Here is a 56,914-nt window from a genome sequence, read left to right on the forward strand (position 1 = left end):
ACTGCCGCACCAGCTTGGCGAGAAGCGGATTGGTGCGAACCTCAAGTCCGAAGAATTTCGTCGTCAGTCCCTTGCCGAATTTCTGGTCGACGAGCACACCCACACCACCGCCCTTTTCCAGCTGCCGCGCCAGCGCGAAGGAGGAGCCGGCATGCGAGGGCACGAGATTGCCCATGCGCTCCTTGCGGAAACTAAACACTTTCTCGGCCACAAAGGGATTGTTCGGTGGCCGGAACAGCACCGTCACATCGAGACCAAAAGCCGACCCGGCTACCGGCAAGAGTTCGAAATTGCCGCTATGGGCGGTAAAGACGATGAACGGCCGCGGGTTGTCGCGCAGCTCGAGGAAGGTCGGGATTCCCTCGACCTCGATGCGGCCCGGCTCATTTTTTTCCGGATCGAAATCGAACAGCCGGTCGAGAAACACATATTCCGCCGCGAGCCGGCCCATATTGGCCCAGCTGTCCATGGCGATCTCGAGCCGTTCCTCTTCGGATTTCTCCGGAAAGGCGCGGGCCAGATTGTAAAGCATCAGCTTGTGGCGGCCGGTTTTCGGCCCCACCCAGCGCGCCAGCCGGTCGGCGGCGCGAATGCCGGCATCGGCGGGAAAGAGCTTCAGCAGGTTGAGAAGGCCGAAGGCGAATGTCGCAATCAGCCACTGCCGGAAGTGGTCCAGTTTCAGGACGATCCGTGTCAGGAACAGCTTCAAGATGCTCAGTCCATCCGCAGCACGATCTTGCCGAACACCTGACGCGTCTCCATGCGCTCCAGCGCCCGGTCGATATCGTCAAAGGTCACTTCGGTGTCGATGACCGGATGCACGATGCCACGTGCCATCTTCTGCATGGCGTTGGCCATGTTCTCCATACGGCAGCCGAAGGAGCCGAGCAGTTTCAGCTGCTGCTGGAACAGCATCATCAGGTTGATGTCGGTGGAAACACCGGATGTGGAACCGCAGGTGACGAGACGACCGCCGCGCTTCAGCGAGAACATCGAACCCGCCCAGGTATCCTTGCCGACATGCTCGAACACGACGTCGACGCCCTTCTTTTTCGTCAGCTTGCGCACGACGCCTTCGAAACGGTCGGTGCGATAGTTGATCACATGATCGGCCCCGAGCGCCTTCGCCCGTTCGATCTTGTCGTCGGAACCGACTGTCGTGATGACGGTGCAACCCATCTTCTTGGCAAGCTGGATCGCCGCCGTGCCGATGCCCGAACCGCCGGCGTGAATGAGGATGGTTTCGCCGGACTCCAGCTTGGCATTGTCGAACAGCATGTGCTCGACCGTGCCGAAGGTCACCGGCGCGAGAGCGGCACCGACGGCGTCGACGCCATGCGGCGCAGGCACGAGCTGGCGGGCGGGAATGTTGATCTTTTCCTGCGCGAAACCGTCGAGATGGAAACCGTGCACGCCCTGGACATGTTCGCACAGATTGTCACGGCCTTCGCGGCAGGGTTTGCACAGCCCGCAGGTGCGCGCGCCATAGATCGCGACCAGCTGGCCGGGCAGCACGTTGGATACGCCCGGACCGATGGCTTCCACCACACCCGAGGCTTCCGCACCGATTGTGAGCGGCATCTTGCGCTTGGCGAAAGCCATGCCGCGCCAGCCCCAAACATCGATGTGGTTGAGCGCCACGGCCTTGACGCGCAGCGTTACCTCGCCCGGCGCCGGCGCATCCGGTTCGGGCAGATCCACTTTTTCGAGCTTCCGGTCGTCGACGAGTTGAAGAGCGCGCATATATCAGTCCTTCGCCCGAAGGCGTTATCTAAAATCATTCCAGCAAAACTCTGTAACGGTTTTGCGGCTGGAATGCGAAATCAAAGAAACGGGCGCGTTTCCGCAAGTCATTCGGAAACGCCCCTGTTGTAACGAACCGGTTAAGCCGGTTCCCGCGTCATGACAAGGCTTGCATTCTGCCCGCCGAACCCGAAGGAATTCGACAGAACCGCACCCACCTCGGCGTCCCGCTTCACGTTCGGCACCACGTCGAGCGTGATGGTCGGATCGGGATTGTTATAGTTGATTGTTGGTGGCAGCGTGCCAGTCAGCATGGTCTGCAGCGAGAACACCGCTTCCACTGCACCTGCGGCGGTCAGCGTATGACCAATCATCGACTTGTTGGACGACAGCGGAATGTTCTTCAGGCCTTCGCCGAAGACGGCCAGCATAGAGCCATATTCCATCTTGTCGTTCTCAGGCGTCGAGGTGCCGTGGGCGTTGATATAACCGATATCGGTTTCGGCCACGCCCGCATCGGCCAGTGCCGCACGGATCGTCGCAATCGCGGGGCCGCCATCGGGCGAAGAGCGCGTGCGGTGGAAGCTGTCAGCCTTTTCACCGGCGCCCTTGATGATGCCGAGAACCTTCGCGCCGCGTGCGACGGCGGCTTCGAGCGATTCCAGCACCAGCGTTGCCGCACCTTCAGCGATCACGAAACCATCGCGGTCCTTGCTGAACGGCTTGGAAGCCTTTTCCGGCGGGTCGTTCTGGGTCGAGAGCGCCGAGAGAAGCGAGAAGCGGATCAGCGCTTCGGCGCTGACAGAACCGTCGGTCGCAACCGTCAACGCCCGTTCGGCGCGGCCCTGTCGGATGGCCTCGACGCCCAGCTGGATCGCGGTCGCGCCGGATGCACAGGCGGTCGACAGGGTAACCGGCAGACCGCGCGTACCGAAACGGTCAGACAGACGCTCGGAGATGGCACCAAACAGCGCTGCTTCCTGGAATGCCGGATCGGGACGCTGACGGAAGGCCGTCAGGAACCGCTCATAGGCATCACCCGGCTGGGCGGCTGGCGGAGAGCGGTCGGCAAGCTCGAAACGGGCACTCCATTCCGGTTCGATCGGCGGCGCTGCGAGAAACAGCGGGCCGTCAAAGTCACCGGAAATGCCGGCCTGCGCCAGCGCCTCGATGGTGGTTTCGCGCGCGAAGGCATAGGAACGTTCGACGGAATTCGGAACCGGAATATCGATGAAATCCACCGTGCCGCTGATCCGGGTCGAAAGCCCTTCAGTCGGGAAACGGGTGATTTTGTGAATGCCTGACTTACCCGAGGTCAGCGCCGCCCAGTTATCGGCAAGCCCCTGACCGAGCGAGGTAATGATGCCCATGCCGGTGACGGCGACGATCGGGCGACCGAGATGATCCTTAAAATTGGTCATGGTCTTTCTCCTCACACGTCACGGGACAGAACGGCGACACCTTCGCCGCGGACATGGCCAACAGTGGTGACGACAGCCTCGGTCGCCGCCTCGCCCATTGGCTTTTCCGCATTCGCGTCGAAGGTAGGAACCTTGGCACCGCTTTCAAGCGTCAGCGCCGCCAGAGCGAGGCCGAGCGGAAACTGCGCCTCAAGTCCATGGCCCGTGACACCGCCGAAACCGCGGATGGCAGCCTTCGGCAAGGTCTTTTCGAGAATGTGCTTCTCACGGGCCGTAACGCCGTCATAACCGCTGGCGCCGGAGAAGACGACGGTCGCGGCGCTGTCCGTTGCCGGGGCCAGCAGACGCTCCATGCGCTTTTCCATTTTGCCGTCGTCGCGGCTGCCGCGATCACCTTCGATGGCGTCGATGCGGGCATAGATGCGCGCACCGCGCTCGCTGGCATGCTTGCGTGATTCCAGCACGAGGAAGGCTCCGAGCGAGCCGGAAACCATGCCGCCGCCTTCCTGGCCTTCGCGCGACCACAGGGGCTGCCATTCGCCCTGCGCATGCGCCCCGATGGCTTCGAACAGCAGGATCATGTCTGGACGTTCGGCAGAGAAGGCGCCGCCCACGAGAGCGTGGCTCGATTCGCCCGAACGAATGCGATGGAACGCGGTTTCGACGGCGGAAATGCCGGCCGCTTCTTCGCCCATGAAGGTCCGGGAAGAGCCGGTGACCTTGTGCACGATGGAGATATTGCCGGCCATCAGGTTGGAAAGCTGGGCGAGAAACAGCGTCGGGCGCAGTTCCGTCGTCAGCTTTTCGTTCAGCAGCTTTTCGCGGTCGTTGCGCTTCAAAGCCTCGTCAACGATCAGCGTATCGACATTGATGTCGCGCTCGCCGCCGCCGGCAGCAACGATCATATCCATGGTGGCGCAGGCTTCGACATTTTCCTTCAAGCCGGCATCATCAAGTGCAAGACCGGCGGCAAAAACGCCGAGACGCTGCCAGTTTTCCATCTGGCGCTGGTCGCCGCGCTTGGCGATCTGTGCCGACCAGTCGATCTCGGGCATGGGATGAACCGGATATGGCTTGAATTTTTCCGTCTCGACAATCGTCGCCGGCGCGACGGTTCCCGAAAGAAGCGCCACATGCGCCTGGCTGCCGACGCCGTGACAGGTCACGATGCCGACCCCTGTTATCACCACATCATTGTCAGATTTCATCGTCTGTCATCCTTTGCAGCCGGCCCCGCCGAAACGGTCACGGCTATCCAACAGCGGTTGCGAACAACCACTTCATGCGTTGCGGAATAAAGCGCGCGGTGCGGATTGGCAATGGCGAAGACCCGATCCACCGTCGCGAGCCCACGATTTTCGTGCATCAAAACCGGGCCGACAGGAAAAACTGTCTTCTCCGAAACGAATGAAAAAGCTTATTTCCGTGCATCGGCGGCAATCGCCGCCATCAGGCCGACTTCTTCCGCCCGCTTCTTGACGATAGGCCCAAGCGGGATCTCGCTGAAGGGCATGGTGCGCAGTTTCAGCTGCGCGTCGCAGACCTTCTTGCCATCGGAGGTGATCTTTGCCTTGGTAACCGCAAAGCCCGAACCGTCATGCTCAAGCACTGCCTCGATGTCGAGAACAGCACCCGGCTCCACGAAAGTCCGCATCTTGGCGCCATCGACCGACATCAGGAACGGCATGGACGCGAAATCGGAAAATGCGAGAACCAGCATGCCGGAGGCCTGCGCCATTGTCTCGATCAGAAGCACACCCGGAACCAGCGGCATGCCGGGGAAATGGCCTTCGAAAACAGGGCTTTTATCGGGAACAACGGACCGCGCCTTCAACGTGCGCGCCGTCATGTCCACGGCCTCGACCTTGTCGATCATCTGGAAATATTCAAGCAGCATCCGTCCGGCCCGTCTCTGGTCGGTTAGTCATGGTTTGCCCGCAGGCGGCATCAAAAGAAAATGCCCGCCGGAAGCGGGCACCGTCATGTCAGCCCTTGGCCGCGCGCAATTCGTCAATCTTGGCGCAAAGGTTCTTCAGCACGAAGTATTCTTCCGTGGAAACCTTGCCTTCATTGACTTCCTGCGTCCACTGCTCGAGCGGAATCTTGATGCCGAATTCCTTGTCGATCGCGAAAACGATATCAAGAAAGTCGAGGCTGTCGATGCCCAGATCGTCGATCGTGTGGCTCTCCGGCGTAATGGTTTCGCGGTCGATTTCGCTGGTTTCGGCGATAATGTCGGCAACCTTGTCGAATGTAGCTGTCACGCCCATAATCCTTATTGTCGTTCGTATGAATTATTCTTTCTGACGCACCACATAGGCAAGTCGCACAAAAAAGCCAATGGTTTCGTGACGTAACTTTGAAATTTGCCCCAAAACTGTTGCCTAAACAGCAACCGAATGACGGCCGCGCCCATTGCCGAGATAGGTATCGAAGATTGCCGCGATATTACGTACAAACGGCCTTCCCACCTCCGTCACGGCAAAAATATCGGCATCCAGCCGCACCAGACCGTCCATGTCGCCTGCGGCAAACTGCTGCGCCTGGTCCCTCACGGAATGGCTCACCTTACCGAAACGGTGCTGCAAGTCCGAAAGATCGATAGAGAAATCGCACATCAACCTTTCGATCACATGCGAGCGCAGATGATCGTCCTGCGACAACTCAATGCCCTTCACAGCGGCAAGACCGCCCTCACGCACCATGCGCTGATATTCACCGGTTGCCACAATGTTCTGCACATAGCCCTGCGGCAGCCGGCCGATGGATGATGCGCCAAGCCCGATCAGCGCATCGGCAGTATCGGTCGTGTAGCCCTGAAAATTGCGGCGCAGGGCACCCGCCTGGGCGGCCTGGGATAATGTGTCGGTCGCCCGGGCAAAATGATCGATCCCGATCTGGCTGTATCCGGCCTGCCTCAGCATCTCCCCCGCCATCGTCATCTGGCGGTAGCGTTCGGTAACATCGGGCAGCGCATGTTCGGGGATCAGCGACTGGTGTTTTTTCATCCAGGGAACATGGGCATAGCCAAAAAGCGCGATGCGATCAGGGTCAAGCGATACGATCTGATCGACCGTTGTTTTCAGTGTCTCGCATGTCTGGAACGGCAGCCCATAAAGAATGTCGCAATTGACTGAGTGAACGCCCCTCGCCCGCACGGCGTCCACCACGGATTTCGTCTGCTCGAAAGACTGGATGCGGTTGATGGTTTTTTGCACTTTGTCATCAAAATCCTGCACCCCGAGGCTCGCCCGCGACATGCCGATGGCGGCAAGCGCGTCATAGCGGCTGTCGTCCAGATCGTTGGGATCCATCTCAACGCTGATTTCTGGTGCCAGCCCGAAAGTGAAGTGACGCCGCAGACAGTCCATCAGGTCCTGCATGTCCTGCGGGTCAAGCATGGTCGGCGAGCCGCCGCCGAAATGCACGGCACTCACCACGGCGTCAGGCGAAACAAGTGCGCCGACCGCAGCAATTTCCTGCTTAAGTGCTTCAAGATAAATAGCAATCGGCTCGTATTTCAGCGTGTGCTTGGTATGGCAGGCACAGAACCAGCAAAGCCGGTCGCAATAGGGAATATGCACGTAAAGCGACAGGCGATTCCTGTGACCGAGTGCGCCGAGCCAGCCGCGATAGGTCGTATTATCGATTCCCTCGTGGAAATGCGGCGCGGTCGGATAGCTCGTGTAACGCGGCACTGCCCCGGAATATTTGTGAAGAAGGTCGATATTCATCACCCGATTTGCCTTTTATCAAGAAAATGTCGATTTCCCCTCTTTCAGTAGCGGCTGCGACAGTTTGCAACTTTGACTTCAATCAAATTGAGCCATAAGTTCTTGCTAAAGTAGACGCGGGGACGACGGCTACAGCGCACACGCCTTTAAAGAGACCGGATTTGATATCCAGGGTCGCAATCGTCCCGCAAAGCCAGCATTGGAAAAGGCTTATGGACACGCTGCAGAAGACCATCCACAATTCGGAAGAGCCGGTTGTTTGCCGCTCCTGCGAGGCGCGTCACGGCGGTCTTTGCAGCACGCTGACACCGCAGCAGCTTTGCGATCTGAACCGCCATTCCAGCCGCAAAAAGCTGGAGGCGGGCAATGAGCTTCTCGGCCAGGGCGAGCTCGTCACCTCCTACGGCAATATCCTGAATGGCGTGGTAAAGCTGTCGAAAATGATGTCGGATGGCCGCCAGCAGATCGTCGGCCTGCAATTCGCACCGGATTTTCTCGGCCGTCCGTTCATGGCGGAAAGCAAGATGACGGCGGAAGCTGCAACCGATGTGGAAATATGCCTCTTTCCGCGCCGCGTCGTCGACCGCATGGTCTCCGAAGTGCCTGATATGGAACGCAAGCTGCACAGCCAGTCACTCAAGGAACTGGACGAGGCACGTGACTGGATGCTGACACTGGGGCGCAAATCGGCGCAGGAAAAGGTTGCCAGCTTCCTTTATATGATCGCCACCCATATCGATCCGGAAAACGACGACAAGTCATGCTTCGACCTGCCGCTCTCGCGTGCCGACATTGCCGATTTCCTCGGTCTCACCATCGAGACCGTTAGCCGGCAAATGACAAAGCTGCGAAAGGAAGGCATTATCCGCATCGAGAACAACCGTCACATCACCGTGCCCGATCTCGATGCGCTGAGTGAAGCGGCAGGCAACGACTGACAGCCGCCCCCCCCTCGATCATCGCCCCTGAAGTGCGGACGTTCCGAAATTGATGTGCGGCGCCCGCGCCTGAGCTGGTGCGAGCGCAAAACCGGCAAGGACCAGCAAAGCGGCGATGCATTTCATGATATTTCACCCTGTGCGCCGCTTTTTCAGCGGCCTGTTTGTTATGGCTGCACCATAAGCTGCAAACCGCATCCATCCGCTTAACATCTTCGGTAAGCGGAAGGTTCAAATGCAGGGTAAAGAAGGAGTTATGATTGCCGGGCCGACAGGACCTTCAGCCGTGATTGTCGCTGTAGGATGTTCGGCATCCCCGCTTGTTTCTTCTCCCCGGCGGGGAGAAGGTGGCCCGACGGGCCGGATGAAGGGGCAAACGCGGAGATATGCGGAGAGCTTGCCCCTCATCCCGCTGCCGCGGACTTCCCCCTATGTGAGAAGAAACAAGTGACATGCACTCGCCCAGCTCGTCACTGCGATGCAGGCGTCGCAACCGGCTTCTGATTTTCTGCCAGCGCCCGCAGCTCGGCCACCCGGCGCTTGTATTCGGCTTCCGATATCTGGCCGTTGCGCCGTGCCGCGCCGAGGCGAGACAGGCTCGATTCCATGGTTGAGGCTTCGTCGTCGCCCATCTGCGTGCCAGCGGCCGTCAGCGGCTGCGAGAACGTCGGATAGGTCCCGGTGTCGCGCTTCTGGCTTACCGCGGTGTCGCTGACCGGACGGGGTCCGACGATTTCAGCCGTCGGACGGCGCATATGGGCGGGCGCGACAATCGGCTCGGGGGCCTTGCAGGCGGCAAGCGTGGTGACGAGCATGGCGCCGGAGAGCGAGAGGAACGCTATTCTTGCGGCGCTTCCCGCATATGTTCCCCATGTGCCGCATTTGCCCATGTGCTTGCCCATCGTCATGTTCCGCCTGTAAGGATATCTGCCGATATCGAATTCGACCGCGGTTCGGCCCTTTGCGGCCTCCCCTTGCTGGTGGAACTTGTATTCGTTTTCATGCAGAATGTGCAAACACAAATTTGGTGGAGGATGGTGCATGGCAGGTGTTGACGGCGGGGGCACGAAAAAGGGTGACAAAACGCCCGGCTTCGACGCCAGTTCCGCCGAGGCCTACCTGATCCGCGACCCCGAAACCTTCGCGATCAACATCGCACGCGCACTCGAAAACCTCGGCAAGGCTGCCGGTGAATGGCTGGCGCCACGCGAACGCGGCGAAATTCCGCAGACGAGCGCCGATCCCGTGACCGATCTGGTCAAGACGCTCTCCGATGTCGCCGAATATTGGATGGCCGAGCCGAAGCGGTCACTGGAAGCGCAGACCCATCTGCTGTCGAGCTATTACGATCTGTGGTCGAAATCGGTGGCGCAATTTTCCGGAGCCTCCGATTCGACCTCGGAGAAAACGGCCGAAAGCGGCCCCGCACAGCGCAGAAGCAAACGTTTTGCCGATGCCGACTGGCAGGCCAACCCGTTCTTCGATTTTCTTCTCAAGGCCTATCAGACGACCGTCGGTTTTGCAGACAGGATGGTGACGGAGGCGGAGGGGCTGGATGAGCACACCCGCACCAAGGCGCTGTTTTACATGCGGCAGGTGACAGAGGCGCTTTCTCCGGCCAATTTCGTCTTCACCAATCCGCAGGTCTTCCGCGAGACGGTAGCCTCCAGCGGCGCCAATCTCGTCAAGGGCATGGCGCAGCTGGCGGAGGATGTCGCGGCCGGAAACGGCCATCTGAAGCTTCGCCAGACCGATTACAGCAAATTCGTCATTGGTCAGAACATTGCCGTCACGCCAGGCAAGGTCGTTGCGAAAAGCGCGCTTTGCGAAATCATCCATTACGAGCCGACGACGGAAAAGGTCTTCAAACGGCCGCTGCTGATCGTGCCGCCCTGGATCAACAAATTCTACATTCTCGATCTCAACCCGCAGAAATCCTTCGTCGGCTGGTGCCTCGAACAGGGCCACAGCGTCTTCATGGTATCCTGGATCAACCCGGATGCCGGTCTGGCCGAAAAAGGCTGGGACGATTACATCAGCGAAGGCATCGACTTTGCGCTTGATACCATCGAGGAACGGACTGGCGAAAAGGAGATCAACGCCGTCGGTTATTGTGTCGGCGGCACGCTTTTGGCCTCGGCGCTGGCGCTGCATGCGCAGCAGGACAATGAGCGCATCCGCAGCGCCACGCTGCTCGCCGCCCAGACCGATTTCATCCATGCCGGAGAGCTCAAGGTCTTCGTGGACGAAGGTCAGCTGGCCGCGCTCGACAGACACATGCAGGCCGTCGGTTATCTTGACGGTTCGATCATGGCCACCGTCTTCAACATGCTGCGCGCCTCCGATCTTATCTGGCCCTATGTGGTCGATAATTACCTGCGCGGCACCGAACCCCTGCCATTCGACCTGCTCTACTGGAACTCCGATTCCACCCGGGTGACGGCCGCCAGCCACTCGTTCTATCTGCGCAACTGTTACCTCGAGAACAATCTCGCCCGCGGTCTGATGCGCGTTGCCGGCAAGCGCATCAATCTCGGCGATATCAACATACCCGTCTACGATCTCGCCACCCGCGATGACCATATCGCACCCGCGAAATCGGTGTTCACGGGTGCTGCCCTGTTTGGCGGGCCGGTGGAATTCGTGCTCGGCGCTTCCGGCCACATTGCCGGCGTCGTGAACCCGCCGCAGCTCGAGAAGTATCAGTATTGGACGGGGCCATCACCAGCCGGAGACTTCGACACCTGGCAGGCCGCCGCCACACCTCACAAGGGTTCGTGGTGGGTGCACTGGCAGAACTGGATCGAAAGCCAGAACGCCGAGAAGGTAAAGGCGCGGAAACCGGAAGACGGCAAGCGCCCGGTGCTCGGCGATGCGCCGGGAACCTATGTTCTTTTGTAGAATATCTGTGAAAAAGATGACCAGTACACGGCAGAAAGGCCTCTTCCACAGGCGTTCCCCGTCACCCTCATCCCTGTGCTTGTCACAGGAATCCAGTAGGCGCCGGTCTACGCGGCGAAAGACTTGCTTCAGCCCAAGGACTTGGGCTGGCTGGTTCTCTGTGACAAGCACAGGGATGAGAGATAAAAAGACCCTGCAAACACACAAGCTTACCTCAAGGCATCATGTTCTTCACGCCCCCGCTCGTTCCCGCAACGCTGATCTCCCGATATAAACGTTTCCTCTTCGACGCAGTTCTGGAAGACGGCACGGCGATCACCGGGTCCTGCCCCAACACCGGCTCCATGCGTGGGCTCACGACGCCGGGTTCCCGCATCTGGCTGTCGCAGCATGACAGCCCCACCCGTAAATACCGTCATATGCTGGAAATGGTCGAGGCCGATGGCACCGTCGTCGGCATCAATACCGGCATGCCGAACCGGCTGGCGGAAAAGGCGATCCTGAACGGCCGTATCCCGGAACTCGCCGGCTATTCGATAATACGCCGAGAACAGAAATACGGGCGCAATTCCCGCATCGATTTCCTGCTATCCGAACCCGGTCGGCCGGACGCCTATTTGGAAGTCAAGAACGTGCATTTCATGCGCGAGAAGGGCCTTGCAGAATTCCCCGATACCGCCACCAAACGCGGCGCAAAGCATCTCGAGGAACTGGGCGATGCAGCGGAAGCCGGTCACCGGGCGGTGATGCTTTATCTCATCCAGCGCGGCGATTGCGATCGGATGCGCATCTGCGACGATCTCGATCCGGTATATGCGCTGGCTTTCCAACGGGCAATGGCGCGGGGCGTGGAGGCCTATGCCGTGAAATGCGCGGTCACCCCGGCACAAATTTCAGTCAACGGAACGGTTAAGATGGACGAGTGGCGTCCGGCTGTTTTATGAACAGGGACGTAAAGAGACAGAAAGCACTATGATGGTCACCTATATCGACGCCGCCTCCGCCCCCCTCAAGAATACAGGCGTCATCCGCCTCTACACCCCTGAGGATTTCGACGGCATGCGCAAGGCGTGCCAGCTGACGGCGCGTTGTCTCGATGAACTCGCCGCAATCGTCAAGCCGGGTGTGACAACGGACGCCATTGACCGTTTCGTCTTCGAATTCGGCGCCGATCACGGCGCGCTGCCGGCAACGCTCAATTATCGTGGTTATACCAAATCCGTCTGCACTTCGATCAACCATGTGGTCTGCCACGGCATTCCCGATGAGAAGCCGCTGCGGGAAGGCGATATCGTCAACATCGATGTTACCTATGTGCTCGATGGCTGGCATGGCGATTCAAGCCGCATGTATCCGGTCGGCCAGATCAAGCGCGCTGCCGAGCGGCTGATGGAAGTGACCTATGAATGCCTGCTGCGTGGTATCGCGGCTGTAAAGCCCGGTGTGCGCACCGGCGCGATCGGCGCGGCGATCCAGACCTATGCGGAAGCCGAACGTTGCTCGGTGGTGCGCGATTTCTGCGGGCACGGCGTTGGGCGGCTGTTCCACGATACGCCAAACATCCTGCATTACGGCCGTCCGGACGAAGGTCCGGAAATCCGGGAAGGCATGATCTTCACCATCGAGCCCATGATCAATCTAGGCAAACCGCATGTGAAAGTGCTTTCCGACGGCTGGACGGCGGTGACGCGCGACCGTTCGCTGTCCGCCCAATATGAACACGCCGTTGGCGTCACGGCCACCGGCTGCGAAATCTTCACGCTGTCGCCCGGCGGCTTCGACCGTCCGGGCCTGCCGCCGCTTACCCCTTCATAAGGCCAGACCGCCCATGGCAAGACGCCCCGCCCCGCCTCCCGCCGAGCTTTCCACGACGTCCGGCTTTCAGGCGGGCGAAGGCGATCTCTTCGAAGGGGCGGACGAGCGCGGTTTTTTCGCCGAGCCGCGAAATGCGGTGAAGAAGCCGGTGCCTGTCATCGAGCCGCCGGTGGATGCCGCCCATTATCATGGTCACCGGGACCGGCTGCGGGCGCGGTATCGCGATGGCGGCGACGCGGCGCTTGCCGATTATGAGTTGCTGGAGCTTTTACTGTTCCGGCTGATACCGCGGCGCGACACAAAGCCTATCGCCAAGGCGCTCCTTGCCCGTTTCGGCACGCTGGGCGGTGTACTCGGCGCACCTCTGCCGCTGTTGCAGGAGGTGAAGGGCGTGGGCGAAGCCGTGGCGTTCGACCTGAAACTCGTCGCCTCCGTTTCCCAGCGCATGCTGAAAAGCGAAATCCGCAACAAGCAGGTTCTGAGTTCCTGGTCCTCGGTCATCGATTATTGCCACGCCGCCATGGCCCATGAAACGCGCGAACAGTTCCGCATCCTGTTCCTCGATAAGCGCAATGTCCTCATCGCCGACGAAGTGCAGGGGCACGGGACCGTGGACCATACACCGGTCTATCCCCGCGAAGTGGTGCGCCGCGCTCTCGAACTATCCGCTACAGCCTTGATTTTGATCCATAATCACCCGAGCGGCGACCCGACACCTTCGCGTGCTGATATCGAGATGACCAAGACCATCATCGATACGGCAAAGCCGCTCGGTATCGCCGTCCACGACCATATCATCATCGGCAAGGATGGCCACGCCAGCTTCAAGGGCCTGCGCCTGATCTGAAGCAGACGCGAAGGTTTACACAGGCCTGCAACCCATAAGCGCACGTCAACACAAAATTAACACCTATAAATTAGCATTTCCGAAAATAATAAATCAAGGCATCGAACCTTGGTGCCTTAAGGAACGGGGGTGCTTTATGCGTAATGCAGTGCGTTTCCTTCGCGATCGGTCCGGCTCGAACGCTGTCGAGTTCGCCATTGTCGCGCCAATCTTCTTTCTCGTCCTCCTGACCATGATTGCCTACGGCATTTATCTGATGGCGGCCTATTCGGTGCAGCAGATCGCCGCCGACGCGGCAAGAACGGCGGTCGCCGGCCTTAACACAACCGAGCGCCAGCAGCTCGCCCGAGATTTCGTCGCCAAGAGCGATCTCGGCTACGCCTTCCTGGATAAAAGACACTTCACGGTCGACGTCGCCACTGATCCCGCCAATGCCAACCAGTTCACGGTGAAAGTCGAATATGACGCCCGTGATCTGCCGATCTGGAGCCTCTACAGCTACACCCTGCCCGAGCCGGTCATCCGGCGTTTTTCCACCATCCGGATCGGAGGAGCATGACATGAGGACCATCCATTCCCTGCTCTCCGGTTTCCTGAGGGATCGCGCCGGCAACATCGCCATCTCCGCCGGCCTGACGGCGCCGCTTTTTATCGGCATCCTGGCGATTGGCGTCGATTACGGTTATCTGACCCTGCAGAAGCGGCAACTGCAGCAGACCGCCGATCTCGCGGCCATTTCGGCAGCAGCCAACGTCACCGACGCCGAAAAGACGGTGCAGCAATATTTTGCCCTCAACGGCCTGGACCTCGGCGTCAGGACGGCGCAGGGGCTGCTAACGCCAACCGGGCTGCAGCCTTTCGATCCCCGGAATGAGTTTGCCAAAACCCACGGCTACGCCGAGGTTGTCAAAGGCCATTACGAACCGGATGCCAGCCTCCCGGTCGGACAGCGGTTCGTCGAAAATGCCCAGCCGACCAATGCGGTGAAAGTAAACATCTTCGAAAAGGGCCAGATATTCTTCGCTTCGGCCTTTACAACGCCGCCAAGGATTTCGGCCGCCGGAACCGCCTCGTCTCAGAAAGTCGCCGCGTTTTCGGTGGGATCGCGGCTTGCCAGCCTCAATGACGGGCTCCTGAACAGCCTGCTCGGCGGTCTGCTCGGCACCACGGTCTCGCTCAAGCTCATGGACTATCAGGCCCTCGTCGATGCCGATGTCAACGCGCTGCATGTCGTCGAAGCTCTCGCGATCGATCTTGGCCTCACCGCCGGCACCTACAAGGACGTGCTGCAGACTGAGATTACCTACGGCAAGTTCCTGAACGCGCTGACGAAAACGACGGGCCTGCAGCCAGCCGTCGTCACCGTTCTGAAGACATTGGAAAAAACCGCCGGCAAGAGCAACATCAAGCTCAAGCTAGAAGAAATCGTCAATCTCGGCCCCTTCACCGAAAAGCTCATTGGCAGCGGGGAAAATCTCAAGGTCAATGCCAGCGTCTTCGACCTTCTCAATGCCGCAGCCGTTGCCGGTAATGGCGGCAACCAGCTGGCGCTTGATCTCGGCGCTAATGTTCTCGGCCTCGCCTCGGCCAAGGTGACACTCGCCATCGGTCAGCCGCCGGTCGAAACGCCTTCGCTCGCCGTTGGCGGCCAGGGCACCGTGGTCCGTACCGCCCAGACCCGCCTTGCGGTCAATGTCGTGGTGGATGGGCTCCAGGCAATCGCCGGCCTCAAGGTCAATGTCCCGCTTTATGTGGAAGTCGCCCACGCGGAAGCCCGGCTTGCGGACATTCGCTGCACGGGCGGCGGACAGGGAACCGTTGATGTCGAAGTTGTTCCCGGCGTTGCAGAAATTGCACTTGGCAATGTCGATACCACGGCCTTCGCCAATTTCGGACGGGACCCGCGCGTGACAAAGGCGGCAATCGTGGATTCTGCCCTGCTTGCCGTCAACGGCAGCGCCCTCATCAACGCCACCAACATGACGAAGACCAAGCTGACCTTCACGCAGCTGGATATTGCCCAGGGCAAGATCAAGAGCGTCTCCACGAAGGATACCGTCACGACGCTCGTCAGCTCGTTGCTGAAGAACCTTGATCTCGACATCAGGATTCTCTTCCTCAACCTTGGCGGCCTCGGCGTCATCCAGACGGCGCTCGCCAACACGCTGTCCCTCGTCACCGCACCGGTTGATACGCTGCTTTACAACACGCTTCTGGTTCTCGGCGTCAAGATCGGCGAAGCCGATGTTCGTGTTACCGATGTCCGCTGCCAGCAGCCGGCTCTGGTACAGTAAGCCTATAGCCACAGATAAAAATAGCCGCCGGAAATCCGGCGGCTTTATCATTACCAGAGGCTGAAGCGTCCGCGAGCGGGAGCCTCACACTGCCGAAGCCGGACCAGATCTTCAGTCCGGCACGATCAGACCTCGCGCAAGCGCAGAGAGACTTTCAGCTCTTCCATCAAGCGCTGGCGATTGCCAGGCGCTTCTCGTCGCGCCCGCTTTTCATGCGCTCTGACAGCAGGAACGCCAGTTCCAGTGCCTGATCGGCATTGAGGCGCGGGTCGCAATGGGTGTGGTAACGGTCGGACAGCGAATCCGCCGTCACGGCGCGCGCGCCACCCGTGCACTCCGTCACGTCCTTGCCGGTCATCTCGATATGGATGCCGCCCGGATGCGTGCCTTCGGCGCGGTGGATCTGGAAGAAGCTTTCGACCTCCGACAGGATACGCTCGAACGGGCGCGTCTTGTAGTGGTTGAGCGTGATCGTGTTGCCATGCATCGGATCGCAGGACCAGACGACCTTGCGGCCTTCCTTCTCGACAGCACGGATGAGCTTCGGCAGGCTGTCCGCCACCTTGTCATGGCCGAAACGGCAAATCAGCGTCAGACGGCCGGCCTCGTTTGCCGGGTTCAGCGCGTCGATCAGCTCGATCAGATTGTCGGGCGTCAGCGACGGACCACATTTCAGGCCGATCGGGTTCTTGATGCCGCGGAAATATTCCACATGCGCATGGTCGAGCTGACGCGTGCGGTCACCGATCCAGATCATGTGGCCCGACGTGGCGTACCAGTCACCAGAGGTGGAATCGATACGGGTCAAGGCTTCTTCGTAACCAAGCAGCAATGCCTCATGGCTGGTGAAGAAGTCGGTCTCGCGCAGGCTCGGATTGCTGTCCGCGCTGATGCCGATGGCCTTCATGAAGTCCATGGTTTCGGAGATTCGGTCGGCCAGCTTGCGGTAACGGTCGGCCTGCGGGCTGTCCTTGATGAAGCCGAGCATCCACTGGTGAACGTTTTCGAGGTTGGCATAACCGCCCATTGCGAAAGCGCGCAGCAGGTTCAGCGTCGCCGCCGACTGGCGATAGGCGTCGAGCTGACGCTCCGGGTTCGGAATGCGCGAGGCTTCGTTGAATTCGATGCCGTTGATGATGTCACCGCGGTAGGACGGCAGGGAAACACCATCCTGCACTTCCACGTTGGAAGAGCGCGGCTTGGCGAACTGGCCGGCAATGCGTCCCACCTTTACGACTGGCAGCTGTGCGCCATAGGTCAGCACCACGGCCATCTGCAGGAAGGCACGGAAGAAGTCACGGATATTGTCCGCGCCGTGCTCGAGGAAGCTTTCGGCGCAATCGCCGCCCTGCAGCAGGAAGGCGTTGCCTTCCGCCACATTGGCAAGCTGCTTCTTCAGGCGGCGGGCCTCACCGGCAAATACCAGCGGCGGATAGGTTGCAAGCGTGGCTTCCGTTGCCGCAAGCGCTGCCGCATCAGGATATTCGGGAACCTGCTGGATCGGTTTCTGCCGCCAGCTGCCGGGGGTCCAATTCTGTGCCATGTTCTTACCCTTCTTTCGACCGCGCAAGCGCCGCGCGACCGCCTCGGAAATTTGAGCGGCTTATAGCTCCAAGCACAGGCTTTGCATAGACATCCGCGCGCCGCCCGCCCTCTTTCGGACCGTTTTGATCCGCCATGAAGGAGAAAAATGATTTCAAACGATTTAAATAGTTTCCGTGGATGGTTGCCCATCCCTCCGAAGTCACCGACTTCCGGGCTTGATGCAGAGATATCGGCGCAGGGAATGGGGCAGATGCAAGAGAAACACCACAAGCCGGTCCAGTGGCGAGCAAGGCCAGTTCTCCCATTCGGAAACACACCCGCCTCTTCCGTGGCGGATTTCCATGTGTCTAATCTTCTCCATAAGGAACATGGTTTCGGGTAACATGTCTGTCTCCTTTGTTGGAGACGAGTTAGGTTGCGCCCTGCAGCAAGCGTAGAGGCAGGACTGAAAGACCCGTTTCATATCTGAACGGAGAAGACAGGCCCTGATGCGGCTAAGATGCTGCCATGATGTGGAGAGGATGCCGTGACAGAAGTGGACTGGGACGAGTTGAGGCTTTTCGACATTGTCGCCACAGAGGGCGGTCTCGCCGGCGCGGCGGGTAAAGCCGGGCTCAGTGCGCCGACGATTGGCCGAAAGATGATGCTTCTTGAACGCAAAATGGGGCGAACGCTCTTTATTCGGAGTCAGAACGGATACCGGCTCGCACCGGACGGCCAGGTCCTGTTCGAGAAGGTAAGGTCCATGCGCAACAGCGCGGCGGAAATCACTCAATGGCATAGCGACGCTTTTTCGCTACCGATCGTTTCTCTGTCGAGTGACATCTGGATTGCCGGATTCATAGCCACCAATGCGGCGGCCATTCGCGGCCCGTCGGACGCTTTCCGCCTGTGCTGCAAGCAATGTGAGAATGACGACGAGTTGACCTACAGGCGCGGCATGATCGCGATCAGGCACGTCAGGCCAGCCGCCGGGAATTTCGCCGTCCGGAAATCGGTCGACGTTGCCTATTGCGCCTATCGCGCGCGCGACGGCTCAGGCAAGAATGTTGAGCAATGGATTTCGATCGGCACCGAGGTCGCGAAATCCGACGCCGAAAAATGGGTGTTCCGGCATCGGGAACCGCTGATCCACACCTGGACGAATGCCCCTGCCCTTTTGCCGAGCCTCATCCAGAGCGGGGCCGGAAAAGGCGTCCTGCCCTGCTTTATTGGTGATAACGTCCCCGGCCTCGTCCGCGACGGCGAGATCATCGACGAACTGTCCCATCCGCTCTGGATCATCGTCAACGACGACGACCGGCACGCCCCGGAAATGCGGCTCGCCATAGATCGCCTCGTCGCTCTCCTGAAGGGCAACGAGGCGTTATTCGATGGCAGCCGCCATTATCAGGCAGAGACGAGCTGGAAGCCGGAGCGGAAGATGAGCTAGACCCGCTCGCCGTTTACGACGCGATAGCTCGGCGAATACATTGTCACCAGTTCCTCTGCCGCCGTTGGGTGAACGGCCATGGTGCGGTCGAAGTCATCCTTCGTGCAGCCGGCTTTCAGCGTGATGCCGAGAAGCTGCGCCATCTCGCCGGCCTCATGGCCGAGGATATGCACGCCGACGACCTTGCGGTCAGCGGCATTGACGATCAGCTTCATGATCGTTTTCTCCTGACGGCCAGATAGCGTCGCCTTCATCGGACGGAACTGGGCGCGATAGACTTCCAGTTCCGGATATTTCTTGCCGGCTTCCTCTTCCGAAAGGCCGACAGTGCCGATTTCCGGCTGCGAGAATACCGCCGTCGCAATCAGCTCGTGATCCGGCTTGGTCGGGTTGTTCTTGTATTCCGTCTCGATGAAGCACATCGCCTCGTGGATCGCCACCGGCGTCAGTTGTACCCGGTCGGTGACGTCGCCAAGTGCGAAGATGCTGGGCACGTTCGTGCGCGAATAATCGTCAACGACGATCGCGCCGCGGGCGTCCACCTCCACACCGGCATTCTCGAGACCGAGCCCCTTGGTATTCGGATCGCGGCCAAGCGCCAGCATCACCAGGCCCACATGCAGCGAAGCGCCCTGCTTGGTGCGGGCCACGAAACCGCCGGCGCCATCCTTGCTGACTTCCTCGATGATGTCTTCCAGAATGATGCGGATGCCCTTGGCCTCCATCGCCTCATGCAGGCCCTTGCGCATATCCTGATCGAAGCGCGACAGAATTTCCTTGCCGCGATAGATCAATGTCGTTTCAACGCCGAGCCCGTGGAAGATATTGGCGAATTCCACCGCGATGTAACCGCCGCCGGCAATCAGGATCGATTTCGGCAGCTCCTCGAGATCGAAAGCCTCGTTGGACGAAATCGTCAACTCGTGGCCGGGCAGCGCCTTGTGTTCGTTCGGCGTGCCGCCGACAGCGATGACGATGCGCTCGGCGGTGAAGGTTTCGCCGGTTTTCGTCAGCTTGACGGTATGGGCATCCACGAGTTCCGCCCGGCTGTCGAAAATATCGGCCTTGGCGTTTTCCAGACCCTTACGGTAGAGCCCTTCGAGACGGGTGATTTCCTTGTCCTTCGCCGCGATCAGCTTTTTCCAGTCGAAGCTGCGCTCGCCGACGCTCCAGCCGAAACCTTCGGAATCCTCGAAATGCTCGGGGAACTGCGAGGCGTAGACGAACAGCTTCTTCGGCACGCAGCCGCGGATGACGCAGGTGCCGCCATAGCGGTATTCCTCGGCGATCGCCACGCGCTTGCCGAGCGAGGCAGCCACACGGCCGCTGCGCACGCCGCCGGAACCGCCACCGATGACGAAGAGATCGTAGTCATAAGCTGTCATAGTCAAAACCCCTGATCAAAACCGCCATCAGCCGCAAACGGGCAGCGGTGCATTCACGCCACATATAGGTGCTGCGGCGCACAAATGAAAAGCCCGGTCTTGCGGCCGGGCTTTGAATATTTCTGAACCTGGGAAAGCGCCTTATGGCTTGGCAGCCGGAGCGCCACCCGTGGCATTGTGATCCGCCGGAAGCGGCTTCAGATCAGCGCCTGCGACCTTCTGCAGTTCGGTCATGCTGGCAGCGTTGAGATCGCGGTTGATACCGGCGGCCCAGATATCGGCAGCCTTCATCAGTTCGCGGGTCGCAATCGGGCCGTCCTTCAACAGCTTCTTGCCAGCTTCGCTGCTGTAGAAGGTGGAGATGGCGTTCAGTTCCTCGACCGAAAAAGCACGTGCATAGGTCAGCGCGGCCTCACGCTCGAGATCGGCGCGGCGCGGTGCAAGCTCAAGCGCCTTGGCGTCAACCGTCGCGGTGATCGCATCCTGAACATTCGGCGAAGCCTGAATAAGTTCTGCCTTCAGACGCTCGGCCAGTCCCGGCAGAATGTCGTCGAAACGGTCGGTAACGCCAAGAGAGGCGATCGCCTGCCGCGCGGCAGCAACATGCGCTTCGGAAATTTCCTGGGCGCGTGCGGCAGTACCGAACACGATGCCGGAAATGAGGATCGAAGCAGCGGCAGCTTTGCCCAGTCCCGCTAGTTTGATCATGAAAATCTCGCTCCTGTTATACTGCCTGCATCACACGGGCGCCTTCAGGGCCAGCGATGATGGCAAGCGATGCCAAATTTATGAAAAGTCCGTGCTCGACGACACCGGGAATCGTGTTCAGCTCGCGTGCTAGCGCTTCTGCATCAGGAATACGGCCAAAAGATGCGTCGAGAATAAGGTGTCCGCCATCCGTCATGAAGACGCCGTCACCGGAAGAGCGAAGCTTCAACTCACCTGACAGGCCGGACCGCGATGCCAGCTTTTCGATGGCGATGCGGGTCGCAACCTGGCCAAACGGATTGATCTCGATGGGCAGAGGAAAGGCGCCCAGCGTCTCCACAACCTTGCTCTGGTCGGCGATGACGATCACGCGTGCGGATGCCGCCGCGACGATCTTCTCGCGCAGCAGTGCACCGCCGCCGCCCTTAACGAGCCGCAACGCGTGGTCAACCTCATCCGCACCGTCAATGGTCAGATCCAGTTCCGGCAATTCATCGAGAGATTTCAGTGGCACGCCAAGCTCGACGCACAGACGCGCGGTGCGCTCGGATGTCGGCACGCCCTCGACCTTGAGGCCGGCGGCGACCTTCTCGGCCAGAAGCCGGACGAATTCCTCGGCCGTCGAACCCGTGCCGATACCGAGCCGCATCCCATCCTGTACATGGGACAATGCGGCCTCGGCGGCCTTGATCTTCATCTGGCGGGCATCCATGTGCCTGAAACTCCGGTAGCTTTGTCGTCGCCGTGCTGTTTACACGGGTCGAAAGCCAAACGAAAGCCTTTTTCAAGGCAACGAACAGAACGTTGTGATGCGGTTGCAAAGACAGGAGGCTTTGCCTAGGCTTGGCGCGAATGAAAGCATGAATAGCTCAGCCCCGCATTCTACAAGAGGCCGTTTCCGTGACATCCCGCCCGCTCGCCCCGCTCGCCATTTTCGATCTCGACGGTACTCTGGTCGATACCGCCGCTGATCTCGTCTCGAGCCTCAACCATACCATTGCCGCAGCCGGGCTTGCGCCCGTCACCTATGACGACCTGACGCATCTCGTCGGCCAGGGCGCACGGGTCATGATCAAGCGCGCCTTTGCACTGCGCGAAACGGAACTGCCGGAAGCCGAAATCGATCCGCTCTACGAACGCTTCATCACCCATTACCGCGCTGAAATGCCCGGCGAAAGCCGCCCCTACCCCGGCATCGTCAAAACGCTGGATGCGCTTTCGCAATCCGGCATCACGCTTGCCGTCTGCACCAACAAGACCGCAGTCCTCGCTGTACCGCTGCTCGATAAACTCGGCCTTACGCCGTATTTCGCGGCCATAACCTGTGGCGACACGTTCGAATTCCGCAAGCCGGACGCGCGCCATATCTTGGGGACCATCGAAAGGGCTGGCGGCGATATCAGGCGCACGGTCATGGTCGGCGACAGCATCAACGATATCCTCGCCGCGAAAAACGCCAACGTGCCCTCCATCGGCGTCACTTTCGGTTACACGGATGTACCGATGGCCGAGCTGAAGCCGGATGTAGTAATCGATAATTTTGATGCGCTGACACCGACATTGTTCGAGAAGCTGATTGCAAGGGGTGCGGCCGCGGCTTGAGAGACTGAGCGACAAACGCAAGGAAACGGCACTTTCGACATCAATGAGAGCTAAACGACTTCCCTGCCGTCCGTCATGCCGGACTTGATCCGGCATCCAGCCACGGCGCGTCTGCGCCGTGAAGGAGCCTTTGCAATCAAGGACTTGATCGCGCTGGACCCCGGATCAGGTCCGGGGTGACGGAGTACGGTGTGCCCGTTTACGCCCAACATCCCTGACAGGATCTGCAGCCGAACTATTCCAGAACCGATCCATAAAACAAAGAAAAGCGCCGTCTCCGGCGCTTTTCTTTTGAATAGGCCCCAATCAGATCGAGCTGGCCCTTGCCTTCGTCGTCACCGCAAAGGCCTTCTGCACGTAGCTGTCGCGATCATAGACATCATCGAAGAACTGGACCTTGCCGTCCTTATCCGGCCAGGCAGTGAAATAGGCCACATAAACCGGAATCTTTTCCGGCACCTGCACGGCGCGGTTCTTGCCTGACGCGATCTGCTCGCCAACCTTGTCAACGCTGGTGCCGAGAACGGCAGCCGCCATGCGGCGCGGGTCGACCAGGCGGATACAGCCGTGGCTCAGCGCCCGCATGTCGCGGTTGAAGAAGCTTTTGGCCGGCGTGTCATGCATGTAGATGGCATGTGCGTTGGGGAAGAGGATTTTCAGGTCGCCCAGCGCATTGTCGCTGCTCGGCGGCTGGCGCACGGAAACGGCGTTGGTCGAGCCATACCAGTTGACGCTGGAGGACGACACGGCGCGCCCGTTCACCTGCACTTCGTAACCCAGGCGATCGAGGTATGATGGGTCACGGCGCAGCTTCGGCAGCATTTCGTTGATGATGATCGACTGCGGTACGCCCCAATAGGGATTGAACTCGACGGTCTGAATCTCGTCCTGGAAGAAATAAGTCTGATTGGCCTTGGAGCCGACCACGACCTTCATGCCGAACTGTTCGACGCCATCATTGTGGTAATAGGCCATGAAGGCGGGCTGGTTGATGAAGACGTAACGCTGGCCGAGATCGGCCGGCAGCCAGCGGATCTGCTCCATGGCCACCTGCACCTTGGCGATCTTCGCGTCGTTGCTTTCGCCGACCATGGCGCGCACGGTCGCACGACCGATGACGCCATCCGCCTTCAGGCCATTTTCGCTCTGGAACGCCTTCACGAGATCGACGAGATCGGGCGTGTAATCCGGCGTCTGCTGGTAAGCGGAGATCGTTGCGGCATGTTCCGCCTTGAAGGCGGGAGAAGCCCGATGTTCGATAGCCTTGACGACACTCGCCATGTCAGCGCTGCTGTTGCCGGGCTTCAGCACCAGATCGGCGGGAACACGAACGACATGGGCGGCATCGCCCTCGCCACGCAGGCGGGCAAGCTCTGCCTTCAGCGCCTGATACTCGGCGCTGGAGGGCTCGCGGCTGCGCAGATAAGCGGCCACATCGGAGCTAAGGCCAGCAAGCTTCAGCACGGGAGCGAGGTTCACCGTCTTGCGCTTGAAATCATGGTAACCGGACAGCCGGTTCGGATCGACGCGGCCACGGGTCGTATCCTGCACATAGGCGAGAACCTTGGCGGACAGCGCCAGCTCGAACTGCATCTGCGCCCGCTGATAGGCATCGGAAACAGGCGCCGAAGCCGTCTCGACCGGTGTGCCGTTCGATGTGGTGCCGGCAACATTGCTGCTGATACTCGCAGTCACATCCTTGGCCGGTGCGGAAATGCTGTAGTCGGCGGGATCGAGACCGCTTTCGCCAACCGTCTCCAGGAAAGCGATGGCGGCGTTGGCGCGCTCGGTCAGTTCGCCACCGGATACCCACAACGTCTTGCCGCCAGCGCCGTAATAAGCCTCAAGCGCCTTGGCGATCTCGGGCGTGGCGCTGAACTTGAGATTGGCAAGGCCTTCGCCGAAATTCGCGGTGTTCACCGCCCGGGCTGTATCCGCCTTGTAATCATAATAGCGTGGGCCGGAAACGCGGGGCAAAGGCTCGGGATCGGAAGCATCAGCACTCTGACCGGCACCCGATCCGGAGCCGGATGGCGAGGTGACGATGCCGGCCGGCGGCAACTCGCCGCGATCCCGCGCGATCTTGCCGGGCCCGCCGCGCAGGAGGTCCATCAGGGTCACCGCACCGGCGCTGCCGGGAAGAGCGGTGGAAACGGAAAGACCGAGAGCCAGCACCAGTGCTGCCGATGATTTTCCAGATGTGACTTGCAATTTGATCCTCGTAGCACCCAGCACCACCGGGGAAAACGGCGGGCATTAGTTTCATGCCTGTCTAGCCGATCAACGGCCTGTTGAAAAGAAAACGCCCAAAGCTCAAAATCGTGCCGAAATGAACCTCATAATACAGCCAAAGCCGTAAAAACGTAATTTCCAGAATTGGCGAGAATGGTTAAATTTCTATTTATTTCATTCACTTTGCTTTGAGCGCCCGCCCCGGTACAAGCCCGGTTTCCCTGCCTTCTCATGACGTAGTAAAAATGCCACGCGGCCGGGTTTTTCGCCTTGCTGCATTCGCTGCAGGCAAATCGCCGCGGAACGACGGGAAATATCTTCCCGCGCCGCATTGCAGCGGCTTTCTTTGCCGCCGCGATGATTCTATATATCGGCCGCGCAAGGCGGGCGAAGGCGCCGTTTTGGCGGAGGAACACGAGTAAAAAGGCAAGATTGATGACAGCCACACGGACGGAAACCGATACATTTGGCCCTATTGAAGTTCAGGCCGATCGCTACTGGGGCGCGCAGGCGCAGCGCTCGCTCGGCAACTTCAAGATCGGCTGGGAAAAGCAGCCCGCCTCTGTCGTTCGCGCGCTCGGCATCGTCAAGCAGGCCGCCGCCCGTGCCAACATGGCGCTTGCCGGCCTCGACCCGAAGATCGGTGAAGCCATCATCGCCGCCGCACAGGAAGTCATCGACGGCAAGCTGACCGAACATTTCCCGCTCGTCGTCTGGCAGACCGGCTCCGGCACCCAGTCCAACATGAACGCCAATGAGGTGATTTCCAACCGCGCAATCGAGATGCTCGGCGGCGAAATGGGCAGCAAGAAGCCGGTTCATCCCAACGACCACGTCAACATGAGCCAGTCTTCGAACGACACCTATCCGACGGCGATGCACATCGCCTGCGTCGAGCAGATCGTTCACCACCTGCTGCCGAGCCTGAAGCACCTGCACAAGGCGCTGGAAGCCAAGGTCAAGCAGTTCGAAAAGATCATCAAGATCGGCCGCACCCACACGCAGGATGCAACGCCGCTGACGCTCGGCCAGGAATTCTCCGGTTACGCCGCGCAGGTCGCCTCCGCCATCGCCAACATCGAAACCACCCTGCCCGCGCTTTCCAAGCTCGCCCAGGGCGGCACGGCCGTCGGCACGGGCCTTAATGCCCCCATCGGTTTTGCCGAAAAGGTGGCCGAGGAAATCTCCAAAATCACCGGCCTTTCCTTCGTCACCGCGCCGAACAAGTTCGAAGCGCTTGCCTCGCATGATTCCATGGTCTTCTCGCATGGCGCGATCAACGCGGCAGCAGCGGCACTCTTCAAGATCGCCAACGACATCCGCTTCCTCGGCTCCGGCCCCCGCGCCGGTCTCGGCGAACTCTCGCTGCCGGAAAACGAGCCCGGCTCGTCCATCATGCCGGGCAAGGTCAACCCTACCCAGTCGGAAGCACTGACGCAGGTTTGCGCCCACATCTTCGGCAACAATGCAGCGCTCTCCTTCGCCGGTTCGCAGGGCCACTTCGAGCTCAACGTCTATAATCCGATGATGGCCTATAACTTCCTGCAGTCCGTCCAGCTTCTGGGCGACGCGGCCGTCTCCTTCACCGACAATTGCGTCGTCGGCATCGAGGCCCGCGAAGACAACATCAAGAAGGGCGTCGAAAACTCGCTCATGCTGGTGACGGCACTGAACGGCAAGCTCGGCTACGACATCTGCGCCAAGATCGCCAAGACCGCCCACAAGAACGGCACGACCCTGCGCGAAGAAGCCGTTGGTGGCGGATACCTCACCAACGAAGAATTCGACCAGTATGTGCGTCCGGAGAACATGATCGGGCCGAAGTAAGCCTGTTTGAATTTTGGTGGAATGCAAAACGGGCCTTCGGGCCCGTTTTTTTGTTTGCTCAACTAAAGACAAGCCCATTCAGAACGAATCTCAGGATGATCAGTCGGGGAAGAGTTCTCCGTCATGCCGGACTAGATCCGGCATCCAGCCACGGCACGTCTGACCCCGGATCAAGTCCGGGGTGACGGAGGAGATGTCTAGACTTCCCGCAAACAAAAAAGGGCCGCTTTCGCGGCCCTCTTCACAATCCTTCAAACCGTCAAACCAGCCGGCTCTGTTCCACCGCCGCTTCGATGAAGCTGGCGAAAAGCGGATGCGGGTCGAGCGGGCGGCTCTTCAATTCCGGATGGTACTGAACGCCGATGAACCACGGATGATCAGGATATTCCACCGTTTCCGGCAGCACACCATCCGGAGACATGCCGGAGAAGACGAGGCCGCATTCTTCCAGCCGGTCCTTGTAGTCCACGTTCACCTCGTAGCGGTGACGGTGGCGCTCGGAAATATCCGTGGAGCCGTAAATCTCGGCGATCTTGGTATCCTTCTTCAGCGCCGCCTTATAGGCGCCGAGGCGCATCGTGCCGCCGAGATCACCCTTGGAGGAGCGCTTCTCCAGCTCATTGCCCTTCACCCATTCGGTCATGAGGCCGACAACCGGCTCGGACGTCGGACCGAATTCGGTCGAAGAGGCATTTTCGATGCCGGCCAGATGACGGGCCGCTTCCACGACCGCCATCTGCATGCCGAAGCAGATGCCGAAATAGGGCACGTTGCGCTCACGCGCAAACTGCGCCGCCATGATCTTGCCTTCCGAACCGCGCTCGCCAAAGCCGCCCGGCACCAGAATGCCGTTGACCTTTTCAAGGTATGGCGTCGGATCTTCCTTTTCGAAGACTTCCGACTCGATCCACTCGAGCTTGACCTTGACGCGGTTGGCGAAGCCGCCGTGATGCAGCGCCTCGATCAGCGACTTATACGCGTCCTTGAGGCCGGTATATTTGCCGACGATCGCAATCGTCACTTCGCCTTCCGGCGTGCGGATACGGTTGCAGACCTCTTCCCACTGCTCCAGACGCGGCTTAGGCGCCGGCTCGATGCCGAACGCGGCCAGCACTTCCGAATCGAGGCCTTCCTTGTGGTAGGCGATCGGAACGTCGTAGATATTCGCCACATCCAGCGCCTGGATGACGGCGGAGGGACGCACGTTGCAGAACAGCGAAAGCTTGCGGCGTTCCGCTTCCGGGATTTCCCGGTCGGCGCGCACCAAAAGGATGTCGGGGTGAATGCCGAGAGCCTGCAACTCCTTCACGGAATGCTGGGTCGGCTTGGTCTTCAATTCGCCTGCCGCCGGAATATAGGGCATCAGCGTCAGGTGAAGATAGATCGCCGTGCCGCGCGGCAGGTCGTTGCCGAGCTGACGGATCGCTTCCATGAACGGCATCGCCTCGATGTCACCCACCGTGCCGCCGATCTCGCAGATGACGAAGTCGTAATCGTCATTGCCTTCGATCACGAAATCCTTGATCTCGTTGGTGACATGCGGAATGACCTGAACCGTTGCGCCGAGATAATCGCCGCGCCGTTCCTTGTCGATGATGTTCTTGTAAATGCGACCGGTGGTGATGTTGTCGGTCTTGGTGGCCGAACGCCCGGTAAAGCGTTCATAGTGGCCAAGGTCGAGGTCCGTCTCGGCACCGTCGTCAGTCACGAACACTTCGCCGTGCTGTGTCGGGCTCATGGTGCCGGGATCGACGTTCAGATAGGGGTCGAGTTTGCGAAGCCGCACCCGATAACCACGGGATTGCAGCAAAGCTCCGAGTGCAGCAGCTGCGATGCCCTTACCGAGAGAGGAGACCACGCCGCCTGTGATGAATACATATCGCGCCATGGGATTCACCGGATACCTTTTTACCTCTGATTCCGCCAGCCCAAATTTCATGCTGTTGCAAATTCGCTGTTGACGAATTCACAATTCAACTGGCCGGAATGCGAACAAAAGAAAACCGGCAGGCTTTTGGCCTGCCGGAGCGTTAAATCAGAACCGGGCTTATTGACCGGTCGGAACTGCGTTCGGATCGGCGGGCTGCGCCGGGGCCGGAGCGGCCGTGCCGGAAGCAGCCGGAGCCGGTGTGGTCTGTGCGGGAGCAGCAGCGCCGTTATTGGTCGGAACACCATTTTCAGCCGGAGCCGGCGTCGAAGGCGTCGTCGACGGGCCGAGCGTGTCGAGAATGCCGTTACCCTGGCCCTGCGTGGCCGGAATACGGTTCAGGATATCGGTCGGACGCGATTCGTAACGGGTCAGAAGACCAAGGCCGAGCGACGTTGCGAAGAACAGCGCCGCAAGGATCGCGGTGGTGCGCGTCAGGGCATTGGCCGTTCCGCGCGCGGACATGAAGCCCGAACCGCCGCCGATACCGAGGCCGCCGCCTTCGGAACGCTGGATCAGGACCACGCCGACAAGCGCCAGCACGATCATGAGGTGAATAACAATCAAAACGGTCTGCATGACAATCCATTCCATGCCCCGCGCGGAGCACCATAAAGAAGGTTTTGCGGCTCTTTACATGAGGCGAAGGCTTATTCCAAGCCCCTTTCCCGATACTCTTTCAGGAAAGCCTCATTCAGGCCGTCAGTCGCTCATATGCCGCATAGATGGACAGGAAGTCCGACGCTTTCAAGCTCGCGCCACCAATCAGCGCGCCATCGACGTTTTCAACGCCCATCAGTTCCAGCGCATTGGCCGGCTTTACCGATCCACCATAAAGGATGCGCATGGTCTTTCCGGCATCGCCGAAGCGCTTGACGAGCTCGTCGCGCATGAAGGCATGAGCCTCGCGCACATCGTCCACCGTCGGCGTAAGGCCGGTGCCAATCGCCCAGACGGGTTCATAAGCGATAACGGTATTTTCCGCCGTTGCCTCATCCGGCAGCGAGCCGGCAAGCTGGCGTTTCAAAATATCGAGCGTCTGGCCCGCCTTGCGCTCATCGGCCGTTTCGCCAATGCAGACGATGGCGATGAGATCGGCCGCATGGGCGGCAGATGCCTTGGCGCGAACCAGATGGTCGGTCTCGGCATGGTCGGTGCGGCGCTCGGAATGACCAACGATGACGTGGGTGCCGAAGCAGTCGGCAATCATCTCGGCGGAAATATCGCCAGTATGCGCGCCGGAGGCGTTCTGGTGGCAATCCTGAGCGCCGATCATCAGCGGGCTGTCATCGCAGAGCGCAGTCGCGACGTAAAGCAAGGTCGAAGGCGGGCAGATCAGCGCATCCACCTTCTCGGACAGCGCGCCCTTGACACCCTCTGCCATGGCCTTGATCTGGTCGAGCGAGGCACGCGTGCCGTTCATCTTCCAGTTTCCGGCAACAAGCGGTCGAACATTCGGCGTCATGCGTATCCCATTCCCTTTGTCTCGGGGCGCAGCCCTAGCGGCGCCCTATCCCTCAGCCGCTGACGGCCCTTGATCACGACAGAAGCTCTGCCGCAATTTCCCGGATATTCCTTTAACCGCAGCGGGCAGCAATTGGTACAAAAAAGCGGCCCAAGGGTTAAAACCAGCGGCAAATCTGGCAAAATTTGTCGTGACCGAGCCCGCCGCGATCCCTTATCAGCTCAAAATCCAGTTCAGAACCGCCCGCCAGTCGGTCATTCGCACCGGCGTGCCGTGGCTTCCGGTCTCGTAACGCGTGAACCGCGCGGGCTCCCCAGCCTTCAACAACGTGCGGAAGATCGTCGCCTGCTGATCGGCCGAATAAACCTTGTCGGCGCTGCCATGGGTAAACCAGACCGGCTTCTTCGCCTTCGCGAAAGCGCTTTTGGGAAAGTCAGGATCGACCGCGCCACCCAGGATCGCCATTCCCTTGAGATTGGCAACGGCTGCCTTGTCGCGGCTAATGCCATAGCAGATGAAACTGCCCATTGAGGCGCAGGTCAATATGACAGGCTTGCCGCCGGATTTTCTGGCCGCATCCGCAATCAGCGCCGCAATGTCGGCAACACCGTTCTCATCGAAGGAACGAACGCTCGGCACATAGTAGGTGCCGCCATTGGCGACGGTCAGATTCTTCAGACGGTTGAAATTACCGCCGAACGTATAGTCGTTCATGCCAAGCCGCCGGTCACCGCCGCGCCCATGGATGAAGATGATGGTGAACGCCTGCCCGCTGGCCGGGCCGACGCGACCGACCTCAAGAGCCCTGCCCGCTAACGTCACGGTCTCCAGCACCTGCACCTTCTTCGGCGCCATATCCACATATTGCCGCTTCACCCGCCGCTCCGGCACCTCGTCGCGGCCGTTGATGTCGCGCATCTCCTTGTAGTCGATGACTTCGGATGCGCCGCCATCGCCCGTGGAAAGCACCGTCTGCGCGGAAAACAACTCGTCCTTGAAAGGCCGCACCGGCCCGTCAGACGCAAAGGCCGTAACCGGCATTGCCGCCACAGTCAGGCTGAAAAGAGTACAAAACGTGAAATGAGCTGTGGACATGCCTTGGCTAACCGTTCATTCGTGGCTGCGAGACTTGCCATCGCAAGGCCGGCAGCGCAATCCTCCTGTTGCGAAACCCTGACACAATCGTGGCATAGGATGCGCCGCGCTCGCCCAGGCGGACCCCGGTTCAATCGGACGGGAACCACATTTGGCGGTATATTGACGCTGATGGCAAAATGATTCGCATGGCGAAATTCTGACACACGCTTTTGAACTTTGGACATGATGGACGACAGCAACGATCTCTTCTCCGGTCTTCCGGCGGCACGAAACAGCGACACGGACACGAACGAGGACGCGGCGAAGCCCGCGAAGGCCCCGGCGACCGCTGCTGCCAATGTGAACGTGCAGCAGAAACCCGCAGCCGTTGCAGCCGCTGCCCCCGTCGCGTCGTCTGCCCCTCCGCCGCCCGCGTCTCCTACAGGTGACGACTACGGCGCATCATCGATACGCGTGCTTGAGGGCCTTGAGCCGGTGCGCATGCGCCCGGGCATGTATATTGGCGGCACGGACGAGAAGGCGCTGCACCACCTCTTCGCCGAAGTCATCGACAACTCCATGGACGAGGCCGTCGCCGGTCACGCCAATTTCATCGAGGTTCATCTCGATGCCGAAGGCTTCCTGACGGTCACCGATAACGGCCGCGGCATTCCCGTGGAGAACCACCCGCAGGTTCCGGGCAAATCGACGCTCGAAGTCATCATGACCAAGCTGCATGCCGGCGGCAAGTTCGACGGTAAGGCCTACGAGACCTCTGGCGGCCTGCACGGCGTCGGCGTCTCCGTGGTGAATGCGCTCTCCGATCTTCTCGAAGTGGAAGTGGCGCGAAACCGCAAGCTTTACCGCCAGCGTTTTTCGCGTGGCCTGCCGATCGGTCCGCTGGAGGAGCTTGGCGACGTGCATAATCGCCGCGGTACCCGCGTGCGTTTCCATCCCGATCCGCAAATCTTCGGCGATCACGCGAAATTCGAACCGGCTCGCATCTTCCGCATGGCCCGCTCCAAAGCCTATCTCTTCGGCGGCGTCGAAATCCGCTGGAGCTGCGATCCCGGCATGGTGCCGGCCGATGGAGAAATCCCCGAAAAGGCGGTGTTCCATTTCCCGGGCGGCCTGAAGGATTATCTGGCCGCCACGCTCGGCAAGGAATTCACCGTCACGCGCGAGATTTTTTCTGGCCGCACCGAAAAGACCGGCGGCCACGGCGCGCTGGAATGGGCAGTCACCTGGTATGGCGGCGACACGCAGATACATTCCTATTGCAACACCATCCCAACCCCCGAAGGCGGCACGCACGAAGCGGGCCTGCGCATCGCGCTCACCAAGGGCCTGAAGAACTATGCCGACTTGACGCAGAACAAGCGCGCCAAGGACATCACCACCGATGACGTGATGATTTCGGCGGCCGGCATGCTCTCCGTCTTCATCCGCGAGCCGGAATTCGTCGGCCAGACCAAGGACAAGCTCGCCACCGTCGAAGCCCAGCGCATCGTCGAAAACGCGCTGCGCGATCCATTTGACCATTATCTGACCGGCAATCCGGCCGAGGCGGCAAAGCTGCTCGACTGGGTCATCGAGCGCTCGGAAGAGCGTATGCGCCGCCGCAAGGAAAAGGAAGTCAACCGCAAGACCGCCGTGCGCAAGCTGCGCCTGCCCGGCAAGCTCGCGGATTGCTCCCAGAACACGGCCGAAGGCGCCGAACTTTTCATTGTCGAGGGTGACTCGGCTGGCGGCTCGGCCAAACAGGCGCGCAACCGCGCCAATCAGGCCATTCTGCCGCTGCGTGGTAAAATCCTCAACGTCGGCAGTGCCAGCCGCGAAAAGCTTTCCGCCAACCAGCAGATCGCCGATCTCATCCAGGCGCTCGGCTGCGGCACCCGTACCAAGTACCGCGAAGAAGATTTGCGTTATGAGCGCATCATCATCATGACCGATGCCGACGTCGACGGCGCCCATATCGCCTCGTTGCTCATCACCTTCTTCTATCAGGAAATGCCGGAACTCATTCGCGGCAACCACCTCTATCTGGCAGTGCCGCCGCTCTACGTCATCCGTCAGGGCGCGAAATCCGCCTATGCCCGCGACGACGCCCACCGCGCCGAGCTGATGGAAACCGTCTTCAAGGGCAAAAAGGTCGAAGTGGGCCGCTTTAAAGGCCTCGGCGAAATGATGGCCGCCCAGCTCAAGGAAACCACCATGGACCCCGAAAAGCGCACCCTGCTGCGCGTCGAGATCGATGACGTGGACTTCGAGGGCACGCGCGAGGCTGTCGACAATCTGATGGGCACCAAGGCCGATGCCCGTTTCCGCTTCATTCAGGAGCGGGCGGCTTTTGCAGATAATCTGGATATTTAATCATCCGGATGGACCTTTGAAAGGCAGCGCATTGGCGCTGCCTTTTGTGTTGATATGGAAACAACATCTTGCGGATAGTACCCGGCACTACGCCGCGATATCCTCACGAACGCCCAGAACGCGGTCGATCAGACCCCATTCCAACGCTTGCTCCGCCGTCATGAAAAAATCCCTATCCATGGCCGCTTCGAATTTCTCATAACTCTGTTTGCAATGTTCGGCGTAAAGCCGCGTCATGCGGTGCTTGGTCTGCTGCATCTCCTCGGCGTGGATCAGCATGTCCGATGCCTGTCCCTGGAAACCGCCCAGCGGTTGATGAATGTGGATGCTGGCATTGGGAAGTGCTGTGCGCTCGCCCGGTTCGCCTGCCATTAGCAGGAACGATCCCATGGAACGGGCCGTGCCCATACAGAGTGTGTGAACCGGGGCGCGGATGTAATGCATCGTATCATACATCGCCAGACCGCTCGTCACGACGCCACCCGGAGAATTGATATAAAGATGGATCGGCTTCTTCGGGTTCTCCGCTTCGAGAAACAGCAATTGCGCGCAGACGAGCGCTGAAACTGCATCGTTGACCTCGCCATTGAGAAAGATGATCCTTTCCCGCAGCAGGCGCGAATAAATGTCGAAAGATCTTTCTCCCCTTGATGATTGTTCGACGACCATAGGGACGAGTTGCATCACTTCGCGCATCGGCGAACTCCTGTGTTTGAAAATGTCGGGAAACGAGTGGGATCAGGCGGCGAGCTTGATCGGCGGGCCGTTGTGGTTTGCGGCGGCCTTCATCGTCCGGCCCGTATTCGTGGGCAGTTCATGAATGATGCGAAGGCTGGTGCCGCCCTCGGCATTGGCCGCGATCCTGAAGGTTACGGTGCTTTCCAGAAATGGTGGAATGTCTTCACGCAGCCGGTAGCGCACTTCCTCGCCAGGTTTGATGTCGATCGCGTCAGGTTCCGCCAGAGCCTCGTTCGGCAGCCAGTTTTCACGGAACGCTGCAATGCTGATGGCGCGCCAGACCTTTTGCGGCGGCTCGTCCAGATCATATTCAAGTTCAATGCCGTTTTTCGGCGCTTCCGCTGCATCCCTGTTCATTGGTCCATATCCTTCAGCAGGAGTTTGAGAGCCTCAATGCGCTGTGGCCAGTAGGCGCGATATTTGCCGAGCCACGCAGCAATGCGTGTCAGCCCCTCCGGATCGACCTCGTAATTGACGAAACGGCCCTGCCGTCTTTCAACCACTAGCCCGGCGCCGCGAAGAACCGAAAGATGCTGCGACATGGCCGGCTGACTGATCTCGATCCCTTCGCGCAGGGCAGAGGCATTCATGGCACCATCCGCCAGCTTTTCGAAAATGGCACGGCGCGTGGGATCGGCCAGTGCCCGGAATATATCGTTCTCTGTCATAAACACACATAAGCACGCACTTATGTGTTTGACAAGCCCGTTGTCGCGCCTGTACCGGTTTTTCATACTGCCGCCGAACCGAAATGAACGCTTTATTCCCTCGCGCGTTTCCATCCCGCCTGATACTCTCCAGGCCGGGAGCGATCAAAAAAAGTGACTGCATTTACGGTCTTCATCATCATTCTTCTGCTGCTCGTCGGGCCGAGCCTGTTTGTCGTCATCGGTAAACAGCGGGAAAAATCCATTCCCAAACGCCCATCCGCCGCCCTGCCCGTCACTGAGGACGAAACCGTGCTTGATCGGCACTGGCAGACCATAAAGAACGGCTGGAGCGAAAAGAATGCGCTGTGCCTGCTACATTCCAATCTCGATGCATTTGCGGTACGCGTCGCGGCGGCGCGCGCGGCCGGGCGTAGCCTCGATCTCATGTATTACATGTGGAATGCGGACCTGACGGGACGGCTGATGATGCGCGAGGTCATCGCGGCGGCCGATCGCGGCGTGCGGGTACGGCTGCTGCTCGATGATCTCGGCGTCTCCATGTCAGACCGAATTTTCCACGCCATCGACAGCCATCCCAACATCGAACTTCGCCTGTTCAACCCCACCCGGGCGCGGGAGAACATGCTCCATCGCGGCATGGAACTTTTGCTGCGCTTTCGCAGTGTCAATCGCCGCATGCATAACAAGGCCTGGATTGCCGATGGCCGCGCGGTGATCGTTGGCGGTCGAAATATCGGCGACGCCTATTTCGATGCGGCCGAACGGGCGAATTTCCACGATTTCGATATTCTCGGCTTCGGTGACGTCGTGGCCGACGCAACGGAAATCTTCGATGATTACTGGAACAGCGCCGTTTCCGTCCCCGTTCGCTCGCTTCTGGCGCGCAGGCCGAGCAAACTCGCAAGATTACGGCGCGAGCTGGACGCCCTGCCAAAAAGCGAAGCCGCCAAACCTTATCTGGAGCGCGTTGAAAGCCAGTATGACCGAGATCATTTCCTGATGTCGGACCGCATGCACTGGGTGGATTCCGTGGATGTGCTTGCCGATCCTCCGGAAAAAGCGGCAGGCAAACGGCGGAAGGGCCACAACTTCCTGATGGAAAGCCTGCTGCCCCTGCTGCAGGCGGCAAGCGACAGCCTGCACGTCACATCCCCCTATTTCATTCCCGGCAAACAGGGCGTTGAGATTTTCCTTGATATTGCCGAACGGGGCGTATCGCTGGCCATCCTCACCAATTCGCTGGCGGCAACGGATGTGGCCGCCGTTCACGCCGGGTATGCCCGTTATCGCAAGCCGCTTCTCTCGGGCGGCGTGCGCCTGCACGAGCTGCGTTCGCAGGTGGACCAGCCGAACTTCACCCTGCGCGGTTCCGGACAGGCGAGCCTGCACACCAAGGCATTCACGCGTGACGGCATGACAGGTTATATCGGCTCGCTGAATTTCGATCCGCGCTCGGCCTCCCTCAACACGGAGATGGGCGTGGTCTTCACATCGCCGCCGCTGGTCGCTTGCATGGACGAAATATTCGCCGAGGAAATCCGCCGCACGATGAGCTTTGAACTGGAGATCGACAGCAGCAACCGCATCGTCTGGACGACGGAGGAACAGGGCCGTACCAAGACCTACCGGCGCGAGCCAGACGCCGCTATCGGCCGCCGCCTCATCGCCGGCATCATGCGTTTCCTGCCGCTTGAATCTCAGCTTTGAAGACGAGCGTCCGGCTTACGCAGCCGGCCGCACCCCGGACTTCGCCAGCTGTATCTGCACCAGCGTATCGAGGTTCTGGTTGACGCGGCAATAGAACTCTTCATCAATGAAGGGCCGCAGCATGAAATCATTGCCGCCAGCCTTCAGGAAACGCGCCGACAGCAGCCGGTTGGTGGAGGAGGAAACACCGATGATGCGCAGTTCATGGGAGCCGCGCACGGTGCGGATGCGCCGCGTCAGCTCGAAACCGTCAATGTCGGGCATGTTATAGTCGGTGACGACGAGGCCGATATCGGGATTGGCCCTTAGAATATCGAGCGCCTTCGCACCGCTGTCTGCCAGGCTGACGCGGAAATTATAACGCTTGAGACGGCTCGAAAGCAGCGCCCGCGCCGTCGGGCTGTCGTCAACGATCAGCACATGATGGCGGTGGTTGGTGAGGAAGCGGCAGACGGATTCCGTCAGCATATCCACGGCGAAGATATTGTCTTTCAGAATATAATCCACCACGTCCTTGGCGATCAGCGTTTCACGCGTCGCCTCGTGAAAGGTGCTGGTGAAAACGATGGTCGGGATCGATAGATCGATCAGATATTCCAGCGCTTCGCCCTTTTCCGCGCCCGGCAGGTTGATGTTGGAAATGGCGAGCGTCACCGGCTCGGAAGAATGTTCGTAGCAGGCCTGCAATTCCTCGAAGGAGCGGCATACTTCCACGGTAACGCCCAGCATCTCGTTGAGCCGCCTGCTCACCATCTGGGTAAACACGTTGCTGTCTTCCGCCAGTAAAATGCGGTTATTGGTAAAAGGCACGCCCGAATATTGCATGCCCGTGATGCCCAGGAAATTCATTCTGCCCCGATCCCCCATCGTATGTCAGCGGAAGATAGCAGGCTCATTTTTCAGAATGATTAATAGCACTTTTCCTGAAGCATCAGTTGAGCACATGCTTACTTAAACGGAAATACGGCCCGCGAGGGGCCGTATTCCGACTTTGGGAGGGGATTTTGGTCTTATGCGCGCAGAAGCGCGTTGTCGGTGTCGAACGGGCTTTCTTCCACCACCTCGGCGTCATAGGAGGTGCCGAGAATGCGGATCTTGAGCTTGGTGCCGACTGCGGCATATTCCGGCTTGAGCATGGCGAGCGCGATCGACTTGCCGAGACGCCAGCCGAAACCGCCGCTCGTCGCGCGCCCTGCAAGTGCGCCGTTTTCATCGAAGATCGCTTCCGAACCGCGCGCATCGACATCCGTATTGCCCGACACGGTGAGCGTCGAGAAGACCGACTTCAGGCCCGCCTCCTTGTAGGCCACCAGTGCGTCGCGGCCGATGAAGCTCTTCTCCGGGCGCAGGAAACGGTCGAGACCCGATTCATAGGCATTGTATTCCACCGAAAGCTCGCGGCCCATATTGCGATAGGACTTTTCGAGCGACATGGAAACCATGGCGCGGATACCGAAAGGCTTGATGCCGAATTCGGCACCGGCTTCCATCAACCGGTCGAAGATGTAGTTCTGCATCTCGATCGGGTGATGCAACTCCCAGCCAAGTTCACCCACGAAGTTGACGCGCAGCGCATGCGCCGTCGCAACGCCGACGGAAATCTGCTTGCCGGTGAGCCAGGGGAAGTCCTTGTTCTCAAGGCTGGTGCGGGTCAGCTTCTTCAGGAGATCACGCGATTTCGGACCGGCCAGAACCAGCACGCCGTATTTCTGGGTGATCGGCTGCAGCACGACCGAGCCATCGGTCGGCGCCAGGCGGAATAGCACGTCGTGGTCATGCGCTTCGAGACCACCGGCCGAAACCATGTAGAAGCGGCCCGGCGCCCATTCATAAACCGTGAACTCCGCCTTCACGCCGCCATTCGGCGTCAGAAGATGGGTGAGCGCGATGCGGCCGCGCTTCTTCGGCACCGCATTGGCGAGAATGCTGTCGAGCCAGGCACGCGCGCCGGGGCCGGAAACCTCCATCTTCGCGAAGGCCGACATATCGAGCACGCCGACATTCTGATGCACGTTCTTCACTTCGTTGCCGACATGCTCGAAGTAGTTCGAGCGGCGGAACGACCACTTCTCAACGATACGGCCATCATCCAGAGCCGGTGCATGGTTATGACTGGTGATGACATCGGCGCCAACGCCGAGGTCTTCCTCACGCAGCGCGTAACCTTCGGGCGCATACCAGTTGGCGCGCTCCCAGCCATAGACGGAGCCGAACACGCCGCCGAGCTTCTTCAGACGGTCATAAACCGGCGTCGTCTTCAGCGGACGGGCGGCAGAGCGCTCTTCATCCGGGTAATGCATGGTGAAGACGTTGGCATAGGCTTCCTCGTTCTTGGCGATGAGGTAACCTTCCGTTGCGTAAGGGCCGAAGCGGCGCGGATCGACACCCATCAGGTCGAGCGTCGGCTCGCCATCGACGATCCATTCGGCCAGCTGCCAGCCAGCACCACCAGCGGCGGTGATGCCGAAGGAATGGCCTTCGTTCAGCCAGAAATTCTTCAGGCCCGGCGCAGGACCGACAATCGGATTGCCATCAGGCGTATAGGCGATCGCGCCATTGTAGACCTTCTTAATGCCGACTTCGCCGAAGGCCGGAACGCGCACCATGGCGGTTTCGATATGCGGCATCAGTCGATCGAGTTCTTCCTGAAACAGCTCATATTCGCTGTCATCGGAAGGACCGTCGACATAACAGACCGGCGCGCCGACTTCGTAAGGACCGAGGATCAGCCCGCCCGCCTCTTCACGCATGTACCAGGCCGAGTCGGATTCGCGCAGCACGCCCATTTCCGGCAAGCCCTGGCGGCGGCGTTCCTGAATGGCCGGATGCGGCTCGGTGACGATATACTGATGCTCGACCGGAATGACCGGAATGTTGATGCCGACCATCTCGCCGGTCTTGCGCGCGAACGAGCCCGTGCAGGAGATGATGTGTTCGGCGATGATCTCGCCCTTGTCGGTCGTCACCTTCCAGTGACCGTCTTCAAGCTGCTCGATGGCGGTGACTGTCGTGTTGCGATAGATGGTCGCCCCGCGGTCACGCGCGCCCTTGGCCAGCGCCTGCGTCAGATCGGCGGGCTGGATATAACCATCGTCAGGATGCTGGATGGCGCCGAGCAGGCCGTCCGTCTCGCAGAGCGGCCAGATCTCCTTCACCTGCTCCGGCGTCAGCATGTTGACGCGCACGCCAATGGTCTCGGCAATGCCGGCATAATACATATATTCGTCCCAGCGATCCTTGGTGCGGGCGAGACGGATGTTGGAGACCTTGGAGAAACCGACATTCATGCCGGTCTCTTCCTGCAGTTCCTCGTAGAACTTCACGGAATATTTGTGGATCTGGCCAACCGAGTAGCTCATGTTGAACAGCGGCAGAAGCCCGGCCGCGTGCCAGGTGGAACCGGAGGTCAGCTCCTTGCGCTCGATGAGCACGCTGTCGCTCCAGCCCTTCTTGGCCAGATGATAAAGCGTCGAGACGCCGACGACGCCGCCACCGATCACCACCGCCCGTGCATGTGTCTTCATTTACAGAACCCCTGAAAAGCGCCGGCCTTGCCTTATTCCGCCAGCTTTGGATGGGAGGAATATGAAGCGCTTGCGGGTTGTTCAGCCGCCTGATTGCGACATGGCCATAGGGTGCTGCGACAGGGAAGAAATTGCGGAGCGTGCCGGACGAACGTTGCACAGCTTTGCCGCTCTTTTCTTCTCCCGCCGGAGAGAAGTTGGCCCGAAGGATCGGATGAGGGGCCAGGCGCGGAGATATGCGGAGAGCTTGCCCCCTCATCCCGCTGCCGCGACCTTCTCCCCGGCGGGGAGAAGGCGACAAGCGTTAAGCCCCTGCCCGGACCTCAACGTTCACAAGCAACAGCGATCTACGCTTTCGCGCCGGGTTGATCCTTCGGCTCCGTCGACTTCTCACTCTTCAAGACCTCTTTCTCCGGCGCAGCTGCCCCCGTATGGGCCACCACCGCCTTGTCGCCCTCCTCCGAAAGCAGGGCTGCCAGCATCTGCGGATTGGCGTCGCCTTCCACGTGGATGTTGAGGTTGCGTTGCGGGAACGGGATGGCGATGCCCTCCTCGCGGAAGCGCTGGAGAATGGCGATCCTCAGGGAGTTCTTCACGGCAAGCCCATTCGAGAGGTCTGCGAGATGGAAGCGCAGTTCGAAATCCAGCGAAAAGTCGCCGAAACGGAGGAATTCCACATGCGGCTCGGGATTGCGCAATACCGGCGGCTGGGCGCGCACCAGCTCAAGCAGAATGTCCATGACCCGCTGCGGATCGGAATCATAGGCAACGGAGACCGGGATTTCAGCGCGCATGATGCGGTTGCGGTGCGTCCAGTTACCAACGGAGGAATTGATGAATTCGGAATTCGGCACGATGATCGATTGGCCGCGGAAGGTCTCGATTTCCGTGGCGCGCACCGAAAGCCGCTTGACCGTGCCTTCGGTCGTTCCCGTCACCACCCAGTCGCCCACCTTGAAGGGGCGCTCCACCAGCAGGATGAGGCCGGAGACGAAGTTCGATACGATATTCTGCAAGCCGAAACCGATACCGACCGAAAGGGCGGAAGCGACCAGCGCCAGGCTGGAGAGGTTGAGGCCGGCGGAAGACACGCCGAAAATGGCCGCAACCGCAATGCCGAGATATCCAATGCCTGTCTTGACGGAGTTGCGCACGCCGGCATCCACCTGGCCGCGTGCCATGACGTTGCTGTCCAGCCACTTCTGGAACCAGCGGGTGATGATGTAACCGATGGCGAAGACGAGAATGCCGCCGAAAATGCCGATCAGCGAGATCGAGGCATTGCCGACGGTGATGCCCGTCAGCAGGCGATAGGCCCAGCTTTCTATATCGCCGGGCTGGAAGCCCCAGGAAAACAGGATGAGCGGCACACCGAAGGTCAAGGCCACGGCATAGATGCCAAGCCCCGCCACGAGCCCGGCCTGATCGAGCGGCACGGGTCCAAGGCCATAACGGCGGGCAAGGTAACGGCCGACGAGCGATTCGGCGAAGGCGCCCTGCCGGGAAATGGCCTTGCCTGAGAGAATGCCGATATACATGGTGGCCAGCACCGCGCCTGTCGCAACGATCTGCGTGGCGAGGAAGCGCGCAAGACCGACATAACCCGTCAGGCACGCGCCGATGAGAACGAGGCCGCCGATGCGCAGCAGAATGACGAGCCAGCGCGGCAGGCGCTGGTTGCCGGTCTCATAATCCTGCCCCTCGCCGATCACCGGCCTCAGGAACGATACGGCGAGCAGAATGAGACCGATGATGATCGAGGCGACGAAACTCTTGGCAACGGTGACGATAAGCGGCGAATAAAGCGTTTCGCTGATGGTGCCGAACAGATAATCGAGACCATTCACCAGCGCCATCAAAAGCACAGCCGAGGACAGCTGATGTGCGCCGCGATTGGAAACCTTCAGCAGGCGCCATTCCGGCTGCGTCGGCGCAAAGATCGCATAGCTCAGCCGCGACACGAAATAAACGAAGCCCGTGACCGCCATGGCGCCGAACAGGATCGGCGCGATGTCGGACCGCAACACGTTGAAATTATCAAGGAAAAACGCCGACGTGAGCAGAAACAGGAACAGCGACAGCGACTGCACCATGGTGGACCAGAAGGCCACCGATAGCCGTCTCAAATAGGATGGTGCCCCCGTAAAGGCGCGCCGCTCCATACGACTGCCGAAAAGACGGTAGCCGCCAACCAGAAACAGCAATGCGGCCATGATCGACAGCGTCACCGCCCCGAACATCGGCAGCCGCTTGTAATTCCATACATAGGCTGCCCAGCTGCTGAACGCATTGTTGAGGTTGGTGAGTTCCGTCAGGAAGGCGGACGAGGCATCACCGAGCGTCTCGGCGGAGACTTCCGTTCGCTTGAACAGCGTTGCGGCAAACAGCGCCCGGCGGACGGCTGTTATATTGTTGGAAATTTGTGCGGCATTATTGGCCGTGGCCTCCACCTCGCCGGCCATGGCATTCACTTCGCCGCGTTCCGCCGTCAGCCGGTTACGCTCGTCCGTCACCATGTCGGCTTCCGGAGGCTGCCCTTCGCCGGGCGCGGCACCCAGTGCATCCAGCCGGGTCTTGATCTGGTCCAGTCGCGCGCGAAGCTTGGTGTTGGTTGCGGCAGCATCGGCGGCGATACCGTCCGCCCGCCCCTTGAGATCGACAAGCTGGGCGTCATCGCGTCCGCCTGCCTCCACCTGTCCCGAAATAAACGCCAGATCCGATTTCCATTTTTCCAGATCGGCTTTTGCCTGCTCGATGGTCGAGGGCTGGATGGCGCCCGGCGCCGTTGGCGTCGTCGCCTCCTGCGCCGAGACAGGCGCAACGCTCAAGACGCTGAAAAGCGCAAAAATCGCGACCAGAAAGGCGGCAAGTCCGCCGCTCCGCCGGCCACGGCCCGCCCGCTTGTGAAGCACCCGCCTGCCGCTCATCCATCCGCCAAACATCAACCGCACATCCACGCCTTTCATCTCTTGCACCGCATCAGGCTATTTAGCGCCTGCAGCGCGGAAAACCACCCGCATGAAGCGAGGTTTTCAGGAGTTTACCTTGCTTTTCCCCGCGCGAATCATCACCTTTGATCGTGCAGCAAACATGGGAGGAAATCATGGAATCTGCTGGCATTGGCTGGATTGCAGCCATCATCATCGGTGGCGTCGCGGGGTGGCTCGCCGAACAATTCATGAAAAGCAATATGGGTGTTTTCATGAACATCCTTCTCGGAATCGTCGGCGCCATCATCGCCAACGCCATCCTTTCGGTCTTCGGAATCGTTTTGACCGGCTGGCTGGGATATTTGATCGCCGGCTTCATCGGCGCTTGCATCCTCATCTTTATCGGGCGGGCGTTCAGGCGCGGATGACGAAAAGAAAAAATCCGTAAAACCCCGGATTTCCAGGCTTTTCCAGCGCGGCCGAAATTTTTTCGTCACAAAAATCGAAGAAATTTCATTTACGCGCTGGACAAGCCCAAACTTCCCCTTTATACGCCCCCTCACACCACCACACGGTGCCGGTCGGGTGATTAGCTCAGTTGGTAGAGCAGCTGACTCTTAATCAGCGGGTCGTAGGTTCGAGCCCTACATCACCCACCAAATTTCTCCATAATGACAAGACGTTGCGATGCCGGATTGAAGCATCGCGTGAGCTTCGGAAGCCTCGTCTTAGGTCGGGCATTGCAGTAAAATTGCTGCGGCAGTCACGACGCCAGCGCTCGAAGCGTCGCGTGTTTTCGCCTGGCCTCCTCTAAAGTTCCAGCGTCGGCACAGGCTCTTTTACACCGACAAAACGCGGCGCCAGCGGCCGGCCGGCGATACGGCTTCCAAACTGCTCGGTAAAGGGAACAGGTGCCGCCCGCCTTACCGCCTCGATGGCGGATTCGATGAAGGCCCTGCGTCTTGGACTATCCTCCTGCGGGCGCGCGGCAATCACCACCACCTTGTCCCTTATCCTTCCGTCCTTGTGCAAAATGAACTGCAGCGTCACCACCAGTCCCTCCGTGTCCTCCGGCGGCACCCAGCAGGCGAAGATGGCATCGAACATTTCGTTGAGATTGCCGACAGGTGTAGGGTCGTTGCAGGCGCGCGACTGAGCGGAAGCCTGCGTCAGGAAACCTGTCAGCACGATGGCGCAGGCCACAAGGCCCGAGAGCTTGCCGGTCGGGCAAGCCGGGAATGAAAGAATGAACAAATTTGCTATCCTTTCCTCGCGACACAGCCGCAGGATGGTGAGCCCGTGCCGCTTGTCAGTAAGTGATGTCTAAAATATCAATGAAATAAAAATCGGATATATCGCCTAACCTAGATACAAAATTATGAATCAAAAATACTCATTAACTTTCTAAAATCTATCAAAATAATATTTATATTGCACAATATATTACACAATATACCGCTCTTAATCAAGATATACATTAAAACAGCGCCCCGGAAAGGAAATTGACATAACCCCCGGGCGGTTTTTCAGTCATGCTGCGTCGAGGCACCCAACGATCCCGGGATGCCTCTTCAAATTCTTGCGATGAAGCGGACGAAAGCGCGATTCTCGGCGTTGCGGTGACGTTACTTCCGCAAAGCTGTCTCAATCATCCCTATGATCGAGATTATGAGATTACTCATCACCATATTGTTGTTCGTCCTCGGCGCGGTCGGGAGCGGGGTATGTGCGTTTTTATTATCGGCAGCCCTTGCCGATTCCGGGCTCCTCGGCTCCTGTTTCGAGGGAAGCTGTGCTTTCGCGGCGCTTTTCATGGTGCTTCCGGTCACATGGTTCGTCCTTTTCGCGCTTTATGTCATGGCTCTGCTGATCTGGAGACGAAAACCCTTCCGCAACCGAAGCCTCTGAAAAAGCGCATCCCCGCCTCATCGCTACCGGGCATTCGTTGACAGCGACGGGCACTTGCCGTTAACTCCCGCCTGCTGGGGGATTCGCTGCCAGTGATATCGGGCCCTGCGGGGCATATGCGGTATCACCGGCCTCTGAATGTGCATGTTCCAATTTGCGTTTCGCGTTTGAAGGACATGACGGAAAACAGGGAGACCAAACGATGCGGGCCGCAATCAATTCCCCGTCGCTTTCGATCGACACCATGGACTATCAGGCCGAGTGCCAGTTCGCACTGGAACCCTCCATTCAGGGGCTCATAGAAAGAGCCGAACATGCCGGCTGGAACCGCCAGCAGGCCGCACTCGCCATCGTGGCGCTCGCCAGCGAACATCTCACCGATATGTTATCGACGCTCGCAGCGCCGGATCAACGCCCCCACTCCTGAATGCACCCTGCCGCCGGGGCGGATCAGCGCCCGGGCACTCCTGATATCCATCCCCACACACCGATCCCCAGGCTGGCGTAGGCTAAACGCCTCCACCGCAGGCGCATGATGCGCCTTGCGGAGCCGTGCCGGGCCCCACGCCCGCTGCCACGTGATACGCCCCTGTTTACCCAGCAATGTCGGAATGGCGCTGACAGCCTGCCTTAGTGTTGACACAAGCGGAAAATAATGAGAACATATAGTGAACATTATGGAGGTCAGCGATGAACACAGCAGACGCAACCATAGAAAATGCCCTCACCGTCGTGGCCCGTTCCCGTGACATGCGCGAGCGCGCGCTGGAACGCCGGCGCGAATTGCAGCGGCGCACCGAGGTCATCATCACCCGGCCGCTTTACGTGCTGAAGAAGAGCGAAGGACCGCGGCAATTGTCGCTGAAGCTCGACAGCTGAGGCTGTCTGCCTTTCTGGTGCCGTTCAAACGCTGCAAAACGGCGGCGGCGCGACGCAGCAGACAATGAAAAATCCCGTGCGGATCACATCGCGCACGGGATTTTCAGAATGAAGAGATCATGGTCCTGTCTTATTGCATGCGTTGCATTGCGGCTTCAGGCTCGCCGGTCGTGGCAACCGCCGCGGCGGGAAGGCGATCGGTCTTTTTCAGGATGACGATGGGCTTGTCAGCCGGTTCCGTCGGCGGAACGATGCTTGCGGTTTTGAATTCACGGTCGACGGCAGGGACGGAAGCGTTGATCTTTTCATGACCCGCGCATTCCGCAAGCGCTGCGCTGGCGGAAAAACCAAAGACAGCGGCGATAATGAGAACTGATTTCATGTCATTCTCCCTTCGCTTTTATGGCAATCTCCAGTCTAGGTGGAGACGAACCGGATTGAAAATCACACTTTAGAGACACCTTATAAACTTCAGGTCGGCAGTCGTCGTTTCGATATGCGAATGGTGCGCCAGAACTGGCCATGCTTTGTTATTTCTTCCGCAGATCCAGCGGATTTCCGCAAAGCGGTCTGCGAAATATCATCGCCACGTAACTTCCCTTGAGGGAAATCAGGCTTGGCGTGTAAGTCGAAACCTTCGCCTGGTTGGCGGCCTTGATCGTTCTTCCTTCGAGGGAATTCTGCTGCATTGCACGACTCCTTCCGTAAGCGATAACGAAAATGCACTGGTCTTGTTCCGATCACGGTTTCGTTGGCGCAGTCGAAAGAATGAACGCGTCGCCGCCTGTTTTTTCTTCCGCGGCGGCGAGACGAAGCAGGCGGAACACTCCCAAGTCCCCCATGCTTGAAAAATCCGCCCGAAAGCTATATATGACCAGGCGCGAGGACGACCTCGGCCACATCGGCGACAGCATGCGGGACGGCCCGGTCACAAACCGGAGAATAGAATGCGCTCCCTGCAAGATCGTATCCGCCACGCCCTCAGTTTCGAGATCATCGGGCTTCTGCTGGTCATTCCACTCGGCGCATTGCTGTTTGGCATGCCCATGGAGGATATCGGCGTCGTGGGCCTCGTCAGCGCCACGCTCGCGACCATCTGGAATTACGTCTATAATCTCGGCTTCGACCACGCCATGCAGCGCCTGAAGGGCACGACGCTCAAGACACCCGCCATTCGGGTCGGGCACGCGGTGCTGTTCGAACTCGGCCTGCTGATCGTCCTGATGCCCTTCATCGCCTGGTATCTGAATATCAGCCTTGCCCACGCGCTGGTGATGGATATCTCCTTCGCGCTTTTTTACGTGGTCTATGCTTTTGTCTTCAACTGGAGCTACGACCGCGTCTTCCCCCTGCCGGAATGGAAGTCGCAGCAGGACGCCGCCTGAAACGATCGGGAAAATACCGATAGCGTCCGTGCCGGCACCGCGCCTGCACGGACCAACCGTCAGAGAGACTTCAGCGTCCAGGCCACAATCTCGCGCGTCGCGGCGGCAAAGGCCTGGTCGAGTGCTTTCACGAAATTGGCGTTGCCTGAGCCGCTGACGCGGGCGCTGGAACGGAACACCTCCTGCGCCTTCACCGTGCCGTTTCGGTCGTTGAGGAGCTTCACCGAGATTTCGATATTGGCGAGGTTCTTCGCCGTATCGATCTCGAAGGCACGGATATCGCTCACGACCTGATAATCGATCGCCAGCCCCTGCCCCGGCCGGCCGACGCCGCCGAGTTTGCCGGTATCCTCGAACGCTTCCACGAGCTTGGATTGCACCATACGCGGCAGGCGGTCGCTCCATTGCGAGTTACCGAGATATTGCACTTCCGAGCCCGAAAGCCGCACCACGATGTTTTCGCTGTCCAGCGCCTTCAGGGCGGTCGGATCGGCAATCAGCAGCTGACGGCTTTTCAGCGACGGCCCCTGCGTCACCGCCGCCGGAGAGACGGAGAGATCGAACGTATCGTTCTTCGGCGCGCCCGCGCAGCCCGCCATCATTGCAGCAAGCAGCGGAGCCAGAACGAGGGCGCGGCGTTGGCCGTTCATCGATAGTCTCATTGGCCCATACCCCTCTTAGCGCCTTGTTCTGCCGTCATATTGTTTCACGGTTTCGCCGCCGAAAATCAACCGTTGCGGATCGCGGTCGATATTGGTGATGGCATTGTTGAGATTGTCCACCGTCTGTCGCGTGCTGCCGATCAATGCCTGGAAATCTTTCAGGCCCGAGCTTGAGAAGCGGGTCAGATTGTCGGCGATCGGCCCGATGCGGGCATTGAGATTGTCGGCCACCGCCTTGAAGGAGGTGAGCGTCTCACGCGCCTTGGCAAACAGCGAATTGGCGTCGTCAGTGCCGAGCATGCCGTCCACCTTGGCGAGAATCCCATCAACGCGGCTGGAGGCCAGGTTCAGCTTGCGGCCCATCTCGGTGAAATCGGACACTGCCTGATCGATATCGGCGCGCCGTGCGCCCACATCATCGGCGATCCGCTTGAAGTTCGCGACAGCATCGCGCGCATCGGCGGTCGCAGAGGAAACGTCGTCAACCACGGTGCCCACCTTGGCGGGATCGACGGAGGCGAGAAGCTCATCCGCGCGCTTGACGACCGTCTGCACTTCCGTGCTTGCCGCCTCGAAATTGCGCGCCGTGCTCTGCACCGTTTCCATGATGCCCTGAATATCGCTCGAAGCCGACGCGACATCCTTCGTCACCTTGTCGACGTTGGACAGGATGGAATCGATCTTGCCGGCATCCACTGCCTTCACCAGATCTTCGATGGCGCTCAGCGTGCCGTCGAGGCGCACCGACACCGACTGTACGGTGGTGGAAAGCGAGCTGAGGCTGGCAATGAAATTCTTGATGCCATCGGAGTTTGCCGCCAGCGCATCGGAGAATTTTTCGGCATTGCGAACCGTCTGCGTCAGCGGGCCGCGCGCATCCTGCACGAAGCCCTGCAATTCGCCGATGGCGCCATCGGCGCGCTTCAGTATCTTGTCGGCGGTGGCAAGCAGGTTGGTGACGCTGGAAAGATCGGCCGTCAGCTCGGCCGGAACACCGCTTTCGACGGCTTTCTGCAGAATGCGCTCGCCATCCTTGTTGCCGCCGGAAAGCTCGATATACGCCGCTCCGGTCAGGCCCTGAATTTCAAGCACGGCGCGTGTGGAAGGGAAAACCGGCGCATCCGCCTGTACCTCTGTAAAGGCGATGGAATAGGCCGGGTCGTCGCGGTCGATTGCAAGCCCGCGCACCGTGCCGACGGGAATACCGTTGAAGCGCACCGGAGAGCCTACCGAAAGGCCATTGGCGGAGCCCGGAATACGCACCACAAGCTGTGCTGTCGGGCCACCGCGGCCGAATTCCGCCATCCAGTAAACGAAGCCGAATGCAGCGGCGATCACGATCAGCGTGAAAATTCCGACTATGGTGTAGTTCGCCTTGGTTTCCATGCTTCTCGTTACTCCACCGGATGTTCCTGCCTGTCGTCCGGAAGAACGACAGAGCGCGCCCGTTTACCGCGGAAATAGGACTGCACCCACGGGTCGTCGCAGGCAAACATGTCCTGCAGCGTCCCTTCCACCAGCACCTTCTTCTGGCCGAGAACCGCAATGCGGTCACAGACGGAGAACAGGCTGTCGAGATCGTGCGTCACCATATAAACGGTCAGGCCGAGCGAATCGCGCAGCCGCGCGATCAGCATATCAAATTCCGCCGCCCCGATGGGATCGAGGCCGGATGTCGGCTCATCGAGGAAGACGAGGTCGGGATCGAGCGACAGCGCCCGGGCAAGCGCTGCGCGCTTGATCATGCCGCCTGACAGTTCGGACGGGTATTTGTCGCCCGCATCGGGCTTCAGACCCACCATCTCGATCTTGAGATAGGCAAGCTCGTCCATCAGTTTCTTCGGCAGATCGAGATATTCGCGCATCGGCAGCTGGATGTTTTCCTTCACCGTCAGGCCGGAAAACAGCGCGCCCTGCTGGAACAGCACCCCAAGCCGCTGGTCGAGCCTCATGCGCTCGTCCTCGCCCGCCTTGTCATAATCAGAGCCGAGAATGCTGATCGTGCCCGCCTGCCGTGGCAAAAGCCGCAGGACCGTGCGCATCAACACGGATTTTCCCGCCCCGGAGGGACCGATGAAACCCAGGATTTCGCCGCGATAGACATCGAGATTGAGATCTTCCAGCACGTTCCGGCCATTAAAGCCGACTGTCACGCCCTCGACGGAAAGCACCACCTCGCGGCCGTCTTTTCCGGTCTTTGTCTGCTGCTGCGGTTTCTGGTCCAGTGTTTCCAACGCGCCCTCCCTAGAAATCGATGGCTGCGTAGAAGATGGCAAAAAGACCATCCACCAGAATGACGACGAAGATCGACTTCACCACCGAGGAGGTGACGTGCTGGCCGAGCGATTCCGCCGAGCCGCCCACTTTCATCCCCTCCACCGCCGCGACGATGCCGATGATGAGCGCCATGAACGGCGCCTTGATCATACCCGCTGCGATGGTCGATTCCTCCACCGCGCCATGCAGACGTGAGAGGAACACCTCAAAAGTGATGCCGGAATAAAGCAGCGCCACGATGGCAGCACCAAAAAGCGCGGCAAAATTGGCGAGAATGGTCAGAAGCGGCAGCGCAATAGTGAGCGCCACCAGCCGCGGGAACACCAGCACGCCCACGGGATTGAGGCCAATCACCTTCAGCGCGTCGATTTCCTCGCGCATCTTCATGGAGCCGATTTCGGCGGTGATGGCGCTGCCGGAGCGGCCGGCGATCATGATCGCAGTCAGCAGCACACCGATTTCACGCAGCTGGAGAATGCCGACCAGATCGACGACGAAGACCTCAGCCCCGAAATATCTGAGCTGGAACGCGCCTTGCTGGGCGATGATGGCACCGATCAGGAACGACATCAGCATGATGATCGGCACGGCGCGCACGCCCATATGGTCGATCTGGTTGACGATCGCCGCCGGCGAGACGCCGCGCCCGCGTCCGAGTTTCATCTGCGCACCGCGCACTGCCGAGCCCAGAATATACATGCCCGCCAGGAAATCCGCGCCATTCTGGACCACGGCCTTGCCGATCGGAGAAAAGATGCGCTCCACCAGTCCCTCGCGCGCGACCGGCTCCGCCTCCATCTCCGCCTTGTCGGGCAGCTGCCCGATCACCTGCTCGATACGGTCGTTGCCGCTGATCGTGACAGTCGCACCATTCGCCTCGAGGTCCTTGCGCAGGCGCTGGATGATCCAGGCGCCGGTCGTATCGATGGACTCGACGGAGGAAAGCTCGATCTCCACCGGGCCGGTGGGTCTGCTTTTTTCGATCTTATCGAGATCAGGTAAAACGGCGGAGAGATTACTGTTGCGCCAGGAGCCGCTCATGACATAGCGCAGGCCGCCGCCGGAGACGGCGCCGTCTTCGGTGATTGCGGCCGGGGTCGCCTGTTGCCGTGTGTCCTGTTCTTGCATAATGCTCCGAGCGAATGCAGCCGTCACGAGATTCTTAAAGGTTTCATAACGTTTCGGCCTCCGGCAAGCCACAGTGGCAGCCGACAATTCGTGATAAATTTGGCGTCATGTGTCATTTGACGCCCAATCGGAAGTGAAAAAACATGCCCCGTTACCTTCAAGCCACAACAGAACGTTTCGCCGTTGCTGGCAGCTTCACCATTTCACGCGGCACCCGGACGCATGCGGATGTCGTAACGTGCACCATCCGCGATGGTTCCTTCACCGGCAGAGGTGAATGTGTGCCCTATCCGCGATATGGCGAAAGCATCGAAGGCGTCATTGCCGATATCGAGGCGATGGCGGAGCGGATCGCCGCAGGCCTCACGCGGCAGGAGTTGCAGCAGGCGATGAAACCGGGTGCGGCCCGTAATGCGGTGGATTGCGCGCTTTGGGATCTCGAGGCGAAGATGAGCGGCCAGAGCGTCGCCGAGCAGGTCCTCGGACAGGAGGCAGAGCCGCTCGTCACAGCCTATACGATTTCGCTTGCAGACCCTGAGACCATGGCCGCAAAGACCGCGGAGAACGCCGGACGTCCGCTTCTGAAGATCAAGACCGGCACAGCCGACGATGAAGCCCGCCTGCGGGCCGTCCGCGCAGCCGCACCCGAGGCGCGCATCATCATCGATGCCAACGAAGGCTGGAACGACGACAATATCGAATATTATCTGAGGCTTGCGGCAGAACTGAAGATATCGCTGATCGAACAGCCCCTGCCCGCCGGCAAGGACGCCATTCTCTCCCGTATCGACCATCCGGTGCTGATCTGCGCCGATGAAAGCGTGCATTCCACAAAGGACCTCACCGGCCTGCGCGACCGCTACGACGCGATCAACATCAAGCTCGACAAGACCGGCGGCCTGACGGAGGCGCTTGTCATGAAGGTGGAGGCCGAAAGGCTCGGTTTCACCATCATGGTCGGCTGCATGCTCGGCACCTCGCTGGGCATGGCGCCCGCCGTGCTTGCCGCGCAGGGCACGGCCTTTGCCGATCTCGACGGCCCGCTGCTTTTGGCCGAGGATCGGGAGCCTGGGCTGGTTTATGAAGGGTCGCTTGTTTATCCGGCGCGGCCGGAATTGTGGGGGTAGAGCTCTCGCTAAGGATCCGGACTGGGTTGGTGCCTAGAGGCTGCATTCGCACCCTCTCTCCGGTGCGTCACCGGAAGGTTACTGAGAAGCCTCTAAAGCCTCACCTCCGTCATGCCGGACCTGATCCGGCATCCAGCCACGGCGCGTCTGCGCCGTGAGAAATAAGTCTTACGCGATCAAAGACTTGATCGCACTGGATCCCGGCTCAGGGCCGGGATGACGGTATGCGGATGCTACAATTTCAACCAACACTCGTTTACAGGTGAGCCTACCATCAGCGCCCGTCAAACGCTCCAATCAGGCCGCGTGCTTGCCAATCAGCCCCGGAATATTCACCGGCTCCATTTCGTCCGATGTCTGCTCGGCAACCACTTCGCTCGTCTGCATCCAGGTGATCAGCTCGAAGCTGCCATCGGCGTTCTCGGCAATCGCCGTGCAGCTTTCCACCCAGTCGCCGGTGTTGATGTAACGTATGCCGTCCATGTCTTCCATGACGGCGTGGTGAATATGGCCACAGATCACGCCGTCGACATTGTTGCGCCGGGCTTCATCCGCCACCACACGCTGGAATTCACCGATGAAGTTGACGGCGTGTTTCACCTGCAGCTTGGCCCAGGCCGAAAACGACCAGTAAGGCAGGCCGATGCGGCGGCGTACGGCGGCGATGGCGATATTGATGGCGATTGCTGCGTCATAGGCCCAGTCGCCGAGATAGGCGAGCAGGCGGGCGTTGCGCACCACCACGTCGAACTCGTCGCCATGGATGATGAGATATTTCCTGCCGTCGGCCGCCTCATGGATCATGCGTTCGGCCACTTCGATGCCGCCGAAATGCATGCCGGGGAACTCCCGCAGGAATTCATCGTGATTGCCGGGAATATACACGATGCGGGTTCCCTTGCGGGCCTTGCGCAGCAGTTTCTGCACCACGTCGTTGCAGCCCTGCGGCCAGTACCAGCTGCGGCGCAGGCGCCAGCCGTCGACGATGTCACCGACGAGAATGATCGTTTCGGCCTCGTGATGTCTGAGGAAGTCCAGCAGATAGTCAGTCTTGGCCGCCTTGGAACCAAGATGAACATCCGAAATGAAAAGCGTTCTGAACTGTCTGGTTTCGATTTGACCGGCCACGGATTTCATCCCCCTGTTCGGTTGCGTCCCTGCGGCTTTCTTCCCTCTCAGAACCAGACTCGTGTTTCAGCAACATGACAGCGGCCGTTTTTTGCAGGGAATATGACGAAACGCTTCACGAAAACGCGAATAAGCCGTGGCCGCATTTGCATAAGACGCCCGTAAATAACGGCTGTACCACGGGGAAGTTTGTTGTATTCAGGGGTCCGAAATAAAACCAGATACGACGGTGGAAGACATGACCTCTCACGATAAGAACAACACGCCCGCCAACACGGCAAAGGCCGACATCGAAGAACAGGCGCTCTTTTTCCACCGCTATCCGCGCCCCGGCAAGCTGGAGATCCAGGCCACCAAGCCGCTCGGCAACCAGCGCGATCTGGCGCTCGCCTATTCGCCGGGTGTCGCCGCACCCTGCCTCGCCATCCATGAAAATCCGGAAATGGCGGCGGACTACACCGCCCGCGCCAATCTCGTCGCCGTCATCTCCAATGGCACGGCCGTGCTTGGCCTCGGCAATATCGGCCCGCTCGCCTCCAAGCCCGTGATGGAAGGCAAGGCCGTCCTTTTCAAGAAATTCGCCGGTATCGACGTTTTCGATATCGAGATCGACGCGCCCGGCATTAACGACATGGTTTCCACCATCGCAGCGCTGGAACCCACCTTCGGCGGCATCAACCTTGAAGACATCAAGGCGCCGGAGTGTTTCGAGGTGGAGCGCCAGCTGCGCGAGAAGATGAACATCCCCGTCTTCCACGACGACCAGCACGGCACCGCGATCATCGTCGCCGCCGCTGTCACCAACGCTCTGGAACTGGCCGGAAAGTCCCTGTCCAGCGTCAAGATCGTTGCCTCGGGCGCCGGTGCGGCAGCCCTTGCCTGCCTCAATCTCCTCGTTGCGATGGGCGCGAAGAAAGAAAACATCTGGGTCCACGACATCGAGGGCCTCGTTTATGACGGCCGCAATACGCTGATGGACGAGTGGAAGGAAGTTTACGCCCAGAAGACCGACAAGCGCGTGCTGGCCGAAACGATCGACGGCGCCGATGTCTTCCTCGGCCTGTCGGCGGCAGGCGTTCTGAAGCCGGAACTGCTGGAGCGCATGGCGGAGAACCCGCTGATCCTCGCGCTTGCCAACCCCAAGCCAGAAATCATGCCGGAAGAGGCGCGTGCCGCCCGCCCGGACGCGATGATCTGCACCGGCCGTTCGGATTTCCCGAACCAGGTCAACAACGTGCTCTGCTTCCCCTATATCTTCCGCGGCGCGCTCGATTGCGGCGCGACGACGATCAACGAGGAAATGAAGATGGCCGCCGTGCAGGCCATCGCGGAACTCGCGCGTGAGGAAGTCTCCGAAGTGGCCGCCAAGGCTTACAGCGGCGAAACGCCGATCTTCGGCCCGACCTACCTCATCCCCTCGCCCTTCGATCCGCGCCTTATCCTGCGCATTGCCCCGGCCGTTGCCCGTGCTGCCGCCGCAAGCGGCGTTGCCGCCCGGCCGATCACCGATTTCGAAGCCTATCTCGACCAGCTGAACCGCTTCGTCTGGCGCTCGGGTTTCATCATGAAGCCTGTCTTCAACGCCGCAAAGGCCGCCGAAAAGAAGCGCATCATCTTTGCCGAAGGCGAAGACGAGCGCGTGCTGCGCGCCGCCCAGGTGCTCTTGGAAGAAGGCACCGGCATCCCAATCCTCATCGGCCGTCCGCAGATCATCGAAACGCGCCTCAAGCGTTTCGGTCTGCGCATCCGCCCGCATACGGATTTCGCCGTGGTGAACCCGGAAGACGATCCGCGCTACCGCGACTATGTGGATGATTATTTCGCCCTGGTCGGCCGCGCCGGCATCAACCCGGAAGCGGCACGTACCATCGTGCGCACCAACACGACTGTCATCGGTGCGCTGTCGGTCAAGCGTGGCGAAGCCGATGCGCTGATCTGCGGCCTCGAAGGCCGTTACGACCGCCATCTGCGCGACGTGAACCAGATCATCGGCAAGCAGGACGGCGTCCGCTCCTTTGCCGGCCTCAGCCTGCTCATCACCCAGCAGGGTGCGCTGTTCCTCACCGATACCTTCGTCAACAACGACCCTACATCGGAAGAAGTGGCCGAAATGGCCATTCTTGCCGCGAAGGAAATCCGCCGCTTCGGCATCACGCCGAAAATCGCGCTCGCCAGCCATTCCAATTTCGGCTCGCGCGATTCCGAAAGCGCCCGCAAGATGCGCCGCGCGCTGAAGATCGTGCAGGAGGCTGCACCCGAACTGGAAGTGGACGGCGAAATGCAGGGTGGCTCGGCCCTGTCGGAAGCGCTGCGCAAACGCGCCATGCCCAACAGCGTGCTGACCGGCGAAGCAAACCTGCTGGTCTTCCCGAACCTCGATGCGGCCAACATCACGCTGGGCGTCACCCGCACCTTGACGGAAGGCCTGCATGTCGGCCCGATCCTGCTCGGCACGGCCCTGCCCGCCCATATCCTGTCGCCCAGCGTCACCTCGCGTGGCGTCGTCAACATGGCGGCCTTTGCCGTGGTGCAGGCCTCTCACCCTTCGGTGTAATGAAGGCGCATTAACGCAGTTTTGAACATGCTGTTGCCGCAATGCGGCAACAGCTTATGTTATCTTCCTGAAACACGGATTTCCTGAAGCATAACACCCCTGCCACCGGCCGGGGACATCAAACGGATCGCACAATTGACCCGGCGCAGCCGCATCATCGGCCTTCTGCTTCCCCTTGTTTTCATCGCTCCTGCCGCCGCTCTTGCGGATCAGGTGTGCGATACGCTTTATCAACAGTTGCGAGAACCACCCCGTGTCATCGGCAACACGGCCGAGGTGCGGCGTTACGCCAATGCGCTTGCCCACCAGAACATCGTCATCCGCAAGATCAGGAACGACATGCGCAGCTATGGCTGCTCGTCCGGCAGCGTCATCGTTTATGGCAATCCTAATGCCGGGCTCTGCGCCGAGATCGGCGATGCGCTTGTGGATGCCGAGGCCGAACGCGACGCGATCATCCGCGATCGCGACGACGCCATGGCGGCGGCGAGGAGCGACGACGGCGATACCAGGCGCGAGCGCATTCTTGCCGCCCTCGATGCCAATGGCTGCACCCCCGCTGAGGAGATGAACCGTCAAGCATCGCCTGCACCCGATGTGACGCGTTATCCCGATGCCTTCAGGCAGAATGGCGGTGAGCCGGGACAGGCGGGCCTTTCCCCTTACCCCAACGCCGCCGCGGAGGGCGGGCTTCGCACACTCTGCGTGCGCACCTGCGACGGCTCATTCTTCCCGATCGCCTCCAACGCCTCGCCACTCGATTTTCGCGCCCAGGCCGAGCAGTGCCAGAAAATGTGCCCGGGAACCGAGACGGAGCTCTATTTCCACTCCATGACGGATCAGGAAACAGCAGACATGGTGTCCGCTGAAACCGGCAAACCCTACAAGGATCTGCCGACCGCCTTCGCCTATCGCAATGCCTCAACGAAAGCGCCCGGCTGCGCCTGCAACATGGCCGCCTATCACGAGGAGATGCAAAAGCAGGAACAGGCGTCGCGGCCGGAAGCCGAAAAGCCCTATTCCAGCATCA

The 56,914-nt window shown here is 59.8% G+C and carries 53 protein-coding genes and 1 tRNA gene (2 of these 54 only partly in view); 21 read left to right on the forward strand and 33 right to left on the reverse strand.

The window, feature by feature from the left end; translation table 11 throughout:
* The 8 genes from ACZ47E_RS05785 to hemN form a co-directional block, all read right to left on the reverse strand.
* Nucleotides 1–709 carry the 5' portion of a lipid A biosynthesis lauroyl acyltransferase gene (locus ACZ47E_RS05785; RefSeq protein WP_427832836.1) on the reverse strand. Its footprint begins 221 nt before the window's first position, so 709 of the gene's 930 nt are visible here — the first part of the coding sequence; the start codon lies at nt 707–709; its stop codon lies beyond the left edge, outside the window.
* Nucleotides 710–714: 5 nt separating this feature from the next.
* On the reverse strand, nt 715–1,743 hold the full coding sequence (locus ACZ47E_RS05790) for a zinc-binding dehydrogenase (RefSeq protein ID WP_004441953.1): 1,029 nt from the start codon (nt 1,741–1,743) through the stop codon (nt 715–717).
* A 140-nt stretch (nt 1,744–1,883) separates the two neighbouring features.
* The gene (locus tag ACZ47E_RS05795) at nt 1,884–3,164 is read right to left on the reverse strand and encodes a beta-ketoacyl-ACP synthase (protein ID WP_006697408.1); all 1,281 of its coding nucleotides are present in this window, start codon (nt 3,162–3,164) and stop codon (nt 1,884–1,886) included.
* 11 nt (nt 3,165–3,175) lie between these two features.
* Nucleotides 3,176–4,372, reverse strand: coding sequence for a beta-ketoacyl-ACP synthase (locus ACZ47E_RS05800; protein WP_278066774.1), 1,197 nt, complete (start codon nt 4,370–4,372; stop codon nt 3,176–3,178).
* Nucleotides 4,369–4,530 (reverse strand): hypothetical protein, encoded by a 162-nt coding sequence (locus ACZ47E_RS05805; RefSeq protein WP_006697406.1) that lies wholly within the window; start codon nt 4,528–4,530, stop codon nt 4,369–4,371. The genes ACZ47E_RS05800 and ACZ47E_RS05805 overlap by 4 nt, the downstream gene beginning before the upstream one ends.
* Nucleotides 4,531–4,581: 51 nt before the next feature.
* The gene (locus tag ACZ47E_RS05810) at nt 4,582–5,061 is read right to left on the reverse strand and encodes a 3-hydroxyacyl-ACP dehydratase FabZ family protein (protein ID WP_004441960.1); all 480 of its coding nucleotides are present in this window, start codon (nt 5,059–5,061) and stop codon (nt 4,582–4,584) included.
* A gap of 88 nt (nt 5,062–5,149) precedes the next feature.
* The gene (locus ACZ47E_RS05815; RefSeq protein WP_003495848.1) at nt 5,150–5,434 is read right to left on the reverse strand and encodes an acyl carrier protein; all 285 of its coding nucleotides are present in this window, start codon (nt 5,432–5,434) and stop codon (nt 5,150–5,152) included.
* Nucleotides 5,435–5,548: 114 nt separating this feature from the next.
* Entirely contained in the window at nt 5,549–6,898 is a 1,350-nt protein-coding gene (hemN, locus tag ACZ47E_RS05820; protein WP_278066775.1) for an oxygen-independent coproporphyrinogen III oxidase, read from the reverse strand.
* Nucleotides 6,899–7,110: 212 nt separating this feature from the next.
* Between hemN and fnrN the strand changes: the two genes are divergently transcribed.
* Nucleotides 7,111–7,836 (forward strand): transcriptional regulator FnrN, encoded by a 726-nt coding sequence (gene fnrN, locus ACZ47E_RS05825; protein ID WP_004441967.1) that lies wholly within the window; start codon nt 7,111–7,113, stop codon nt 7,834–7,836.
* A 470-nt stretch (nt 7,837–8,306) separates the two neighbouring features.
* On the opposite strand, the gene ACZ47E_RS05830 is transcribed toward fnrN, so the two are convergent.
* Nucleotides 8,307–8,852 (reverse strand): hypothetical protein, encoded by a 546-nt coding sequence (locus tag ACZ47E_RS05830; RefSeq protein ID WP_464016912.1) that lies wholly within the window; start codon nt 8,850–8,852, stop codon nt 8,307–8,309.
* Nucleotides 8,853–8,877: 25 nt separating this feature from the next.
* Here ACZ47E_RS05830 and ACZ47E_RS05835 point away from each other — a divergent pair, with 25 nt between their 5' ends.
* The 6 genes from ACZ47E_RS05835 to ACZ47E_RS05860 all read left to right on the forward strand — a co-directional run bounded on the left by ACZ47E_RS05835 (nt 8,878) and on the right by ACZ47E_RS05860 (nt 15,693).
* A complete protein-coding gene (locus ACZ47E_RS05835; RefSeq protein WP_278066777.1) occupies nt 8,878–10,737 on the forward strand; it encodes a PHA/PHB synthase family protein in 1,860 nt (619 codons plus the stop codon).
* Nucleotides 10,738–10,961: 224 nt separating this feature from the next.
* The gene (gene sfsA / locus ACZ47E_RS05840; RefSeq protein WP_278066778.1) at nt 10,962–11,681 is read left to right on the forward strand and encodes a DNA/RNA nuclease SfsA; all 720 of its coding nucleotides are present in this window, start codon (nt 10,962–10,964) and stop codon (nt 11,679–11,681) included.
* Between the two features lie 31 nt (nt 11,682–11,712).
* Complete coding sequence (gene map, locus ACZ47E_RS05845; RefSeq protein WP_006697403.1) at nt 11,713–12,552, forward strand: type I methionyl aminopeptidase; 840 nt, start codon at nt 11,713–11,715, stop codon at nt 12,550–12,552.
* 13 nt (nt 12,553–12,565) lie between these two features.
* On the forward strand, nt 12,566–13,399 hold the full coding sequence (gene radC / locus ACZ47E_RS05850; RefSeq protein ID WP_278066779.1) for a RadC family protein: 834 nt from the start codon (nt 12,566–12,568) through the stop codon (nt 13,397–13,399).
* 136 nt (nt 13,400–13,535) lie between these two features.
* Complete coding sequence (locus tag ACZ47E_RS05855; RefSeq protein ID WP_004441978.1) at nt 13,536–13,958, forward strand: TadE/TadG family type IV pilus assembly protein; 423 nt, start codon at nt 13,536–13,538, stop codon at nt 13,956–13,958.
* A gap of 1 nt (nt 13,959) precedes the next feature.
* Nucleotides 13,960–15,693: a TadG family pilus assembly protein gene (locus ACZ47E_RS05860; RefSeq protein ID WP_034498925.1), complete on the forward strand. Its 1,734-nt coding sequence runs from the start codon at nt 13,960–13,962 to the stop codon at nt 15,691–15,693.
* Between the two features lie 166 nt (nt 15,694–15,859).
* Here the strand turns inward: ACZ47E_RS05860 and ACZ47E_RS05865 are convergent, their stop codons facing one another.
* Entirely contained in the window at nt 15,860–17,236 is a 1,377-nt protein-coding gene (locus ACZ47E_RS05865; RefSeq protein ID WP_022556211.1) for a class II 3-deoxy-7-phosphoheptulonate synthase, read from the reverse strand.
* Nucleotides 17,237–17,764: 528 nt separating this feature from the next.
* Here ACZ47E_RS05865 and ACZ47E_RS05870 point away from each other — a divergent pair.
* On the forward strand, nt 17,765–18,670 hold the full coding sequence (locus ACZ47E_RS05870; RefSeq protein ID WP_278066780.1) for a LysR family transcriptional regulator: 906 nt from the start codon (nt 17,765–17,767) through the stop codon (nt 18,668–18,670).
* On the opposite strand, the gene gor is transcribed toward ACZ47E_RS05870, so the two are convergent.
* The 3 genes from gor to rpiA all read right to left on the reverse strand — a co-directional run bounded on the left by gor (nt 18,667) and on the right by rpiA (nt 21,475).
* Nucleotides 18,667–20,055, reverse strand: coding sequence for a glutathione-disulfide reductase (gor, locus tag ACZ47E_RS05875; RefSeq protein ID WP_037093218.1), 1,389 nt, complete (start codon nt 20,053–20,055; stop codon nt 18,667–18,669). The two genes, ACZ47E_RS05870 and gor, sit on opposite strands and share 4 nt — an antisense overlap.
* 141 nt (nt 20,056–20,196) lie before the next feature.
* The gene (locus ACZ47E_RS05880) at nt 20,197–20,763 is read right to left on the reverse strand and encodes a DUF2059 domain-containing protein (protein WP_004441989.1); all 567 of its coding nucleotides are present in this window, start codon (nt 20,761–20,763) and stop codon (nt 20,197–20,199) included.
* A gap of 16 nt (nt 20,764–20,779) precedes the next feature.
* The gene (gene rpiA / locus ACZ47E_RS05885; RefSeq protein ID WP_006697397.1) at nt 20,780–21,475 is read right to left on the reverse strand and encodes a ribose-5-phosphate isomerase RpiA; all 696 of its coding nucleotides are present in this window, start codon (nt 21,473–21,475) and stop codon (nt 20,780–20,782) included.
* Between the two features lie 188 nt (nt 21,476–21,663).
* Here rpiA and ACZ47E_RS05890 point away from each other — a divergent pair, with 188 nt between their 5' ends.
* The gene (locus ACZ47E_RS05890; RefSeq protein WP_278066782.1) at nt 21,664–22,365 is read left to right on the forward strand and encodes an HAD family hydrolase; all 702 of its coding nucleotides are present in this window, start codon (nt 21,664–21,666) and stop codon (nt 22,363–22,365) included.
* A gap of 306 nt (nt 22,366–22,671) precedes the next feature.
* On the opposite strand, the gene ACZ47E_RS05895 is transcribed toward ACZ47E_RS05890, so the two are convergent.
* On the reverse strand, nt 22,672–24,576 hold the full coding sequence (locus tag ACZ47E_RS05895; protein WP_464016913.1) for a L,D-transpeptidase family protein: 1,905 nt from the start codon (nt 24,574–24,576) through the stop codon (nt 22,672–22,674).
* A gap of 125 nt (nt 24,577–24,701) precedes the next feature.
* Nucleotides 24,702–25,043, reverse strand: coding sequence for a hypothetical protein (locus ACZ47E_RS05900; protein ID WP_278066783.1), 342 nt, complete (start codon nt 25,041–25,043; stop codon nt 24,702–24,704).
* Between ACZ47E_RS05900 and fumC the strand changes: the two genes are divergently transcribed.
* Complete coding sequence (gene fumC, locus ACZ47E_RS05905; protein ID WP_112554654.1) at nt 25,033–26,424, forward strand: class II fumarate hydratase; 1,392 nt, start codon at nt 25,033–25,035, stop codon at nt 26,422–26,424. The genes ACZ47E_RS05900 and fumC overlap by 11 nt on opposite strands.
* Nucleotides 26,425–26,683: 259 nt before the next feature.
* Here fumC and ACZ47E_RS05910 read toward each other — a convergent pair whose 3' ends face one another.
* From ACZ47E_RS05910 to ACZ47E_RS05925, 4 genes are all read right to left on the reverse strand, one after another.
* Complete coding sequence (locus tag ACZ47E_RS05910) at nt 26,684–28,312, reverse strand: CTP synthase (protein ID WP_006697393.1); 1,629 nt, start codon at nt 28,310–28,312, stop codon at nt 26,684–26,686.
* A 159-nt stretch (nt 28,313–28,471) separates the two neighbouring features.
* A complete protein-coding gene (gene secG, locus ACZ47E_RS05915) occupies nt 28,472–28,930 on the reverse strand; it encodes a preprotein translocase subunit SecG (RefSeq protein ID WP_004442000.1) in 459 nt (152 codons plus the stop codon).
* Nucleotides 28,931–29,045: 115 nt separating this feature from the next.
* Nucleotides 29,046–29,816, reverse strand: coding sequence for a triose-phosphate isomerase (gene tpiA, locus ACZ47E_RS05920; protein WP_035210909.1), 771 nt, complete (start codon nt 29,814–29,816; stop codon nt 29,046–29,048).
* 216 nt (nt 29,817–30,032) lie between these two features.
* On the reverse strand, nt 30,033–30,911 hold the full coding sequence (locus ACZ47E_RS05925) for a dienelactone hydrolase family protein (RefSeq protein WP_278066784.1): 879 nt from the start codon (nt 30,909–30,911) through the stop codon (nt 30,033–30,035).
* Between the two features lie 225 nt (nt 30,912–31,136).
* Between ACZ47E_RS05925 and parE the strand changes: the two genes are divergently transcribed.
* Entirely contained in the window at nt 31,137–33,266 is a 2,130-nt protein-coding gene (parE, locus tag ACZ47E_RS05930) for a DNA topoisomerase IV subunit B (protein ID WP_072494407.1), read from the forward strand.
* Nucleotides 33,267–33,353: 87 nt separating this feature from the next.
* Here the strand turns inward: parE and ACZ47E_RS05935 are convergent, their stop codons facing one another.
* From ACZ47E_RS05935 to ACZ47E_RS05945, 3 genes are read right to left on the reverse strand one after another with little or no spacing between them, the layout of a single operon-like run.
* On the reverse strand, nt 33,354–33,962 hold the full coding sequence (locus tag ACZ47E_RS05935; protein WP_004442004.1) for an ATP-dependent Clp protease proteolytic subunit: 609 nt from the start codon (nt 33,960–33,962) through the stop codon (nt 33,354–33,356).
* 42 nt (nt 33,963–34,004) lie between these two features.
* Nucleotides 34,005–34,361, reverse strand: a complete 357-nt coding sequence (locus ACZ47E_RS05940; RefSeq protein WP_006697388.1) for an SRPBCC family protein — start codon at nt 34,359–34,361, stop codon at nt 34,005–34,007.
* Nucleotides 34,358–34,672, reverse strand: coding sequence for an ArsR/SmtB family transcription factor (locus ACZ47E_RS05945; RefSeq protein ID WP_006697387.1), 315 nt, complete (start codon nt 34,670–34,672; stop codon nt 34,358–34,360). Before ACZ47E_RS05945 ends, ACZ47E_RS05940 begins: the two co-directional genes overlap by 4 nt.
* Before the next feature lie 153 nt (nt 34,673–34,825).
* Between ACZ47E_RS05945 and ACZ47E_RS05950 the strand changes: the two genes are divergently transcribed.
* A complete protein-coding gene (locus ACZ47E_RS05950) occupies nt 34,826–36,382 on the forward strand; it encodes a phospholipase D family protein (protein WP_035210920.1) in 1,557 nt (518 codons plus the stop codon).
* Nucleotides 36,383–36,397: 15 nt separating this feature from the next.
* Here the strand turns inward: ACZ47E_RS05950 and ACZ47E_RS05955 are convergent, their stop codons facing one another.
* The 3 genes from ACZ47E_RS05955 to ACZ47E_RS05965 all read right to left on the reverse strand — a co-directional run bounded on the left by ACZ47E_RS05955 (nt 36,398) and on the right by ACZ47E_RS05965 (nt 42,872).
* The gene (locus ACZ47E_RS05955; protein WP_004442009.1) at nt 36,398–37,231 is read right to left on the reverse strand and encodes a response regulator; all 834 of its coding nucleotides are present in this window, start codon (nt 37,229–37,231) and stop codon (nt 36,398–36,400) included.
* Between the two features lie 161 nt (nt 37,232–37,392).
* Complete coding sequence (locus ACZ47E_RS05960; RefSeq protein WP_060942363.1) at nt 37,393–39,906, reverse strand: GcvT family protein; 2,514 nt, start codon at nt 39,904–39,906, stop codon at nt 37,393–37,395.
* A gap of 347 nt (nt 39,907–40,253) precedes the next feature.
* Entirely contained in the window at nt 40,254–42,872 is a 2,619-nt protein-coding gene (locus ACZ47E_RS05965; RefSeq protein WP_022556228.1) for a mechanosensitive ion channel family protein, read from the reverse strand.
* A gap of 137 nt (nt 42,873–43,009) precedes the next feature.
* Between ACZ47E_RS05965 and ACZ47E_RS05970 the strand changes: the two genes are divergently transcribed.
* Nucleotides 43,010–43,264: a GlsB/YeaQ/YmgE family stress response membrane protein gene (locus ACZ47E_RS05970; RefSeq protein WP_004442014.1), complete on the forward strand. Its 255-nt coding sequence runs from the start codon at nt 43,010–43,012 to the stop codon at nt 43,262–43,264.
* 155 nt (nt 43,265–43,419) lie between these two features.
* Nucleotides 43,420–43,495 (forward strand) — tRNA-Lys (locus ACZ47E_RS05975).
* 151 nt (nt 43,496–43,646) lie between these two features.
* Here the strand turns inward: ACZ47E_RS05975 and ACZ47E_RS05980 are convergent.
* On the reverse strand, nt 43,647–44,090 hold the full coding sequence (locus ACZ47E_RS05980; protein ID WP_022556229.1) for an energy transducer TonB: 444 nt from the start codon (nt 44,088–44,090) through the stop codon (nt 43,647–43,649).
* A gap of 402 nt (nt 44,091–44,492) precedes the next feature.
* On the opposite strand from ACZ47E_RS05980, the gene ACZ47E_RS05985 reads away from it, so the two are divergent.
* The 3 genes from ACZ47E_RS05985 (at nt 44,493) to ACZ47E_RS05995 (ending at nt 45,623) form a co-directional block, all read left to right on the forward strand.
* Nucleotides 44,493–44,744: a hypothetical protein gene (locus ACZ47E_RS05985; RefSeq protein ID WP_004442017.1), complete on the forward strand. Its 252-nt coding sequence runs from the start codon at nt 44,493–44,495 to the stop codon at nt 44,742–44,744.
* Nucleotides 44,745–44,946: 202 nt separating this feature from the next.
* Entirely contained in the window at nt 44,947–45,171 is a 225-nt protein-coding gene (locus ACZ47E_RS05990) for a hypothetical protein (RefSeq protein ID WP_278066785.1), read from the forward strand.
* 263 nt (nt 45,172–45,434) lie between these two features.
* Complete coding sequence (locus ACZ47E_RS05995) at nt 45,435–45,623, forward strand: hypothetical protein (RefSeq protein WP_004442020.1); 189 nt, start codon at nt 45,435–45,437, stop codon at nt 45,621–45,623.
* A gap of 130 nt (nt 45,624–45,753) precedes the next feature.
* On the opposite strand, the gene ACZ47E_RS06000 is transcribed toward ACZ47E_RS05995, so the two are convergent.
* Together ACZ47E_RS06000 and ACZ47E_RS06005 are read right to left on the reverse strand one after the other, a co-directional pair.
* On the reverse strand, nt 45,754–46,005 hold the full coding sequence (locus ACZ47E_RS06000) for a hypothetical protein (RefSeq protein WP_006697382.1): 252 nt from the start codon (nt 46,003–46,005) through the stop codon (nt 45,754–45,756).
* Between the two features lie 148 nt (nt 46,006–46,153).
* A complete protein-coding gene (locus ACZ47E_RS06005) occupies nt 46,154–46,312 on the reverse strand; it encodes a hypothetical protein (RefSeq protein WP_004442022.1) in 159 nt (52 codons plus the stop codon).
* 258 nt (nt 46,313–46,570) lie between these two features.
* Between ACZ47E_RS06005 and ACZ47E_RS06010 the strand changes: the two genes are divergently transcribed.
* Entirely contained in the window at nt 46,571–47,008 is a 438-nt protein-coding gene (locus tag ACZ47E_RS06010; RefSeq protein ID WP_004442023.1) for a PACE efflux transporter, read from the forward strand.
* 59 nt (nt 47,009–47,067) lie between these two features.
* On the opposite strand, the gene ACZ47E_RS06015 is transcribed toward ACZ47E_RS06010, so the two are convergent.
* From ACZ47E_RS06015 to ACZ47E_RS06030, 4 genes are read right to left on the reverse strand one after another with little or no spacing between them, the layout of a single operon-like run.
* Nucleotides 47,068–47,670 (reverse strand): ABC-type transport auxiliary lipoprotein family protein, encoded by a 603-nt coding sequence (locus ACZ47E_RS06015; protein WP_034498940.1) that lies wholly within the window; start codon nt 47,668–47,670, stop codon nt 47,068–47,070.
* 15 nt (nt 47,671–47,685) lie between these two features.
* Nucleotides 47,686–49,056, reverse strand: coding sequence for an MlaD family protein (locus tag ACZ47E_RS06020; protein WP_004442026.1), 1,371 nt, complete (start codon nt 49,054–49,056; stop codon nt 47,686–47,688).
* 8 nt (nt 49,057–49,064) lie between these two features.
* The gene (locus ACZ47E_RS06025; protein WP_004442028.1) at nt 49,065–49,904 is read right to left on the reverse strand and encodes an ABC transporter ATP-binding protein; all 840 of its coding nucleotides are present in this window, start codon (nt 49,902–49,904) and stop codon (nt 49,065–49,067) included.
* Nucleotides 49,905–49,914: 10 nt separating this feature from the next.
* A complete protein-coding gene (locus ACZ47E_RS06030; protein WP_464016914.1) occupies nt 49,915–51,075 on the reverse strand; it encodes an ABC transporter permease in 1,161 nt (386 codons plus the stop codon).
* A gap of 143 nt (nt 51,076–51,218) precedes the next feature.
* On the opposite strand from ACZ47E_RS06030, the gene dgcA reads away from it, so the two are divergent.
* Nucleotides 51,219–52,202 (forward strand): N-acetyl-D-Glu racemase DgcA, encoded by a 984-nt coding sequence (dgcA, locus tag ACZ47E_RS06035; RefSeq protein ID WP_278066787.1) that lies wholly within the window; start codon nt 51,219–51,221, stop codon nt 52,200–52,202.
* A 297-nt stretch (nt 52,203–52,499) separates the two neighbouring features.
* On the opposite strand, the gene ACZ47E_RS06040 is transcribed toward dgcA, so the two are convergent.
* On the reverse strand, nt 52,500–53,339 hold the full coding sequence (locus ACZ47E_RS06040) for a UDP-2,3-diacylglucosamine diphosphatase (protein WP_006697377.1): 840 nt from the start codon (nt 53,337–53,339) through the stop codon (nt 52,500–52,502).
* Between the two features lie 229 nt (nt 53,340–53,568).
* On the opposite strand from ACZ47E_RS06040, the gene ACZ47E_RS06045 reads away from it, so the two are divergent.
* Nucleotides 53,569–55,884 carry an NADP-dependent malic enzyme gene (locus ACZ47E_RS06045; RefSeq protein ID WP_004442036.1) on the forward strand — a complete coding sequence of 772 codons (2,316 nt, stop codon included), beginning with the start codon at nt 53,569–53,571 and terminating at the stop codon, nt 55,882–55,884.
* A 135-nt stretch (nt 55,885–56,019) separates the two neighbouring features.
* On the forward strand, nt 56,020–56,914 hold the 5' portion of the coding sequence (locus tag ACZ47E_RS06050) for a DUF2865 domain-containing protein (protein ID WP_278066788.1). The gene runs 206 nt beyond the window's last position; the window shows 895 of its 1,101 coding nt (coding positions 1–895); it begins with the start codon at nt 56,020–56,022; its stop codon lies beyond the right edge, outside the window.

The sequence above is a fragment of the Agrobacterium sp. 5Ca39 genome (assembly GCF_055382365.1).

Coding starts and splice junctions, on each gene's coding strand:
- ACZ47E_RS06000 (WP_006697382.1), bottom strand. CDS start 46,005: ATGAAATCAGTTCTCATTATCGCCGCTGTCTTTGGTTTTTCCGCCAGC.
- hemN (WP_278066775.1), bottom strand. CDS start 6,898: ATGAATATCGACCTTCTTCACAAATATTCCGGGGCAGTGCCGCGTTAC.
- ACZ47E_RS05945 (WP_006697387.1), bottom strand. CDS start 34,672: ATGACAGAGAACGATATATTCCGGGCACTGGCCGATCCCACGCGCCGT.
- rpiA (WP_006697397.1), bottom strand. CDS start 21,475: ATGGATGCCCGCCAGATGAAGATCAAGGCCGCCGAGGCCGCATTGTCC.
- ACZ47E_RS05880 (WP_004441989.1), bottom strand. CDS start 20,763: ATGATCAAACTAGCGGGACTGGGCAAAGCTGCCGCTGCTTCGATCCTC.
- ACZ47E_RS05990 (WP_278066785.1), top strand. CDS start 44,947: ATGCGGGCCGCAATCAATTCCCCGTCGCTTTCGATCGACACCATGGAC.
- ACZ47E_RS06030 (WP_464016914.1), bottom strand. CDS start 51,075: ATGCAAGAACAGGACACACGGCAACAGGCGACCCCGGCCGCAATCACC.
- fumC (WP_112554654.1), top strand. CDS start 25,033: ATGACAGCCACACGGACGGAAACCGATACATTTGGCCCTATTGAAGTT.
- ACZ47E_RS05925 (WP_278066784.1), bottom strand. CDS start 30,911: ATGTCCACAGCTCATTTCACGTTTTGTACTCTTTTCAGCCTGACTGTG.
- ACZ47E_RS05965 (WP_022556228.1), bottom strand. CDS start 42,872: ATGAAAGGCGTGGATGTGCGGTTGATGTTTGGCGGATGGATGAGCGGC.
- secG (WP_004442000.1), bottom strand. CDS start 28,930: ATGCAGACCGTTTTGATTGTTATTCACCTCATGATCGTGCTGGCGCTT.
- ACZ47E_RS06020 (WP_004442026.1), bottom strand. CDS start 49,056: ATGGAAACCAAGGCGAACTACACCATAGTCGGAATTTTCACGCTGATC.
- ACZ47E_RS05955 (WP_004442009.1), bottom strand. CDS start 37,231: ATGAATTTCCTGGGCATCACGGGCATGCAATATTCGGGCGTGCCTTTT.
- ACZ47E_RS06015 (WP_034498940.1), bottom strand. CDS start 47,670: ATGAGACTATCGATGAACGGCCAACGCCGCGCCCTCGTTCTGGCTCCG.
- map (WP_006697403.1), top strand. CDS start 11,713: ATGGTCACCTATATCGACGCCGCCTCCGCCCCCCTCAAGAATACAGGC.
- ACZ47E_RS06010 (WP_004442023.1), top strand. CDS start 46,571: ATGCGCTCCCTGCAAGATCGTATCCGCCACGCCCTCAGTTTCGAGATC.
- ACZ47E_RS06045 (WP_004442036.1), top strand. CDS start 53,569: ATGACCTCTCACGATAAGAACAACACGCCCGCCAACACGGCAAAGGCC.
- ACZ47E_RS05970 (WP_004442014.1), top strand. CDS start 43,010: ATGGAATCTGCTGGCATTGGCTGGATTGCAGCCATCATCATCGGTGGC.
- ACZ47E_RS05800 (WP_278066774.1), bottom strand. CDS start 4,372: ATGAAATCTGACAATGATGTGGTGATAACAGGGGTCGGCATCGTGACC.
- ACZ47E_RS05835 (WP_278066777.1), top strand. CDS start 8,878: ATGGCAGGTGTTGACGGCGGGGGCACGAAAAAGGGTGACAAAACGCCC.
- ACZ47E_RS05960 (WP_060942363.1), bottom strand. CDS start 39,906: ATGAAGACACATGCACGGGCGGTGGTGATCGGTGGCGGCGTCGTCGGC.
- ACZ47E_RS05815 (WP_003495848.1), bottom strand. CDS start 5,434: ATGGGCGTGACAGCTACATTCGACAAGGTTGCCGACATTATCGCCGAA.
- ACZ47E_RS05935 (WP_004442004.1), bottom strand. CDS start 33,962: ATGCGCGAAGTGATGCAACTCGTCCCTATGGTCGTCGAACAATCATCA.
- radC (WP_278066779.1), top strand. CDS start 12,566: ATGGCAAGACGCCCCGCCCCGCCTCCCGCCGAGCTTTCCACGACGTCC.
- tpiA (WP_035210909.1), bottom strand. CDS start 29,816: ATGACGCCGAATGTTCGACCGCTTGTTGCCGGAAACTGGAAGATGAAC.
- ACZ47E_RS06040 (WP_006697377.1), bottom strand. CDS start 53,339: ATGAAATCCGTGGCCGGTCAAATCGAAACCAGACAGTTCAGAACGCTT.
- gor (WP_037093218.1), bottom strand. CDS start 20,055: ATGACAGCTTATGACTACGATCTCTTCGTCATCGGTGGCGGTTCCGGC.
- ACZ47E_RS05985 (WP_004442017.1), top strand. CDS start 44,493: ATGATCGAGATTATGAGATTACTCATCACCATATTGTTGTTCGTCCTC.
- ACZ47E_RS05795 (WP_006697408.1), bottom strand. CDS start 3,164: ATGACCAATTTTAAGGATCATCTCGGTCGCCCGATCGTCGCCGTCACC.
- ACZ47E_RS05910 (WP_006697393.1), bottom strand. CDS start 28,312: ATGGCGCGATATGTATTCATCACAGGCGGCGTGGTCTCCTCTCTCGGT.
- ACZ47E_RS05940 (WP_006697388.1), bottom strand. CDS start 34,361: ATGAACAGGGATGCAGCGGAAGCGCCGAAAAACGGCATTGAACTTGAA.
- ACZ47E_RS06005 (WP_004442022.1), bottom strand. CDS start 46,312: ATGCAGCAGAATTCCCTCGAAGGAAGAACGATCAAGGCCGCCAACCAG.
- parE (WP_072494407.1), top strand. CDS start 31,137: ATGATGGACGACAGCAACGATCTCTTCTCCGGTCTTCCGGCGGCACGA.
- ACZ47E_RS05855 (WP_004441978.1), top strand. CDS start 13,536: ATGCGTAATGCAGTGCGTTTCCTTCGCGATCGGTCCGGCTCGAACGCT.
- fnrN (WP_004441967.1), top strand. CDS start 7,111: ATGGACACGCTGCAGAAGACCATCCACAATTCGGAAGAGCCGGTTGTT.
- ACZ47E_RS05860 (WP_034498925.1), top strand. CDS start 13,960: ATGAGGACCATCCATTCCCTGCTCTCCGGTTTCCTGAGGGATCGCGCC.
- dgcA (WP_278066787.1), top strand. CDS start 51,219: ATGCCCCGTTACCTTCAAGCCACAACAGAACGTTTCGCCGTTGCTGGC.
- sfsA (WP_278066778.1), top strand. CDS start 10,962: ATGTTCTTCACGCCCCCGCTCGTTCCCGCAACGCTGATCTCCCGATAT.
- ACZ47E_RS05865 (WP_022556211.1), bottom strand. CDS start 17,236: ATGGCACAGAATTGGACCCCCGGCAGCTGGCGGCAGAAACCGATCCAG.
- ACZ47E_RS05810 (WP_004441960.1), bottom strand. CDS start 5,061: ATGCTGCTTGAATATTTCCAGATGATCGACAAGGTCGAGGCCGTGGAC.
- ACZ47E_RS05790 (WP_004441953.1), bottom strand. CDS start 1,743: ATGCGCGCTCTTCAACTCGTCGACGACCGGAAGCTCGAAAAAGTGGAT.
- ACZ47E_RS05995 (WP_004442020.1), top strand. CDS start 45,435: ATGAACACAGCAGACGCAACCATAGAAAATGCCCTCACCGTCGTGGCC.
- ACZ47E_RS05805 (WP_006697406.1), bottom strand. CDS start 4,530: ATGCACGAAAATCGTGGGCTCGCGACGGTGGATCGGGTCTTCGCCATT.